The following is a 57671-nucleotide window of genomic DNA, read 5'->3' as shown; positions in this document are numbered from 1 at the left end:
TGGTGCCACCTTGCTTGGCAATTACTCGGTTCTGCTCTAAGCCTTCAGGTTGCTTTTCTTTTGATATTTCAGTAGTCGTTGCCTCAGCCAACATATTCAGTACTAACTCTAGGTTGGTCATATTGTCGCGCAGACCTTCTTTTTTCAACCCCTTGACTTGCTTGTATTGCCGTGTGGTCAAACCACTCCATGCTTTAGTGATTTCATCGGTTAAAATAGCGAACTCTTGCCCTTTTTGAACGCCTCGTGTTTCCCATTCATCGGTTAGCTCCTTGCGAACCTCTATAGTTTTTAGCCGCTGGTTAATCCATTCTTTGGTGTAGCCTTTTTTAAGATAGGTTTCAATGGCGCGATCAAATGCGAGCTCGGGATCATCCATTTCTTCAATGCGTTGATAACCAACGCGAGCGAGCCATTGTTTGAAAGGCTCAGCTTTGGGTGACGGTATTGATTGAATTAAACGTAAAAGTTGTTCGGTATCGGCTACATCGGTAAGGTAATACTTACCGTCTACGGCCTCTAATTTCAGTTGACTACAACTTGTAGTCAACTCACTCCCCTCTTTTTTAAGACGTGTTTTAAGCACACTCCAATATTTACGCGGATTAGGGCTTTCCGTAAGAATGCCAATAACATCTACGATGCTAAAAAACCAAACTTCTCGTTCCGCATCCCATAGTGAGCGTACTTGCTTGGTTTCAAATAGCTTAATTGTACTCATGAATACTCAAACCTTACCAAACAGGCTCTAAATTTAAGACACTAGAAGGCATGAAAGTGGTCACACATTGTGACCAATTCGGCATATAGAATACTTTGTGAATAAATTATTCATGATAATCCATGGCCTGATAGCCATGCTTTTTAATCAATTCATCTCGTTGCGCTGATTTATAGTCTTCACGTACCATTTCTGCGACTAGTTCATGAAAAGTAATTTTTGGTTCCCAGCCAAGTTTTAGTTTGGCTTTGCTTGGGTCGCCTAATAACGTTTCCACTTCTGTAGGGCGGAAATAGCGCGCATCTACCTGCACGATACATTTACCGTCCAAGTAACCTTTTTCTTCAACGCCAGTGCCTTGCCAGATAATATTCATGTCAAGCTCTTTAGCCGCCGCATTTACAAAATCACGCACACTGTATTGCACACCAGTGGCAATCACAAAGTCTTCAGCAACTTCCTGCTGCAACATCAACCATTGCATTTCAACGTAATCTTTAGCATGTCCCCAATCGCGCAATGCATCTAAATTACCCAGATACAAACAGTCCTGCAGATTAAGTTTGATGCGCGCTAGTGCACGGGTAATTTTGCGGGTAACGAAGGTTTCACCGCGAACTGGGCTTTCATGATTGAACAAAATACCGTTACAAGCATAAATACCATAAGCCTCACGATAATTTACAGTAATCCAGTAGGCATAAAGTTTAGCAACTGCATAGGGGCTGCGTGGGTAGAACGGCGTAGTCTCCTTTTGCGGGGTTTCTTGAACTAAGCCATACAATTCAGAAGTGGATGCTTGATAAAACTTGGTTTTCTTTTCCAAACCCAAAATACGAATAGCTTCCAAAATTCGCAAAGTACCAATTCCATCAGCATTAGCCGTGTATTCTGGTGTTTCAAAACTCACCGCTACATGACTCATCGCGGCTAGATTATAAATTTCATCTGGTTGGGTTTGCTGGATAATACGAATCAAATTGGTTGAGTCTGTTAGGTCACCATAATGCAAGACGAAATTTTTGTTATCCACATGTGGATCCTGGTATAGGTGATCAATACGATCAGTATTAAACAATGATGCACGGCGTTTAACGCCATGGACGATATAGCCTTTACCTAATAAAAATTCAGCTAAGTAAGCGCCATCTTGCCCGGTAACGCCTGTAATCAATGCAACTTTAGTCATTTAGTAGTAAACCTTCCATAGTTATCATCAAACCTTACAATATCATCCTCACCCACATATTCGCCGCATTGCACCTCAATAATACTTAAAGGCTCAGTACCATTATTTGCCAGACGGTGGCGATGCGTTTGCGGAATATAAGTGGATTGATTTTCTTGTAACGTGTATTCAATTTCATTATTGCTAATGGTAGCAACGCCCGAAACTACCACCCAGTGTTCAGAACGGTGCTTATGCATTTGCATAGAAAGCTTAGCGCCAGGATTAACGACGATGCGTTTAATTTTAAAATTAGCACGCTCTTCTAATACCGTATAGCTGCCCCATGGCCGAAAAACGGTTTGGTGAATTTCAGTCAGTTCTGGTTTACGCGCTTTAACTTCTGCCACTAATGCTTTAATGTCTTCAGCACGACTTCTGTCGCAAATTAAAGTGGCATCAGCCGTTTGAATCACCACCACATTGTTTAACCCTAAAGTGGCTAGCAACCCTGTTTCTGTCCAAATCAAGCTATTTTGTGTATCTAAGTTAAGCACTTCACCGTGCGTGACATTGTTATTCGTATCTTTTTCGTGCCGTGCATAAATAGAATCCCAGCTGCCTAAATCGCTCCAAGCCATATCCACTGGCACAACAGCAACTTTTTCAGCATGCTCTACCAATTCTTCGGCTAAACCATAATCCATTGATAAATTGGGAAATTTAGCATAATGCTCAGCCAAGTTCTCCGGGTTAATTTCACAAATCTGCTGGTAAATTTCAGGCTGATACTGCGCCAGCATTTGCATAAATGTGCTTGCCTTAAACACAAACATGCCGCTATTCCATAAATACCCATCAGCCACAAATTGTTTCGCTTTTTCTAAATCTGGCTTTTCAACAAATTGCGCCACTTGATGCACTGGCAATGCGCCGTTTTTTGATAATTGCTGGCTCGGCTTGATGTAACCATAGCCTGTAGCGGGCTCGTGCGGCTTAATACCTAACAGCACCAAATAATCATCTTCAGCGACTTGTTCGGCTGTTTGCCATGCGCTTAAAAAGTTGGCTTCATTATCTATGGCATGATCAGAGGCAAACACGCCTATCATCGCTGTTTTATCTTGTTGATAAATTTGATAAGTTGCCCAGGCAATGGCTGGTAAAGTGTTTCTTGCACACGGTTCAGCCAACACATTAGCAACGGCCTCTGGGAACAACTCTGCCAACTGACCTTTTACTTCAAACTTATGATCTTCGTGCGTAACGGTATATAAATTAGCTGGAGCAACATGCTGAGCTAAGCGCTTTGCCGTTTGCTGTAACAATGTTTGTTCGCCATTAAGCGCTAAAAGTTGCTTGGGCCTTAAGGTGCGTGATAATGGCCATAACCTTGTGCCTGAGCCACCACAAAGAATAATGGCATATCGATTATTCATAATTGATAATCCGTTTTGTAATTAGCTGAAGATACTGGGCATAGGGATTTGCTAGATTTAGATTCATCCATCAGATGACTGATTCCTGCGTAAATTAAATCATATACATCAATTATACTCAACAATAACTTCCTTCACACATAAATACAGGTTAGCTGCATTAACAAGCACTGATCAAACCTGAAATCTCAGCCACTTTTTGCGCTACCAATTTGGCATCAGCGCGGGATTCTACATTTAAGCGCAATAATGGTTCCGTATTCGACCCGCGCAAGTTGAATCGCCACTCGGAAAAAGTCATACTTAAGCCATCGGTATCATCAAGCTCTGGGGATTCAGCCATAAAATGCATTTTTATCTGTTGTATCGCATTGGGTACGTTTGTAACTTTAAAGTTAATTTCCCCGCTACAAGGAAACAATCGAATGCGCTCAGCGACCAATTCAGATAATGGTTGTTTAGTTTGGCTTAACAGTTCACAAACAAGTAACCACGGTATCATGCCGCTATCGCAATAGGCAAAGTCTCTAAAATAATGGTGTGCGCTCATTTCACCGCCATAAATGGCATTTTCCGCACGCATGCGCTCTTTTATAAAAGCATGGCCAGTTTTGCTCATAATGGCTTGCCCACCTGCTTGAGCCACAATATCCTGCGTATTCCAGGTAAGACGAGGGTCATGAATGACTTTTTCATGCGGATGTTTTGCTAAAAAGGCAGCCGCCAGCAGGCCCACGATGTAATAACCTTCAATAAATTCACCGTGTGCATCAAATAAAAAACATCGGTCAAAATCACCATCCCAGGCAATGCCCATATCAGCCTGATGCGCAATCACGGCATCAGCAGTCGCGGCTCTGTTTTCCGGCAATAATGGGTTAGGAATGCCATTGGGAAAGTTAGCATCGGCCTCATGGTGTACCTTAATAAAGCTGATTGGCACTTGTTTTTGCTTAAATGCCTGCTCAATGGCATCAATCACATGGCCTGCTGCACCATTGCCTGAGTTGACTACCAACTTGAGTGGACGCAATTTTTGCAAGTCAATATAAGTCATTAAATGGTCAACAAAAGCTGGCAAAACATCCTGCTGAATATAAGTGCCGCGTTTGTTAACTTCTGCAAACTGGTTTGCTTCAGCCATTTTCTGTATTTCATGCAGCCCGGTATCACCACTAATCGGTCTGGAAACGCTTCTGACCAATTTCATACCGTTATAATCCATAGGATTATGACTTGCGGTGACCTCAATGCCACCGTCTACCTTAAGATGAAAAGTCGCAAAATAAACTTCTTCTGTGCCTGTCATGCCAATATCGATGACATCAACACCTTTATCAATGAGGCCGTTAGTCAAAGCCATTTTAAGACCCTCACTGCTGTGGCGCATATCACAACCTATTACTACCGATTTAGGTTTTAGATAGACTGCATAAGCACGTCCAATTCGATAGGCTATATCTTCATTAAGCTCATCTCCTAGCCGACCACGTATGTCGTAAGCCTTAAAACAAGTAAGCACTTTATTTTCATCAATTTTAGCCATAAGTTCCACCAGTAAATTTTTTAATATCACGCAACTGTCGCTTGGTAGGACGTCCTGCGCCTCTGTCTCGTAAAGCATGCTCGCCATCACCAGTGGCTTTAGCGTTTTCTCGCTTGGCTATGCTTGCTTGTGTTTCTGCATATAAAAGTGCCGCATCTGGTGCGCCTCTACGAATATTGGAAAGTGCAATAACTGCGACTTCAATTTCAAAATCTCTATTACGGATATGAATAATTTGCCCGATGTGTACTTCTTTAGCTGGTTTTATTCGGTCACCATCTACATGGACTTTGCCAGTTTCAATCGCTGCAGTTGCCAAACTGCGTGTTTTAAAGAAGCGAGCGGCCCACAACCATTTATCCAGCCTACATTTAGTATCGGTATTGTCTTCCGGCTCTCGCATATTGATAGTTCTCGCATATTAATAGCTCACGCATTTTTACCTGGTAAATATTTTAGGTAAATTAGCTTCCAGTGTTTTCTTAAATGTATTTAATCTAGCTTCGGCAAGCTTATTAATCTCTTGCAAAGTATGCCCTGTGATATGCAAAACACCTTCAGCGACATTATTCATGGTAGCAATATGAAACTGGCCATTGGCGACTGCCGCCACTACCTCATCGCTTAACATCAGGTGTCGCTTATTGCGTTGAGGTATCAGTACACCTTGCCTGCCATCGAGGCCAATGTCTTTACATACTCTAAAATAACCTTCTATTTTTTCATTCAAGCCTCCAACGGGCAACACTTCACCATGCTGATTAAGTGCGCCTGTGACCGCAATGCCCTGCTTTATGGGTAGTTGAGACAATGAAGATAACAATGCAAACAGCTCGGCACATGAAGCGGAGTCGCCCTCTACCCCATTGTACTCCTGCTCAAACACTAATGAAGCTGTCATGTTAAGCGGGTTAAGCTGTGCAAAATTACTATGCAGCCAGCTTTGCAAAATCATCACGCCTTTATCATGCGTAGGGCCGCTCATTGCCACTTCACGATCAATCGTGAGAACATCAAGGCGGCCCGCATAACAGTTTGCCGAAATGCGCACAGGTGAACCAAAACTTGCATCAGCAAGGTCAATATGTGTGAGGCCGTTAATTTGCCCCACAACTTCACCGTGTACGGTTATCATTAATTCATTATCAACAATCGAAGCACGCATGTGCCCTTCAATATAACTATGGCGCGCATACCTTCTGTTAATTGCAGTTTTAACGTCCTCAATTGCCACTAGTGACGCGCCGCGTAAATCTGCAACCGTTACGCTTTCCAGCATTAACTTCTCCAACAGCGCGAATTGCGTACTTAATCGAGTCTGGTCTTCCTCAACTCGATGCATGGCCTGCAATAGGCCCGCCACGGCATCCGCTTTAAAGTGATGACAATGGAACTGCTGACATTTTTGTGCGATAAAGGCTGCATAAGCTGCATAATTTTCTGCATTAGCTTTTACTTTTTCTGCAAACTCAATTTTGATTGGAAAGAAACTGAAAAAATCCGGCTTTTCATCAAGCAGTTGATAGTAATCTTCACGAGTCGCCACCAGCACCAACTTAACTGACACACTAATTGTGGCTTGCGCACTGACAAAGCTACTGCCTTGACTACTGCTACTGCTTAGGTCTTCAATTTGTAAAGTGCCGTTACGTAAAAAACGGTGTAATTTTTCCAGTATCTGCAACCCATTCTGCTCATCTGCCAGAATGTCACGTAAATGCAGCAATAAAGTACCGCCATCAGCGCGTAATAAATTACCTGCACGTAAGCGCATAAAATCAAGTGTAGTGTTAGCTTCACTTGCGCTTTCAATACCGCCAAATAAAGAATGTAAACTTGGATCATTATCATACAATACAGGGGCATTTTGGTCGGGATGATGCTCAACTAACACATTGGCACGGTATCGCCCAAAAAAACTCTCACTAAGCAAGGCTTCTAGGTTATTGTCTCCATCATTTCCAGAGCCTGGTTGCCAGGCATCCATGTACTCTAAAACATCCTGCTGAAGTAAATCAAAATAATGCGTGGGCATTTTATCTTTTGCAATAAGTGCAATATGAGTCTTGATTATGTTTAATTGCGCATTTAAAAAGGCCTGTATTGGCACTAAAGAATTTTGTTTAACTTTCTCATCAAGCAGGCTGGCTAACTCTTTGGCTAAGTTACGGATAAATTGGTCTAAGGCCTGTTTCAACTCCGTCCCGGCACCGGCAGGCAATTTCAAGAACAAGGGCTTACCATTAGCATCAAATTGATATAAAGCCACCAAGTCGCTTACTACTGGAACATTGATAGACTTCTGTTTAATAGCAGCCTCATGCATTGCACTTAGCATCAGCGTAGCACGTCCCGTACCCGGCTCACCTAATGTAAGTAAATTAAACCCTGGCTGATGGATATTCAAGCCAAATTCAGCCGCCTTTTTAGCTTCAGACTGAGCAATCCAAGCCTGATACTGAGCACTTTTATTAGCGGCTGTAATGAGCTCTGATGTATCAGAAAATTTAAGGTGTGGTACTGAAATACCCAGTGTTAACTGTTGTGGTGTTAATAAATTTGAGGTTGTAGTTTGTGACATATATTCTTTAGTGATTTAATCTATTTATAGATTGAGTAATGTTGCAAATGCAACTGCTTGCTTCCTATTCAATCTTCTACTCTAGCCAGCGTTCACGCGCATTATCATCAGTATGTTTTGCATCTATCCACCGCTCACCGGAGTCTGTGACTTCTTTTTTCCAAAATGGCGCTTCTGTTTTTAAATAATCCATAATGAATTCACAGGCCTTAAAAGCTTCGCCACGGTGCGCACTACTCACAGCAACCAAAACAATCTGGTCTGTAGGTTGCAGGGTGCCTACACGGTGAATCACGGTAGCATCAAAAATATCCCAGCGACTTTGCGCCTTAGTAACAATCGCCTCTAATGCTTTCTCAGTCATGCCTGGATAATGCTCTAAGGTCAATTGCGATACTTTATCACCTTCATTCAGGTCACGTACCTGACCAATAAAACTGACCACAGCACCCGTATCTTTTCGCGCATTTCGTAGTAGCTTTATCTCTAAGCCAGCATCAAAATCCTGAGTTTGAACACGTATCGCCATCGAATTATTAAAACTTATCCACCAGTCACAGGCGGAAAAAACGCTACTTCATCCCCATCAGCAATCGGCGCATTGTCATCGACCAATTCATGGTTAATTGCGCCCCTTACTTTTAACTTACCCATCAACATTTGTTGCCAGGTTTCGTTGCGTTTAGCCAGGTAGGCCTTTAACTTAAGTATAGTGAGCGAACTGGCAAACGCATCGTCAGGCAGCTCCAGATCTTCTGTAGAAAACTTGAGCGTTTCTTTGAGTCTTGCAAAATATAATATTTTAATTTTCATAGTGTTATCTAAGTTAAATCTAATTTTCTTTGTCGTTCGCAAGTTCATTATCATCAATAATATCCAGTACATCCAGCGGTTTATCCGCCAGTTCTACACGTTCAATTTGCGCAAATCGGCTAGATATTTTCTGGCTGCTAATATGTACTTCTTGCGCGTTTTCATGTGCTTGACGAATGTTATCTGCAAGCTTTTTCATGCGTTGGTCAAAGCGACCAAAGTCTTTACTTAGCTTACCTAACTCTTCTTTAATCACATGCACTTGTTTGCGTGTTTCAACATCTTTTAGCACAGCGCGTGCCGTATTTAACACTGCCATCAGCGTAGTGGGTGAAACCACCCAAACACGTTTATTCATGGCGTATTCAATCACGTCATTGTGATAAGCATGCAGCTCAGCAAACACTGCTTCGGCGGGTATGAACATCACAGCGCCATCAGAAGTCACATTGGAAATAATGTATTTGTTCGCAATATCATCCACATGCTTTTTAACATCTAGCTTAAACTGCTTTTCAGCCAGTAATTGCTCGGCATCGCTCAATTTGCTATCGAACATACGGTGATAATTTTCAAGTGGGAATTTGCTATCCACCGCAACAGTGCCTGTAGGTTCAGGTAAAAATAAAGCGCAATCTGCACGCGTGCCATTTTCAAAAGTATGCTGCATGGCGAATGAATTGACTGGCAATACATTACGCACCAAAGCTTCTAACTGCACCTCACCAAAAGCCCCACGGCTGCGCTTGTCGCCTAACAGCTCTTGCAAACTCACTACATTAGTCGTTAAACCATCAATTTTCTTTTGCGCTTCATCTATCGTTGCAAGACGCGCCATCACATCAATAAAGGTTTGATTGGTTTTCTTAAAGCCTTCATCCAAGCGTTCTGATACTTTACCGCCAATTTGCTCTAAGCGGCCATCCACAGCCTTAGTCAACCCTTCAATACTCTGCGTAAGTGTGGTGGTAGCCTTCAACATTGTGTCATTGATGAGCGCTTGCTGGGACTTTCCTTGTTCGCTCAACGTGGTATGCAACTTTTCAAGCACTGTTTCACGAGTGAGTGACAAGCTATTATTCTGCGCCAACTGCAAAGCCTGCATAGCATCGCGCGTCGCTTGCAGTTCAGTCGCTACGCTAGAACGCAATCGCTCGCTTGTTTCGTTTGATGATGCACTTAAGCGGTCGCCCAGCTTATTCAAACCGTCGTTAAAATCCAGCAACATCACACGATGCTTTTCTTCTAGCTGCTGCAGGACTACCTGTTGTAAATCCGGTGTATTTTTATCAAGCTGATTGTTACGAAAAGTTTGCCAAAGCAATAGCAGTAATATCGCTACGGCAAGCACTAAAATAATAATTTGTATCATAAGACGAGATTATACCTGATGCAGGTTGCGTAATTTTATAGAAAACATTAGGCAAATCTGCTATTGATAGCATTGATGAAAGGCCCTAATTTTGGCGGGTTAGGCTCAACATCCACTTTAATGCCAAACTTTTTCAATGCAATTGTACACACAGGACCAATGGACGCAACCATGCTTCTGTTAAGTCCAGATTGTAATGCTTGACTGCGGCCAAGCCGCTCGGCAACAGCAAAGAAATTATAAACTTGGGACGCACTGGTGAAACAAACCATATCAATCGCATTAGCATCAAGTGCATCCATCAAATCGACCAAAGGCTGAGTATTTTCTGGCAAGCTCCAGCGATAGGTCGCAATTTCTGTCACCCGCGCACCTCTTGCTTCAAGTGCCTTTTGCAGCTCCCAGTTAGTATCGCCATAGCGCTGCACCACCACATGTTTGCCTGAAATAGGGCTTACATCAAGCAGAGCCAGCACCTCAGCCGTGGTATAAGGTTCGCTGGCTGTTAAGTCAATACGCACTTTATATGAACGTAATACCGCAGTCGGTTTTGGCCCGCGCACGACCACTTTTGCGTTTGCGAGAATTTGCTGAAACTGCTCGGTAATACCTAAAGCATCTGTCGTAGCAAACAAAGCTTTAACGCCAACACCTGTCTGAAAAATGAAAATATCAGGCACATTTTCTTGCCAATCATTCACTAAATGACCAATTAGTATTGGATCAATATCCGGAATCTCCGCCAATGCTGGTGCGGAAAAAGGCGTGCCGCCGTATTTTCTCACCAAATCAGCAAGCTGTTCTCCTGCCCGGTTTTCCAGAATCGCAATGGTTTTATTTTTCAATGTAAAAATCCTAGAAATTGGCCAAACAATTTAATGGCCTTTATTAGCGGCTTTGCATTTAATGCGTGCGTTTTATTGGTTTTTAGTTTAAGTTTTCAGTATAGCAAATCCCCGAACCCTAAAAACCATTTATGATTTTAAGTAATCCATCAATCCAGTAAATTTTAATGATTAAACTTAAACTACTTCTAGCCCAATGGTTAGTGAGCATCACGCGCAAGTTACACAATAACTTTTATTTATATCTATGCGCCTTGCTATCCATATTGATATTGCTTGATGCCAGTGTATTTCACATCGGTGAAAATATGCGTAACCGTGCGTTTGATTTAATGGTTAAGAACCGCATTTTGAAACCTGATGTTGACCCTGACATCGTGATTGTTGATATTAACGAGGCCTCGTTAAACGCCATGGCAAAGGAATATGGCCGTTGGCCATGGCCGCGCCAAGTGTTTGGCGAGTTTGTAGAGAATATTAAAGCACAAAATCCCAAAGCTATCGTATTCGACATTTTGTTTAGCGATGCCGACATTTACAACCCCGATAGCGATGCTTATTTTAATGACGTAATTGCCGGAACAAATAATGCGTTTTTTCCTATGCTGCGCTTATCTGAAGCCAGCGATCATTTAAGTAAAATCACACCTGATATGATTCCTGGCATAGGGTCGCAATCAAAAAATGTGAGGGGTGCGCTCGACTCTAACGCTAAAAAACCAATCGCCATTATATTGCCGCATTTCGAAGCTGCATTAAACTCTAAACGCCTGGGTACACACAATATTTATGCGGATTTTGATGGCATTACCCGTGAATACAGACTTTGGCATGATGAAAACGGCTGGTTATTACCATCCTTACCATTGGCTGTAGGCAATTTCGTACAAATGAACTCATTACCGCCACCGCAAAACATGCTAATTAACTGGCGTGGAAAACCATTTACTTATCCATACGTGAGCTTTAGTGATGTCTATACTGACATGGCGAGTAAAGTTAAACAACGCGCGCCCAATGAATTTACCAACAAAATCGTCATCATTGGTTCTACTGCACCTTCACTGTTTGACATTAAGGCCACAGCCATGGCCAAAGAGTTTCCGGGGGTGGAAATTTTAGCTACTGCAATAGACAACGTAAAAAATACCGACTACTTGCATGTATGGCGCGGTAAAACGCCTTATATATTGATGAGCCTGCTGCTGATATGGCTAACAGCGCTGGCGTTTTACCGCAATGTAGACCGCGACAAAGTCACCACTGTTTTTAGCAGTAGCCAGATCGTTTTGCTTGGGCTTTCATATCTGGCGCTTAATTTGACCAATATTTATCTGGACATTACAGGGCCAATTTCCTGGGCCATCATGTACTTTAGTGTGGCAAAAATATATGCGCTGGCTAACGATCGCGCCATGCAACGCTTATTGGCCAATGATATTGAATCAGGTAAAAAGGGTGCAATGATATTACTGATGCCGATTGTGATTGAGAGCAAATTACCGCTGAGCGACGGCACGTTAAAGAAACTACAGCATAAAATTGAACATCATTGCAGCATGCCAGCTACTGTAGAGATGTTAAAAGGCACGCAGAGCGGCATTTGGGGGCTATTTAGCGACATGATTACGGTAAGCTGGGTGTATCCGCATGATAATGCGATAGAAGCTGAAAAAGTAAACAACGACGCTACGCAATTAGGCCTGCAATTAAAAACCATGCTGCAAAATACGGGTATGCCGAATGACACTGCAGTGCGTTATGTACGGCATACAGGCATACTCAATGCAGATATGCCGATGGATAGCCAATGGCGCGGATTATTCGCGCAAGCAATCATCAAACTAGACATTTTAGAGAGAGATCAAAACAAATGAGACCATTGAACCGCCTACTTATTGCAGTCAGCCTGCCCGCCCTACTGCTGGTTAACCTCAGTATGGCGGCCGAAACTGGCAGTGCCCTTAAAAATGACACTATGCGCGTTGAGCCCTTTGCGGACGCAAAAGTAACAGGGTCATTTAACCGTGGCGAAAGCCTGGAGATACTCAATAAGAAAGGTGCTTGGCTTCAAGTTAAAACTAAAAAAAATACTGGCTGGGTTCGATTGCTTTCTATTAAACGCGGTAGCTCAGGTGCTAGCAATCAGGCGGCTGGAGCACTAGCAGTAGCCAGTGGCCGTGCAGGTACCGGACAAGTGATATCCACCACAGGTATTCGTGGTTTAAGCGCAGAAGATCTTAAAGCAGCCAAATTTAACGAGGCCGAAGTCAAAACCATGGAAAGCTATACACAAAATGCTAATCAAGGTAAGCAATTTGCAAGCGCTGGTGGCTTAAAAACTGTGCCTTTTGCTAACTTAAAAGCGGTCGATGGAGGCTCAAAATGAGTCAATTAAACAAAAGTTCAATGAAAATAAATATGCTCATTTCCGCTGTGCTAGCCAGCCTATTAGCGGGTTTAAGCATCAGCAGTTCAGCTTTTGATTTACAGGGCACACTTAAAGATGCCGCCAAAAAACAAATTGAAGAACAACTAGGCCAATCAACAAATTCGCAACAAGCAACCACGCCAGATAATCAGAGTGCAACAACACCAACGCCTGCGGATTCAACAGCACCTGACTCCGTAAGTAGCACCATAGCGACGACTGCTGAAACACCGCAAGCAACCATTAACTGGAAAAATCCCAGCACTGCAGAAGAGATTGCACTAGGCCGCGAAATTACCGGCAATTTGCTAGGTGCAGCGCCTTTGGTTAAAAATGAAGCATTACAGAAATACGTTAATTCTGTAGGTCGCTGGGTTGCATCACAATCAGAAAGACCAGATTTACCTTGGCATTTTGGCGTAATAGAAAGTGACGACTTAAATGCGTTTGCAGCACCTGGCGGCTATGTCATGATTACCAAAGGTTTATATAAAAAAATGAGCAACGAAGCACAGTTGGCTGGTGTACTTGGTCATGAAATTGGTCATGTTGTAGCAAAACACCAGCTTAAGGTTCTTCAAAAGCAACAGTTATTAAATTTAGGCGCAGGATTTTTAAATAAAAAAATAGGTAAAGACAACAAAATAATCAGTCAGGCGATTGGTAGTGGCGCCGAGATTAGCGCAAGAAGTTTAGATAAAAGTGCTGAGTTTGAGGCTGACCGATTGGGTCTAAGTTATGCAACTCGATCAGGCTATGAACCTTTTGGCTTAACTGATATTTTGCAGCTATTAGGTCAAACTGGCAAAAATGATAATAGCGTTGCCTTATTGTTCAAAACGCATCCGCATCCTGATGAAAGGTTAGCCACCTTGGGGAATTCTGTGGGAAGTAAATTAGATAATATTAAAAATGGCAAAACATTAGAAAACAGGTTTTACCAACTCAAGTAATCTATTTTAAAAATAAATCATTTACAATCAAATGGTTAATATTACTTAAACTGTTTAACTAACTGAAAAAATGCTATTACCATTGCGACATATTATCAATTAAGCGATAATCTTTACGCAAAGACGCATTTCCAACAACCTTAAAATAGTTAATCATCATGGGGCTATCCCCCCTTTCAGCGCAATAGATTTAACAAAAAAATCAATCGAGGAGCACGCTATGCAATATCAAATTGATACTTTTCTTGCATCACTTAATCAGTTCTGGCAACAGGTGGCTATGTTTTTTCCTAAACTGCTTGCGGTGATTGTCATCTTACTTTTTGGCTGGTTAGTGGCTAAGATGGCGCGCATTGGGGTGAATCGCTTGTTAAAATTTATTAAGTTTGATCAATATGCAGGCAAATCTGGTTTAGAGACATTTTTAAAACATGACAACTTTGACGTTTCCCTTAGCGGCGTTGTTAGCCAGGTGGTGTATTGGTTAGTCATCTTGCTTTTCGTCATCACAGGCGCCAACGCATTAGGGCTTACGGAAGTGGCCGTCATGCTTAATCAACTAGCTAATTACTTACCAAAAATTATTGTTGCGATTGTTGTATTGATATTTGGTACCTTGTTAAGTCGCTTTATTAATCGCCTGGTGTTTGCCTGGTTGCATGGTATTAAGTTTGACGGAGCGCTCGCAATCAGCACTTCTGCTGAGTACCTAGTACAAATATTTGCTATTTTTGTTGCGCTTGAGCAGTTGGATATCGGCACTCAATTGATTACGGCACTATTTATTATTTTGTTTGGTGCTGTATTTTTGGCACTTGCCATTGCATTTGGTCTTGGTGGTAAAGACTGGGCAGCTAAGATCATCAATGAAAGACAAAAAAAATAAATCGGTTAATATCGTTATTTGTCTTTCCATAGCTTCTGCATCTCAATAAACATAAAGGATGCAGTCCAGGAAATTAAAACCAGTCCTGTAAGTGCCTCTAACCCTGCTAAAAATCTTACATCTCCTTTGGCGACTATGTCGCCAAAGCCTAGAGAGGTGTAGCTGACAAATGAAAAATAGATACAATCCATCAGGCTTTTATCAAAGTGCCCTTCTAAGGAACCAAAGCTGCCTTGATGAATCATGAAGTAATAGCCAAAGGCAAAAGCCCAGATTTCAACTACATGCGCAAATATTGCCCCAAAAACACCAAATAAAACGCGCAGCCGAGGCTTAATCGTTAATTTAGGAATAAACCTTGAGAGCTGGTTGAGCGCTTCAAAATGAATCAGCACAGCAACAGCCACAAGAAAACAATTTAAAATAAAAGTGAAAATCATTTTAAACTAAGTCTCTGGCACGTAACTCGGCCTTAATATATGCGTAATAAATAGGCGCTGCAACGATGCCCGCTAAGCCAAAAGCAGACTCCATTACCAACATAGCAATCAATAGCTCCCAAGCATTCGCACGAATTTGTCCGCCGACTATACGAGCATTTAAGAAGTACTCAAACTTGTGAATCACCACTAAATAGATTAACGAAGCAATCGCCACGCCTAACGAGTGACTCAAGCTCACCACCACAATCATAGTGTTAGAAATTAAATTACCAATCACTGGAATTAAACCTACCACAAAAGTTATGGCAATCATTGTTTTAACCAGCGGCAAATGAATTCCCATTAGAGGTAATATTACGGCCAAATAAAGCCCGGTGACGGCGGTATTGATTGCCGAAATACGCAACTGTGCAAATACCACACGCTTGAACGCATCTCCAAATAAATCACCCCGCTCGGCTAACGCACGCGCAAATGGCTTAAAGTGATCCATTGTTACTGCATCTCGTATCGCCAGCATGCCGCCGATTACCATGCCAATAAGCACATGTGCTGTTACTCGCCCGGCTTCTTTGCCGACCACTTGCAACTCATCCGCATGTGTGCGCAGCCAATCGGTCGCTTGCTCTTTGAATGTATGGGCATCTGCCGGCAATCGTTCAAGTAACCAGTTCGGCAAAATCTTGCGTGAGTCTTCAAGAATTTGCGCCATTTTAGCTAACAGCACGGTAACGCTACCTGCATCTGACCTTAAAAATGCAACTAAGCCAGCCCCGGCAAGCGCAAGCAGGCTAACGATGATGGCAACTAAAATACCTACAGCCCATAGTTTAGAGCGATTACTAGGTTTTTTGCTTGGAAAACGACGTGCAATGTAAGGAGTGATAATATGCACAAGCTCATATACCAATAGGCCTGCAAGCAAGGCGGGTAGCAAATGAAATTTCAGCACGAAAAATAAAGTAAAAGCGGCTAATATCCAGGAAAACGTTTCATATAGGGATGGTGGCAACGCTTTTGAAAGTTTAGTCATGTTAAAAATATTGCCTAATTAACGAATTGAATTGGGATTTTTGCACGAGGCTGGTTGTAAGTGTAATTTTGTATAAAAACACTCACGCTAAATATTAAGCTAAACAATACCACAACCCTCTGGATTACCCGCCAAATGGCTTAAAGCGATTCAAAAAATTCGTCGCTTCATCTGCCGGTAACAAAATCACCAAGTCAATCTGCTCATTAAAAGCCTTAGACACGATACTGCCGTTACACTTGGATAGCGCATTCGTCATCACATCCATTTGCTTATAAGTGATGGTTAACTGGTAAGTTTTCATTTCAACAAAAGCAGAGGTTTTCACATTATCCAAAGCCAATTTAGCAGTACCGCCATAGGCACGCGCAAGCCCGCCAGTCCCTAAATTGATGCCGCCATAATAACGAATGACCGCCACGCAAACGTTGATCAAATCACGTCCTTCAATGAGCTTTAATACTGGCATGCCGGCAGTGCCTGAAGGTTCGCCGGCATCTGAAAAACGCGGTACGATACCTTGTGCCGTTTTAAGTCGAAAAGCATAAGCCAAGTGATGCGCGCTTTGATGTTGCGCTGCAAACGCGCGCAATGCCTGCCCTACCTCACGCTCGTCTGCGCAAGCTACAGCCATGGCAATAAAACGTGATTTGGTAATGGTTTGCTCAGCAAATCCTGGTTGTGTAATCACCTGCAATTAACTCAACCCGGTGATATCACCCGCCTGATTGACACTTATGCGTTCACTGGCTGGCTGATTGGGTAAACCTGGCATGGTCATGATGTCACCGCAAATTGCCACAATGAACTCTGCACCTCGCGATAATCGTAATTCACGCACATGCAGCACATGCCCCGTTGGCGCACCGCGTAAAGTCGGATCTGACGAAAATGAATACTGAGTTTTAGCAATGCAGATGGGGTAATGGTTATAGCTTTTTTCTAGTTCAGCAAGTGTTACTTGTGCTGCAGCAGATAACTCCACCTTACTTGCACCATATATTTTTTGTGCGATCTTCTCTATTTTTTTCAATAATTGCATATCATCTGAATACAAAAATTTGAACGTATCCGTTTTTTGCTCGATGACACCAAGCACCTCGGCTGCCAAGTTTAAAGCGCCCGCACCGCCATGTGCCCAGTGCTTACAAACAATGGCTTTCACACCCATATTTGCAGCTTCAGATTCTAACAGCGCAATTTCAGCCTCAGTGTCACTCATAAAGTGGTTGATTGCCACGACAAGCTGCAAACCAAAATGTTGCTTAAGGTTTTGTACATGCTTGTGTAAATTCGCCATGCCATTTTTTAAAGCAGACAAATTTTCTTGATTTAATACAGTAACATCTACTCCGCCATGATATTTAAGCGCACGCACAGTGGCTACCAACACAACTGCGGCTGGACTTAACCCTGTTTTTCTACATTTAATATTGATGAATTTCTCAGCGCCTAAGTCTGCACCGAAACCAGCTTCAGTGACCACATAATCGGCCAGCTTTAATGCAGCTTTTGTCGCCACTACAGAATTGCAACCATGCGCGATATTAGCAAATGGCCCGCCATGCACGATTGCGGCTGTATGTTCTAAGGTTTGTACTACGGTAGGTTGAAAAGCATTTTTTAGTAACGCCGTCATTGCCCCTTCGGCTTGCAAATCACTTGAAAATATTGGTTGTTGCTCCGCATTTAAGCCAATTTGAATATTTCCCAACCTGGCTTGCAAATCATCTAACGAAGTAGCCAGGCAAAATATTGCCATCACTTCACTGGCTACTGTAATGTCAAACCCAGTTTGCCTGACATAATCCTTGCCATCTTTAGTTCGACCATTGAGTGTAATGTTACGCAAGGCGCGGTCATTCATATCTATACATCGCCGCCAGGTAATGCTGGCTGGGTCGATATTGAGGTCATTGCCTTGGTAAATATGGTTATCTATCAAAGCTGCGAGTAAATTATTGGCACTGCTGATAGCATGAAAATCGCCAGTGAAATGCAAATTGACATCTTCCATCGGTAACACTTGCGCGTAGCCGCCGCCTGTAGCACCGCCTTTTAAACCAAATACAGGGCCTAACGAGGGCTCACGCATACAGACCATTGCATTCGACCCACGATTGCCTAAAACTTGATTCAGCGCATCAGCCAGCCCGATTGTCGTGGTTGTTTTGCCTTCACCTGCTGGTGTTGGGCTAATTGCAGTGACCAGTATCAACTTGCCATCAGGTTGGTGTTGTAGCTTTTGAATACAACCGGCACTTAGCTTGGCAATATAATGCCCGTAGGGTATCAAATCATCGGCATTAAGATTATATGTAGACGCAATCTCTGAAATTGACTTAAGCGTTGCGGCCTGAGCAATTTCAATGTCAGACAGCATTATTTTCGTCCACCAAGAATACTACCCAATACACCGCGAACAATCTGCCGCCCCAATTGTGAACCGATGGCACGTGCTGCACTTTTAGCTGCCGCTTCAAATACGCCATCAGCGCGACTGGTAGATGTTTTGTTGCCTCCAAACATGCCACCCCAGTCAAACCCTTCGTCCGCTTTTGCTTCAGTTGAGGTTTGTTCTGCCCGGACTTTCAAAATCTCATAGGCGGATTCACGGTCTACCAACTTTTCATAAAACCCGAAAACATTAGAAGCCTTTACAGTATCTACACGCTCACCATCAGTAATAGGGCCTATACGGCTGCCGGGTGGACATATAAAGGTACGCTCTACGGGAGTGGGAATGCCTTTTTCATCTAAAAATGATACTAATGCCTCGCCAACGCCTAACTCAGTAATGGCGGTAGCCACATTAACTTTCGGGTTGCTTCTAAAAGTATCAGCGGCAGATTTAACAGCTTTTTGGTCACGCGGCGTAAAAGCACGTAAGGCATGCTGAACACGATTTCCTAATTGACCAAGTACCATATCTGGAATATCCAGCGGGTTTTGGCTCACAAAATATACGCCTACGCCTTTAGACCTAATCAAGCGCACCACTTGCTCAATTTTTTGCAGCAACGCTTGTGGCGCATCATTAAATAACAAATGCGCTTCATCAAAGAAAAATACTAATTTCGGTTTATCTAAATCGCCCGCTTCTGGCATTTTTTCAAACAATTCTGACAACAACCACAGCAATAAAGTGGCGTAAATGCGCGGCGAATTAAACAACTTGTCTGAAGCTAGTATATTCACAATACCGCGGCCTTGCGCATCGGTCTGCATTAAATCATCCAGGTTAAGCGCAGGTTCACCAAACAACTGATCTGCACCCTGCGTTTCCAGCTCCAGCAATGAGCGTTGCACCGCGCCCACACTGGCGGCGGAGATATTGCCATAATTGGTTTGGTACTCAGCTGCGTTTTCGGCCGCATGTTGCATCATGGCACGCAGGTCTTTTAAATCTAACAGTAACCAGCCTTTATCATCCGCAATTTTGAACACCGCATTTAATACGCCACCCTGTACGTCATTTAAATTAAGCAAACGCGCTAATAAAAGTGGCCCCATCTCGGCTATAGTTGTGCGAACCGGGTGGCCTTTCACACCAAATACATCCCAAAAGGTCACCGGACACTTTTTATAGCTAAACTCTGATAATGCCAACTGCTGCACACGTGCTTCAATTTTAGGATTACCACCACCCATTTGGCTCATGCCGGCTAAATCACCCTTCACATCCGACATAAATACTGGTACACCGATATGTGAAAACTGTTCGGCTAAACTTTGTAATGTGACAGTTTTGCCAGTACCAGTTGCGCCCGCTATCAAGCCATGACGGTTTGCCATTTTAGGCAGAATAAAACTGGAAATATCTTGATTTTTTGCAACTAGAATTGGTTCGGCCATACGATTCCTAAACTTAAATAATAATTTATTTTAATGACAAAATTTAACCCGCATGGTTAAACCGCTAGTGATTAAAAATCACCCTTGCGTACTTTGTCCATTATTTCAAGCAATGCTGTTTCTAACTCCTGCGCAGATTTTTTTGCCCGATCTGAAGGATTTTTAATGCTTTTTAAATCAAACGTTGGGCGATCCATGGCGATGAATAATTTTAACTTTTTATTAGCATCCAACTTTTCATAAATAGCAATTCTGCAAGGTGCAAATACTAGAAACTCCGGGTGATCTAAAATAATCTCAGTACCCATGCTTAAATTGCAAAAAGAGCGGACTTCTTTGATGCCTTGCGGGTCAATTCCACGCAGTTTTATATGCTCTCCTATCGGGAAGTTGGCGGGATTCACAAAGTTCATGCCCTCAGAAATTGATTTCAAACTCTCTATTACATCCTGATAACTTACACCATCATTGACTGCCAACTCGTAGATTGCAGTACTTGGGTCTATCGCGGGCATACCTGCTCTAACTTTACCAATGAGTTCACCTTGTGTTGCTGCGGGCTTCACTGTATTACAGGCGGTTATAGTCAATAACAACAGGGGAATTAAAATATATTTATGCATAAAAACCTTTTTGTGGCATGGTCAAGACATTATAGAACAACATTATGCGCTTATTTTAAGTGCTGCATTCACCGCCTGGCGATTAAAATGTGGTGCAATCAACTCAATGAAACCATACATATAACCACGTAAAAAGGCATCTTTGCGCACACCTAAATAAGTAGTGCTGTCAGGGAATAAGTGACTCACATCCACCATCGCTAAATTTGCATCGCGTTCCGGGTCATAGGCCATATTAGCGAGCAAACCGACTCCTAACCCTAAGGTCACATAGGTTTTAATCACGTCTGCATCAATGGCGGTAAGCACTACGTTAGGTGACAAACCTGCATCACTAAATGTCTTGGATACCAGTGAACCGCCGGTATATCCAAAGTCATAAGTAATCAGCGGGTATGCTGTTAATTTTTCCAGCGTTAGCTCACCGTCTAATAAAAGTGGATGGCCATGTGGCACCACTACGCAGCGATTCCACTGATAGCAAGGCAGGCATAATAAATTTTCATAATCACTAATGTATTCAGTGGCAATCCCAATGTCAGCGTCACCGATAGACACCTGCTCTGCCACTTGGCTGGGGTTGCCTTGATGAATATTTAACTTCACATGCGGGTATGCCGTCATAAATGCTTTGATTGCAGTGGGCAACTTATAGCGCGCTTGTGTATGCGTGGTAGCAATAGTGAGCATGCCGGTTTCCACATTGCTAAACTCATCACCAACGCGTTTGATATTGTCGACATCATGCATTACTTTGGCAGCCAATGATAATATCTGCTGACCAGGCTCGGTAATACCTGTCAGGCGCTTACCATTACGTAAAAATACCTGTAATCCAATCTCTTCTTCAAATAGCTGAATTTGCTTACTCACGCCTGGCTGCGAGGTAAATAGCACTTCTGCAGCATTGGTGATGTTTAAATCCTGACGTGCCACTTCATGCAGGTAACGTAATTGCTGTAGTTTCATATTATTATCATTTCATAAACGTTTGACTATTGTATCTATAGGTAATTTCAATATAACTAAAAATTATACATATAGAATAACATATTCTAAAACAAATTATTATTAGCTGATATAGTGCGCACGTTCACAATAAAAATGCATTAGTTAACGGATACTCCATATGGAATTTGGTTATATATTTGCTGGCTTTGGCGTTGGTTTGCTAGTTGGTATCACAGGCGTGGGTGGCGGTTCACTCATGACGCCTTTACTGGTATTTTTATTTGGCTTTAAAGCTACTGTTGCAGTTGGTACAGACTTACTTTATGCCGCCATCACCAAAACTGGCGGCGTATTTGTTCATCATAACACCCATAAATCAGTTGATTGGCGAGTGGTTTGCTGGATGTCACTTGGTAGTTTGCCTTCCGCAGTTGCAACCATTTTTGTGATTAAGCATTTAATTAAAATTGAAAAAGATGTTACAGGGCTCATTACCTTCACGCTAGGTATTGCGCTAATACTTACCGCAATTGCGGTCTTGATTCGAAGCTATATCACACGCAAACAAATCCGTGAAATTGAAAGTAGCATTATCAGTAGTGGCCGGTTTAAGCAAATACAAATTCCCGCAACAATATTCATAGGTATTGTTTTAGGGATATTAGTAACGATTTCTTCTGTAGGCGCAGGCGCATTAGGGACGATTGCAATTTTATTCCTTTATCCCAAAATGAGTACGTTGAAAGTAGTTGGCACAGATTTAGCGCACGCTATTCCGCTCACCGCAGTAGCTGGTTTTGGACATTGGACGCTTGGACATGTGAACTTTGAGTTGCTAGGCACCTTACTGATAGGTTCTTTGCCTGGTATATGGATTGGCAGCCACTTAAGCGTTAAAATACCGGAAAAAGTATTGCGTCTGGTTCTGGCGACCTTGTTACTCATTATTGGCTTAAAGTTCGTTTTAGTTTAATGACAGTTAGTTTAAGAAATATAAATATAGAAGTTTAAATATCCATGTATAAATATGATGAAATAGATCAACAAATCGTTGATGAGCGTGTCGCACAATATCGCGACCAAACACGTCGCTATCTGGCTGGCGAACTCAGTGAAGATGAATTTCGGCCATTGCGTTTGCAAAATGGCTTATATATTCAGCGCCAGGCACCTATGCTTCGTATTGCTGTTCCTTATGGAATGTTATCAAGCAAGCAATTGCGTAAACTGGGCGATATTGCAAGCAAATATGATAAAGGTTACGGGCATTTCAGCACGCGCCAAAACCTGCAACTTAACTGGCCGAAACTTGAAGATGTGCCAGATATTTTGGCAGAGCTTGCCACGGTTGAAATGCATGCGATCCAAACCTCCGGCAATTGCATCCGCAATATCACCACAGACCAATTTGCAGGCACCGCGCCTGATGAAATTGTAGACCCACGCGCAATGGCAGAAATCATGCGCCAATGGAGTACTTTCCATCCTGAGTTTGCACTTTTGCCGCGCAAATTCAAAATTGCCGTTTCTGGCACGCAGGACGACCGTGCAGTTGTGCAAATGCATGATATCGGCATGGAATTCTATCTCGACAAAAACAATAAAATCGCCATCAAGGTATGGGTGGGCGGCGGTTTGGGCCGCACGCCAATATTGGGCTCTGTAATTCGTGAGCATCTTGAATGGCAACACGCTCTTACCTATTGCGAAGCGATTGTCCGCGTATATAACCTGCATGGTCGCCGCGATAACGCTTACAAAGCCCGCATTAAAATTTTAGTTAAAGCGCTTGGCATTGAAGAATTTAAACGTCAGGTAGAAGCAGAGTGGGCGCATTTAAAAGATGCCCCAAATACCATTACTGAAACAGAATTAGCACGTGTAAGCAAGCATTTTGATGCCATGCCTTACGAAGCATTACCCGCACATGACGCAAGTTTTGATACTGCAATAGCAAGCAACCTGGCTTTTGCCGCTTGGGCAAAACGTAGCTTGCATGCGCATAAAATATCAGGCTATCGTGCAGTAACGCTTTCACTAAAACCTCATGGTAGCGCACCTGGCGATGCCACAACAGAACAAATGCATGTAGTGGCTAACTTAGCTGAAAAATACAGCTTTGGTGAATTGCGCGTTTCACATGAGCAAAATTTGATTTTGGCTGACGTGAAACTAAGTGATTTGTTTGCAGTATGGGAAAAAGCCCGCGCCAATGGCCTTGCAACGCCAAACATTGGATTGTTGACCGATATTATTTGCTGCCCGGGCGGCGATTTTTGCTCATTAGCGAACGCAAAAAGCATTCCGATTGCTGTCGCTATTCAGCAGCAGTTTGATAATTTGGATTATTTGCATGACATTGGCGATATTGAACTCAATATCTCTGGTTGCATGAATGCTTGCGGGCATCATCACATTGGTCACATTGGCATTTTAGGTGTCGATAAAGACGGCTCTGAATGGTACCAAGTGACAATAGGTGGCAGTCAAGGTAATCAAGCTTCTATCGGCAGCGTGATTGGGCCGTCATTCTCTGCTGAAGAAATGCCTAACGTTGTACAAAAATTGATTGAAGTTTATATTAAAGAACGTACAGATGAAGAACGCTTTATCGACACGGCACGCCGCTTGGGGGTAGCACCATTTAAAGCACATGTTTATGCGGATAAAAACGCCGCCAAAGATGAGGTGGCAGCATGAGCAACTTGATTATAAATAATGCGGTAGCGAATGATGAATGGACGCTAGTCAAGCTACCAGCCAGTCAAATTGCAGAACGCAAGCAGGCAGGTAAAGTCGTATTATTTAAGCTCACAGGCGAAAATACGGTAACCGATGAGCAGATTGCTGGCACGGTGATTCCAGCTACCGGCAAAATCATAGTGCCGTTAAGTGTATTTATTACTCGCAAAGCTGAGTTTCAAGCACGTATTGCTTCAAATGAAATAGGCGTGTGGATTGATACCCACGAAGTGCTGGAATCCTTGATTGAAAACCAAGCGGATTTAAACGTACTGCCTATTATTGCCGTACATGTTGAGCGCTTTGCTGATGGACGCATTTTTTCATTAGGCGCTTTATTACGCACTCGCTACGACTTTAAAAACGAACTCCGCGCTTTTGGTGATGTGCTGCGTGATCAACTATTCTTCTTAAAACGCAGCGGTTTCACCAGCTACTTAATTCGTGCGGACCGCTCTGCAGAAGATGCTTTAGCCAGCTTAAAAGACTTTACCAAGCCCTACCAAGGGGCGGTAGATAATCCAAACCCTGTGTTTAAACGATATAACAGAGCTGTGTAATGAGTAATCAAGTCTCTATGCTGAAATCTACCGCCAACAATCCAACCACTAAGCCAGAATTGACCGATTCGTTGATTGCCAGTGTCAACGAAAAATCCGCAGCGGTATTAGCTTTGTTGCAAAATGCCAGTATTGAATTAAATAGTGCAGGATTAAAGTCTATTACTTTTGCCAACAGCTTTGGCGCTGAAGACATGGTACTGACTGATATTATTTTGAAACACCAATTGGCCATTGAGATTTTTTCCCTCGACACAGGGCGCTTACCTGTTGAAACATACGATTTAATCGCTGAAACTGAAAAACACTACAACACTAAGCTCAATGTGTATTTTCCAAAAGCTGAAACTGTAGAGTTTTACGTTAAAACCAATGGCATCAACGCGTTTTATGAGTCTATCGAATTACGCAAAAGCTGCTGCCACATGCGTAAGGTAGAGCCGCTACAACGTGCGCTTAATGGCAAAAGTGCATGGATAACAGGCATGCGTGCCGCACAAGCTACCACTAGAACCAGTTTGCCTGTTCGCGAGTTTGATGAAAGCAACAAGCTGGAAAAATTCAATCCATTAAGCGATTGGACTGAACAAGAAGTTTGGGCTTATATCAACCTGCACCAAGTGCCGTATAATGCGCTTCACGACCAGTTTTACCCCAGCATAGGCTGTGCGCCGTGTACTAGAGCCATCGCCATGGGTGAAGATGTGCGTGCAGGCCGCTGGTGGTGGGAAGATCCAATGAATAAAGAATGTGGACTACACGTAAAGAAATAAACCTTTTAATTAACCACCGAGAATAATCTACGCAAACATACTCCCTCTCCCTTTAAGGGAGAGGGCTGGGGTGAGGGTAATAACTTAAATTTTACCCCCACCCTAACCCTCCCCCTAAATGGGGAGGGAATAAAACAAATCGTAAGTTTATGCTTTATCTCTATGGTGAAAAGTTTTTAAGAATTTAAATTATGACAAACAAACAAACAAAACATCAACAACCACTTTCACACCTTGACTGGCTAGAATCTGAAGCAATTTACATTCTGCGCGAAGTCGCTGGGCAATGTAGCAACCCAGTATTGCTATTTTCCGGCGGCAAAGATTCACTCTGTATTTTACGCCTTGCCGAAAAAGCCTTCCGTCCTGGGCGCTTCCCCTTTCCACTCATGCATATTGACACCGGCCACAACTATCAAGAAGTCATTGATTTCCGTGATCAACGCGCAGCAGAACTAGGCGAACGCTTAATTGTACGCTCTGTGGAAGACTCGATGAAACGCGGCACTGTGGTGCTTAAAACACCAGATGAATCGCGCAATAAACATCAATCCGTGACCCTGCTTGAGGCGATTGAAGAGTTTGGATTCGATTGCTGTATCGGCGGCGCACGTCGCGATGAGGAAAAAGCCCGCGCAAAAGAGCGCATCATGAGTTTCCGTGATGAGTTCGGTCAATGGGATCCAAAAAATCAGCGCCCAGAATTATGGAACTTATATAATGCACGTTCACATAAAGGCGAAAACATTCGCGCCTTCCCTATTTCCAACTGGACAGAAATGGACGTTTGGCAATATATCGAACGTGAGAATTTAGCCTTACCTAGCATTTATTTTGCACACCAGCGTGATGTAGTAATGCGTGGTGGCTCCATTGTGCCAGTGAATGTGCCGCTTGTAAGCGGCGAAGTTGCCAACCCGCTTAAAGCTGGCGAAGAAATCATCAACATGCAAGTACGCTTCAGAACCGTCGGCGATATCAGCTGTACCGCCCCTGTGATTAGCGATGCTGATACCGTGTCTAAAATCGTACTTGAAACCGCAACATCCACCATTACCGAGCGTGGCGCGACACGCTTGGATGACCAAACATCGGATGCATCAATGGAACAACGCAAGAAAGAAGGCTATTTCTAATGAGTAAAGCAACAGTACAACATAACGATAGCAACGTTGATTCACTTCTCCGCTTTATGACCTGCGGCAGTGTAGATGACGGTAAAAGCACGCTAATCGGCCGCTTGCTATTCGATACCAAAACCATTCTGGCTGATACATTAACGCAAATTTCCAACACCTCGAAAAAGCGCGGTATGGAAGCGGTAGATTTATCGCTACTTACAGATGGCTTACAAGCTGAGCGCGAGCAAGGCATTACCATTGACGTGGCTTACCGCTATTTTTCAACGGGCACTCGTAAGTATATTATTGCTGACGCACCTGGCCATGAGCAATACACTCGCAATATGGTAACAGCGGCTTCTACCGCTAACTTAGCGATTATATTAATCGATGCCCGTCGTGGTGTATTAACGCAAACCCGCCGCCACAGCTATTTAGCGCATTTGGTAGGTATTCAGCACATCGTTGTTGCCGTCAATAAAATGGATTTGGTCAATTATGATCAAGCCACATACGACAAAATTTGTGCTGACTACTTAGCCTTTGCCCAAGAAATTGGTTTTGCTCAGGCAAGAGATATTAAGTTCATTCCGTTGTCTGCTTTAGCAGGCGATATGCTGGTTGACCGCCTAGACAATATGCCTTGGTATAAAGGTGAAACACTGCTAGAAATACTAGAGTCTGCGCCAGCCGCACACACTGAAGGCGATGAAGAATTCCGCTTCCCTGTGCAATTCGTATGCCGTCCACACGCCAGCGCAGATGCAGATTTGCATGATTTTAGAGGTTTTATGGGCAGAATTGAGAGTGGCGGCATTTCTGTGGGTGACGCTGTAACTGTACTGCCAAACGGCTATCAATCAAAAGTAAAAGCTATTCAACTAGGTGATGCACAACTACAAAGTGCGCAAACTGAACAAAGCATAACGCTGTTGCTTGAAGATGAAATCGATACTTCACGTGGCGACATGATAGTGAAAACGGGTTCTGCCATTCAGCCTGTTAAGCAAATTGAAGCGTTCGTCTGCTGGCTGTCAGAAACGCCGATGTCTCTTGCTAGAACATACGTTATCCGCCATACCACACGCGAATCAAAAGCTAAAGTAGGCACAATTTCTTACAAGGTAGATGTGAATACACTTGAAGAACAAGCCACAACTGACTTAAAAATGAATGATATTGCCCGCATGACTTTCAAACTTGCACAACCACTTATGGTGGATAGCTACGCAACTAACCGTGCTACAGGCGCATTTATTGTCATCGATGAAAGCAGCAATAATACTGTAGGGGCTGGAATGATTATTTAATTCCATTTTATAAACTTACAAAAATCAATTAAAATATCGCTTTAGAATTTTAAGCCCTTAAGGAACAAAAATGACTTACGTCGTTACCGAAAATTGTATTCAATGCAAATTTACTGACTGCGTTGATGTTTGCCCAGTAGATTGCTTTGTAGAAGGCCCAAACTTTCTAGCCATCAACCCTGATGAATGTATTGACTGTACGCTTTGCGTAGCAGAATGCCCTGCTGAAGCCATTTTCGCTGAAGATGATGTGCCAGCAGATCAGCAGGAATTTATTGCGTTAAATGCACGTTTGGCAGAACTGTGGCCTGTCATTACCTCACGCAAAGCTGCGCTTGAAGACGCCGAAGCGATGAATGGTGTTCCTGGTAAACGTGATTTACTTATTGAATAACATGCAAGTAAAATAAAATATAAGCTTGATAAAACATTAAGAATAGAACTTAACTTAAAAGGAGGCCAAGGTCTCCTTTTTTATTGTCAACAGCTAAGCTGCCAGTGCAAGCGCAGGCTGCATAAGACTAGGTGCTCTGGAATCACCTTTCCAGAAATAATAAAACTCTCTGCCAACCTTTAAAGAGACTTTATACGCTTCAGCCGATGAGAATAAAGTTAAGTTTGCATCTAAAGCTTTACGGTAAGCTACAGGCTGTTTATGCGGTGCACTCCGCAACAATAACAATAATAACTTAACAAGTTTTTTACATGCCACTACAAAAAAATCATCTGCACCATTTTTACGCAATGCTCTCTCATAGGACTCAAGCGGCTGACTCTCAGATATAGTTAATGTGATTTCATCTAACGAATTCCATATCTGTTTTAAATCTGCATCTATCGGCTTCCACTCTGTTGGATTCACACCAAATGCGTGATCTTGATTCATGGCAACAATCGCTTTGATATCATTATTCCAAAACGAAAAATAGTCTCGAATGACAGGCAAACTTGTAGACCACTGGGATTTATCTAATTGCTTGAATAACTCGTCAACAGCATTTCTAAAAGAAAAGCCATCGCTTTGAATTTCTTCAAGGTAAGGAACGAGCTTCAAAATAACAAGCTCACGTTGCCTAATCAGCGATTTACAAATACCGTTTCGTTCCAAAAGATTTAAATACGCATTAAGCGCAATGTGTTCACGATTGTTATTCATTTAGTACTCCATTACTCATGGTGTTAATTGCTTACTTTCAAACTTCTGGCTTTAATTAAATTCTGACTTCTAATAAATTCTGGCTTCTAATAAATTAAGGTTCAGCACGATATAACTCATTATAATTAGGCTAACTACATTTCAATTTAAGAAACAAAGGTTGCTAATGGACGCAGTTTCAAGTTTGGCGCTGGCAAGTGGGCTTAGCTGGGCAAGCGGGTTACGGCTCTATGCCACGGTGTTCATCGTCGGCATATTGGCCAAGTTCGGTTTTATACATTTGCCGGTAACGCTTGATATTCTTAGCAATCCAATCGTATTGAGCGTCGCAGGTGTATTGTGTGTGGTTGAATTTTTAGCGGATAAAATTCCTTATGTAGATAGCGCATGGGATTCGATTCAAACCTTTATTCGTATTCCTGCTGGTGCGCTGCTGGCGATGGGCGCGATTAACACCAGCGATCCGATGATTGCCACGATTGCAGCACTGCTAGGCGGCTCACTTGCAGGAGCAACACACGCCACTAAAGCTGGCAGCCGTGCCCTCATTAACACATCACCTGAACCCGTTAGCAATATCGCGGCATCATTGGGCGAAGAAGGAATGCTAATCACTGGCGGCTGGCTTGTTTTCGCGCACCCTGCTGTGTTTATTGGTTTGATGTGCGGATTTATTGTGTTGATGTTTTGGTTTTTACCAAAACTGTGGCGCAGTGTGAAAATAGTGTTGGGTAATATTGGTAAAGTCAGCATAATGCGAAAATAAATAACAATGAAACCACCACTCAAATACCTGCAACACTACCCAGCTATCCTGCAAGACAAAATCAGGCTATTGCAGTCGCAAAATATGCTGGGGGATTACATCACCAATCGCTACCCACAGCAGCACACCATACAAACAGATAAAGCGCTTTATCAATACAGCAACGAGATTAAGCAAGCGTTTTTGCGCAATGCCCCACTGCTGGATAAAGTTCATTACGACAATAGATTAGGCATAGAACATCATGCGTTAGGGCTAAATACTGCTATATCTCGTGTACAAGGCGGCAAGCTGAAAGCTAAAAAAGAAATCAAGATTTCATCGTTTTTTAAAACTTCACCAGCTGAATTTTTGCGCATGATTGTAGTGCATGAATTAGCCCATTTAAAAGAGCGTAATCATGACAAAGCTTTTTATCAACTCTGCCAGTATATGGAACCTGATTATCATCAGCTTGAGTTTGATTGCCGTGTTTACTTATTATGGAAAACTGAAATCAACGATGTTGATGAGTCAGCTTAAGTCACTTAGGCCCAAATTAACTCACCATGATTATAGCCTCTGTAGGGCTAGTGTTTAAGCTGCTATTTTCTTACATTCTTTGTAACAGGCAGCACAGCTCTCGCCACAGGCTTTACAAGCTTCATGCTTATCTTCATGCTTCTTGCATTCGTCCTCACATTTTTTACAAGCATCCATGGCTACTTTAGCCAACTTAGGCAGGTAAGTAGATTCCTGATTGGCTAGTGACTGCAATGCTCCGCATAGCGCGAGTATCTCGTTCACACTTTTAGCACAAGCTGCCATGTCTTTATCACCCTGGCCCAAAAGATATATGCAGTGACTCAGGCAGACCTGGCCTTTTTGCACACAATCGGCTGCTGCAGATACTAAGGCCGCATTAACTGACATATCATGATGGTGATGCTCATGCTTCATTTCTGCCGCTTGAGCGCGACTCGCGAGTGCGGCACCTGCTAACGCTACACCTCCCAGCAATACTTCTCTTCTGTTCATATTAATCTCCTCAAGTGGTTAAAATGCAGTGCTTTAATCTATGAATAACAATAAGTGAGCACTATATTAAGGTAGTTTGAATTACAACTCAACAGCACTGTTTAATCATTACTTATAGCCCTTCGTTGCTTATAGTCAACAGCAAAATTTGAGTTACTTTCCAGCCCATAATTTACTTTTACGAATCGACAGCCAAGCAAATACCAAATACCCGGCCATTGCCAAAGCCAAGCCAGATGGCGCATACCAGACTAATGGCACTATCAATCCCGCTGAAACTGTAGACAAGAACATTTGTATGAAAGCTTGGCCTGATGCAGCAGTTCCGCGAATTTTAGGGTGTCGATCAAGTGCGGCAAGTGACAACACAGGCATCGCTAACGCCATGCCGATGTTAAATAAAGCAATTGGTAATATGTTGTATTTCGGGTGTGCGGGCAACATAAAACAAACAAGTAAATTCAATATGACTATAGCCGCCATCCATGCGAAGGCTGCTTTAACGACAAGCTGCCGTGAATATCGGCCTGCCGCACGTTTTGCTAAATATGAACCCAATACCATGCCGCACACCGTCGGAATAAACATATAACCAAACTGATGCTCACTTAAGCCAAGTTGCTTAACCAAAAATACCGGGCTCGCCAGCACGTAGATGAAAAATCCAGCAAAATTTGCCCCTAGCGCAAACACTACATAATTAAATTCTTTATCACCAAAAATAATACGGTAGTCTTTCATCACTTGTTTTGCAGAAAGTGGTAGTCGTTTTTCTTTAGGCATCGTTTCTGGCAGATAGCGCATTGCTGCCCATAAACTAACTGCTGCATACAATGCTAAAAAGATAAAAATAGCCTGCCAGTGAATACCAAGCAGAAGCCCACCAATAATAGGTGCTACAGCAGGTGCAATGCCAAATAACATTTGTACGGTTGCCATCACACGCTGTGCTTGCGGGCCTTCAAACAAATCACGCACCATAGCGCGCGCCACAACGTTGCCTGCACCCCCTGAAAGCCCTTGCAGCACACGAAAAAACCAAAGCGTCTCGATATTTGGCGCAAAAGCACATCCGATAGAAGCCAATACAAAAACACCTAAGCCCCATTTAATGGTGGTGATACGTCCTATGGAGTCTGAAATTGCACCATGCCACAGCGTCATAAGCGCATATGGCAATAAATAAAAAGTCAGGCTTTGTTGCAGTTCAAGCGGCGACCCTTGCAGGGCTGTTTCTAAGGTTGGAAACGCAGGTAGATAAGTATCAATGGCAAATGGGGCAAGCGCGGCCAGACTTGCAAGCACTACAGATAAAACGAATGGGGATGATTTATGCATCAAAATAGACCTTTACAAAAGTCTCCAAAAATAAAACACTCAAATAAAAAAACGCGCTGCTGACTGGCATCAGCTTTGCGCGTTTTATTTAACCATATTATGGCTAATGCAGGATGGAATAGACCATAATTAATTAGGGCAGTGCATGAAACTCGTCCACACGCTCTTTAAGCTCACCTGCGATAATTCTCTTGGAATTTTTATCATTACGGAACACGATAGGCTGCGCTACCAATACTGGATTTTTAGAGTCTTCTATCGCTTTTTCTATTAAATGGTGATGTGGCGATTTACTACACACAGGGTCGGCCGCTTCAGCATCACCGGTCAATAAAAATGATTGGCAGCGACACCCGCCTAAGTCATTTTCTTTTTCAGAACAACTGCGACAAGGTTCTTTCATCCAGCTATCGCCGCGATACTTGTTAAATGCAGGAGAGTCTTTCCAACTCCAACCCAAATCAGTATCTTTTACATTAGGAAACTGCATATTGGGTAATACGCGTGCAGAGTGGCATGGCAATACATCGCCGTTGGCAGTCACTATCATGAACACTTCACCCCAGCCATTCATGCATTTTTTAGGACGATCTGAAAAATAATCTGGCACTACAAAGAAAATCTTCATCTTATTGTTAGGGTTAGCTCTGAACTCGTTAGTAATTGCCTCAGCTTCATCCACTTGTTCTTTTGTCGGCATCAACTGACTACGATTCACTAACGACCAGCCATAATATTGCGTATTAGCCAGCTCAATATAGTCCGCGCCAAGTGCCTCTGCCATTTCTAGAATTTCTTTCATGTGGCCGATGTTGTAGCGATGTATCACCACGTTCAACACCATTGGGTAACCATGATTTTTAATCATGGCGGCGACTTTTTTCTTCAACTCAAACGTCTTGGTATTCGTAATGAAATTATTTATTTCTTCGGTAATATCATGCATTGAAAGTTGAATATGATCCAATCCGCCATCTTTAAATGCCTGGATACGTTTTTCGGTTAACCCTACACCTGAAGTAATCAAATTACTGTAATAACCCAGCTTCTTGGCTTCGATTACGATATCTTCAATATCATCGCGCAATAATGGCTCGCCACCAGAGATACCGAGTTGAATGGCACCGAGTTTACGTGCATCACGCAAAGTTTGAATCCACTGTTCAGTACTGAGTTCATTTTGCGTGTGTTTGTCGTAATCAGTTGGGTTGTAACAAAATGCACAATGTAATGGGCAACGATACGTCACCTCTGCCAGCAACCATAGCGGCTGAGTATGCGTTGCTGATGAAGCAACGCCGTTGTTTTGTTGCGCATGTACGGTCTTTTGTACGACGGATTCACCTAAAGAGGCTTGTGTCATGTTGCTACTCCTAATTTTGCTACCATGTCATTGCGGGCTTAAACCGCAATGACATACACTTAATTTACCTTACGAAGCCAACCCTTAATAACCGCCAGCTCAAACATACCAATAATATCAGCTTCAATATTGCTGGCATCAGGGAAAGTGGCTTTTAAGTCCGCAACAACGTCACCAACTGTCGCCTTACCATCAAGCCGTTTCAGCACTTCCCCTGCACTACCATGCAGCTTGACCATACCCTCAGGAAAAAGTATCACATAGTTTTGTTGCGCTTCTTCCCATTGAAAACGGTGGTGGTGCGCAAGCGCATATATGTCTGCATGTTGTATTTTCTTATCCATAATTGCTGTTCTTAGCTCACATTCATCACTGGTTGACGGAGATAATCACGCCCTTCCACTTTTATGTCCGCGCTTTGCAACATAATCGCATCAGCCATTACCCATAGTACATCCAGCTTGAATTGCAGAATCTCTAAGGCGCGCTCTTGCATCTCACGACTTTGGCTAAAGTAATCCAAAGTTACGGCTAAGCCCTGCTCAACGTCACGGCGGGCTTGAGTTAAACGGTTCTTGAAATACTGCATGCCTTCTTTATTAATCCAAGGATACATATCAGGCCATGAGTCGATACGTTGTTGGTGGATATGCGGTGCGAATAGTTCAGTTAAGCTTGAACACACAGACTCTTGCCATGGGCGTTGCTTTGCGAAATTGATATAAGCATCTACCGCAAATCTGGTGCCTGGAGCAATGAGTTTCAACGACATAATATCCTCACGGCTAAGCCCAACTGCAGCACCCAGATGGATCCATGCTTCAATGCCTCCCTCGCCGCCTTCTGCTATATTTCCACTACCGTCGTGGTCAAAAATGCGTTGAATCCAGCCACGACGGATTTCACGATCAGGGCAATTAGAAAGAATTGCTGCATCTTTCATAGGAATAGCAATTTGATAATAGTAACGATTAGCCACCCATGATTGCATTTGTGCTTGCGTCAATTTACCTTCGTACATCAACACATGGATTGGATGGTAAATATGGTAACCCTTACCTTTTTCACGCAACTTGGCTTCAAACTCGTCTCTGCTCCATGGTGCTAATTTTTCATTTGCCATTTTTTGAATCCCTTATAAAATAATATCCATACCGTCATAGGCGACTTCAATTTTGTGTTCGTTCAAAATTGCACGCTCGGCAGAATCTTCACGTAAAATAGGATTAGTGTTATTGATATGAATCAACACTTTTCTTACATCACCAAATTTATCTAAATCCTCTATCATGCCACCCTTGCCAGACTGTGGATTATGGCCAATACTGCGCGCAGTTTTAGTCATTAGACCCAAATCCAGCATTTCAGTATCAGTCCAAAATGTACCATCCACCATAATGCAATCAGCTTGATTCATTAATTCAGGTAAGTGTGGCTCAATTTCGGCCAAGCCAGGTGAATACCAACATTTTTTACCTGTGCTGATTTCTTCAATCAGCACGCCTATGGTGTCACCAGCCTGTGGGTTGTTACGATGCGGTGAGTATGGTGGCGCAGCGCTTTTGAGCGACACTGAAGTAAATTTAAGATTTGGTACATTTGGTATGGTGAAGCTTGTTTTACCATCAATCGGCACTTGGTGATGATTAATGCCGCAGTAATGACCCAATATATTAAGTGCTTGATTACCTGAAGTTAAATCACCATACACCATATCAGTACAATAGATTTCACGCTTAACAGTGCCTTCACGTAGCATGTATAAACCTGTGGTATGGTCGATTTGCGCGTCTATTAACACGATGGCTTGAATGCCTGTGTCACGTATCGTGCGACCTGGCTGTAATGCAGGGAAATCCTGAATTTGTTGTAACACATCTGGGGAAGCGTTGAACAACACCCAGTTAATACCATCACTGCTGACACAAATGGATGACTGTGTGCGTTTAGTCGCTTTAATAGTACCCTTACGCAATCCATCGCAATTAAAACAATTGCAATTCCATTGTGGGAATCCGCCGCCTGCGCCTGCGCCTAAAACATGTATATGCATAAACTCTTCAATTCTAAAAAAGATTTATTCTATAAAAGAAACATGGCTTTGCAATTCAAAATCAGTTCTTTTTTGTATAAAAAAAGGCTGTCTTACGGCAGCCTTTTTGTAATTAGCTGAAAGGCTAATTATTTGTTCATTACGTACATTGTTACTTCAAAGCCAAAACGCATTTCTGTAGCTGCTGGAGTTGTCCACATGATAAATTTCCTTTTTAGTAGTTAAGTAATATCGTTGCTGCTTATTTCATTATCGCTACAACGTGATACGAATAATGCGCTCTATTTACACTTCACAACACCGCAAAGTTAATGATTAAACACTAAGTAAATTCATGATGCCGACACATATTAGATTTCGTCATTAAGGTGCTTCTGGCGACGTGCGCGGACAGAGGCGGCTAGAATATCCAACATTTCAACCGTGTCTTGCCATCCTAAACAGGCATCAGTAATAGATTTCCCGTATTCAAGATCGCAACCTGGAGCGTGATCCTGACGCCCTTCATTGAGATGCGATTCCAACATCACGCCGACAATACGTTGGTCGCCGCTAGATAGTTGTGCCGCTATATCACGCGCCACGTCTTTTTGACGCAAATAGTTTTTACTGCTGTTGCCGTGACTGCAATCAATCATCAAAATGGGTGGTAGCCTGGCTGCAGACAAACTCTCGCAAGCTTCATTGACACTTTTAGCATCGTAATTCGGTATTTTTCCACCACGTAAAATCACATGACAATCTTCATTACCTGTCGTTGAAAAGATTGCCGACTGCCCTTCTTTGGTGACTGACAAAAAGTGATGCGGGCTGGAAGCTGTTTTAATCGCGTCAATTGCAACACGTACGCCGCTATCCGTTCCATTCTTGAATCCCACTGGACAAGACAAACCGGAAGTGAGCTCGCGATGTACCTGAGATTCAGTTGTACGGGCACCAATTGCACCCCAGCTAACTAAGTCAGCGACATATTGCGGCGTAATCATGTCTAAAAACTCTGCACCGGCTGGCATGCCAAGTTCATTCACATCTAACAAGAACTTGCGTGCGATTTCCAAACCTTCATTGATTTTATAACTACCATTAAGATGCGGGTCATTTATCAAACCCTTCCATCCTACTGTAGTACGAGGCTTCTCAAAATAAACACGCATTACTATCAATAAGTCTTTAGACAGATTTTTACGAACATCCAGCAAGCGGCGGGCATATTCCAAGCCAGCTTTGGTATCGTGTATTGAGCAAGGCCCTACAACCACCAATAAGCGGTCATCGGTTTGATGTAATATGTGATGAATTTCTTGACGTGTCGCTAAAATATTTTGCGTGGAATCGGCACTTTCTTTCAGGCGACCTAATAGCTCTAACGGTGTAATTAGTTTTTTAATTTCGCGTATTCGTACATCATCTGTGGCTAACTTTTTATATTCACTCATTTATTCATTACTTTTTAAAATTTCTATTTATTTATAATTTCTTCTAGCACTTCTAGAAAACGTGCATTTTCACTGAATAACCCAATACTTACACGCAAGTAGTCTGGCATTTCGTAATTAGCGATGGGTCTAACGATTACACCTTTTTGCAATAACTTTTGATTCACTTCAGCTGCATTTTGCGTGTCACTTTTCACGGCAAAACTCACAAAATTAGCAAATGAAGGTATGTATTCTAACCTTAGTTTGTTAAAGCCTTGTGTCAATTGCACCATGCCAGCTTGATTGAGCGCATAAGAGCGTTCAACAAAATCATCATCAGCAAGTGAAGCCACTGCGGCGGCCTGAGCGATACTATTCACGTTAAAAGGCTGGCGCACGCGATTCATTAAGTCTGCAATATCAGCATGGCACAAGCCAAAACCCACGCGCAAGCCAGCTAGACCGTAGGCCTTTGAAAAAGTACGTGAAATAATTAAATTATCAAACTCGTTGAGCCAGCCAATCGCTTCAGATTTATTCGCTGCTGACAAATACTCATCATAAGCTTCATCTAAAACAACCAGCACATGTTTTGGAACTTGTTTTAAAAATTCAAATAGCTCATCTTTACCAAGTAGCGTACCAGTGGGATTATTTGGATTCGCTACAAATATCATGCGCGTTTTATCGGTAATCGCAGCAAGCATTGCAGGTAAATCATGACCATAATTCTTAGCAGGAACAACTACGCCAGTCGCACCAGTCGCTTGTGTCACTAATGGATACACCGCAAATGCATGTTGTGAATAAATTGCTTCACAACCCGCTGTTAAAAAAGCACGTGCAGCAAGCTCCAGAATGTCATTCGAGCCATTGCCAAACACAATTTGATTGTGTGCAACTTTGAATTTATTACTCACAGCTTCACGAAGTGCAAAACTATTACCATCTGGATAGCGTGCAATATCAAGCAATGCTTCTTGTATAGCAAATTCGGCCTTAGGACTAATACCTAACGGATTTTCATTCGAGGCCAGCTTAACAATATCCCCCACCTGCAAGCCCATTTCACGCGAAAGCTCACAGATAGGCTTACCACCTTGGTATGGTGCTATAGCTCGAATGTGATCGGGGGCCAAATCGGACAAAACTGCGTTAGATAAATCACGGCTTGCGTTCATACAAGAAAAACCTTAAAGACTGGATATTAAAGAGTGAATATTAAAGACAAATGAATTAAATTACTGCGGCAGGGTAAGAACCCAACACTTTAAGAAAAGATGCGCGCTGTTGACACTCTGCAAGTGCTGCTTTTACTTTTGCATCAGCTTGATGACCTTCAATATCAACAAAAAATACGTAATCCCACAGTCCTTGTTTAGACGGGCGAGATTCAAATTTAGTCATGCTCACGCCATGTCTTGAAAGTGGCTCTAACAACTCTACCATAGCACCTGGTATATTTTTAGAAGTCATGACTAACGATGTTTTATCAGCGCCAGAAGCCGCAACATCGTGCGTGCCTAACACTAAAAAACGTGTCGTATTTTTGGCATCATCCTCAATATTTTCAGCAAGAATATTTAAATTAAACAACTCTGCTGCACGCTTACTAGCAATGGCAGCAGCAAACGTTCCATCTGTTGAAACAAGATCATGAATCATCTGTGCCGCACGGGCATTACTCGTAACAGCTTCACGGCCTGCTTTTGGTAAGGTCTTGCTTAGCCACTCATGACATTGAGCCAACGATTGTGTATGAGAAAAAACATGCGAAATTTTCGAAATATCTGTTTGTTTGGATAACAAACAATGGTGAATTGGCAGTGTAATTTCCCCGCAAACTTTTAGTGTGCTAGAGAGCAATAAATCAAGCGTTAAGCCAATTGCACCTTCGGTGGAATTTTCAACTGGTACTACACCATAATCCGCTTGACCTGCTTCTAACGTGCGAAAAACTTCATCAATTGAACCACATACCACTGCACTTCTACCTAAACCAAATTGTTTAAGCGCAGCCTCTTCGCTATAAGTACCTAACGGTCCTAAAAAAGCAATAGAAAGTTCTTTTTCAAGCGCACGACAGTTAGACATCACAGCACGGAATATATTGCTGACAGCCTCATTAGAAAGCGGCCCCTGGTTGTGTTCTTGCAAACGACGCAACACCTGTGCCTCACGCTCAGGGCGGTAAATCACCCCGTCATCTTTAAGAGTACCAATTTGTCGCGCAAGCTTTGCCCGCTCATTTACAAGCTTAAGCACTTGCTCGTCAATGGCATCTATTTGATCACGATGTTGTTTAAGTTGTTCTGACATATTTAATATGCTTCTTAATGCGCGCTTTCAAATTCTTTCATATAGGCAACGAGCGCTTGTACACCTTCTATCGGCATGGCATTGTAAATACTGGCGCGCATTCCGCCCACAGCACGATGACCTTTCAGCTGCAAGAGTCCATGCACCTCAGCCCCCTTCAGAAAGGCATCATTGAACGATTCATCACGCAAGAAAAAAGGAATGTTCATGCGCGAGCGATTTTTAATTTCGACATGATTCACATAAAAATCAGTGGAATCTATATATTCGTAAAGAAGTTTTGCTTTTGCTATATTTTCTTGTTCAATTGCTGCTACACCACCCTTTGCTAGCAGCCATTCGAACACCAGTCCTGCTATATAAATGCTATAAGTAGGTGGTGTATTAATCATGGATTGATTTTCCGCCTGCGTTTTCCAATTAAACACGGCTGGAGTTAATGGCGACGCCTTGCCAAGCAAATCTTCACGCACAATCACGATACACAAGCCGGCTGGTCCTATATTTTTTTGCGCGCCACCATAAATCACGCCGTATTGGCTCACATCAATTTGACGAGAAAGTATGTGTGATGACATATCTGCAACAATTGGTACGCCATTTGTAGATGGGAGGTCAACAAACTCAACACCACTCATGGTTTCATTAGTACAAATATGCAAATAAGCTGCGTTTTTGTCTAGCTTCCAGCTTGAAAATGCTGGGACATGTGTATATTGAACGGCTTCGCTACTTGCAACTACATTGATTGTTCCGTAAGCGCTGGCATCTTCAACGCTACGTTTACTCCAGCCACCTGTCACGGCATAATCGGCAACTTTACCATTTAACAAATTAAGCGGAATCATCGCATTTTCAGCAATCGCACCACCTTGCAAAAACAACACTTTGTAGTTACCCGGTATATTCAACAACGTGCGTAAATCAGCCTCTGTCTTAGCTAAGATACTCATGAACTCTTTGCCTCGATGTGACATTTCCATCACACTCATGCCAGAGCCATGCCAATCTAACATTTCAGCTTGCGCACGTTCTAATACATACTTGGGTAAAACTGCAGGTCCTGCAGAAAAATTAAAAATTTGAGTCATTGAATATTTCTTTTATTGTTCTTCTTTATCGCCTGTATCTGATTCAGAATCATCGCTTTCAACGATTTTCTCTAGCCCTGAAAGCTTCTCACCTTCACCCAGGTTAATGAGGGTTACGCCTTGCGTTGCGCGGCCTAACTCACGAATCTCATTTACACGAGTTCTAATGAGCACACCACCGGTAGTAATGAGCATAATCTCGTCTTCATCATTCACCAGTTTAGCGGCAACTACCAAGCCGTTACGCTCGCTCACTGCAATCGCTTTCACGCCTTGTGTGCCGCGGCCTGAATGACGGAAATCAGCCAGCTGTGTGCGTTTACCGTAACCATTTTCAGTTGCGACCAGTACGGTTTGTTTATCATCATCAGCAATCAACAATGACAGCACTTGCTGATTCGGCGCTAATTTCATACCGCGGACACCACGTGTTGCGCGACCCATTTGACGCACGTCTTCTTCATCAAACCAGACAGCTTTACCACCATTAGAAACCAATATAATGTCATTCGACCCATGGGTCACTTCTGCCCCGATAAGGAAGTCACCCTCATCTAAATTAATCGCAATAATGCCTGATTTACGCGGGTTAGCGAATTCAGTAAGCGCAGTTTTCTTCACTGTACCCAGTGCGGTTGCCATAAAGATGAAATGGTCTTCGTCAAACTCTTTTACTGAAAGAATCGCATTGATTTTCTCGCCCTCTTCAAGCGGGAATAGATTCACAATCGGCTTGCCACGACCAATACGGCTACCTTGCGGCACTTCGTATACCTTCAGCCAATAGACACGCCCGCGGCTACTAAAGCATAGAATGTAATCATGCGTATTTGCGACAAACATCTTGTCGATAAAATCGTCTTCTTTAGTCGGTGCAGCTTGCTTACCACGGCCACCACGGCGCTGTGCGCGATACTCATCCAGTGGTTGAGATTTAACGTAACCAGTATGGGAAAGTGTGACTACCACGTCTTGCGGCGTGATTAAATCCTCTAATGACAAGTCTTGTGCATTTACCATGATTTCACTGCGACGTTTGTCACCAAATTGTTTTCTAATCTCAGTTAATTCGTCGGTAATAATCGCAGTCACGCGTGCCGGTGTCGCTAAAATATTAAGTAAATCGGCAATAATATCCATCACCTCTTTATATTCACTCACCACTTTATCTTGCTCTAGCCCGGTTAAACGTTGCAAGCGCATTTGCAGAATTTCCTGGGCTTGCACATCACTTAATTTATAACCGTTTGGTGTTAGTCCAAAATCTACGCTCAAGCCTTCCGGACGCGAAGCTTCCATAGCAGCACGTTTCAACATCTCTTCAACAACTGGCGATTTCCAAACCTTAGCCATCAAATCAATTTTAGCCTCTGGTGGCGTTGGTGCCGCTTTAATCAGCGCGATCATCTCATCAACATTCGCAAGCGCAACTGCTAAACCTTCTAATATATGGCCACGTGCCCGCGCTTTTTTCAACTCAAATACAGTACGACGCGTAATGACTTCACGTCTGTGGCGTAAGAACGCCTCTAACATTTGTTTAAGGTTTAACAAACGCGGTTGACCATCTAACAAGGCCACCATATTCATACCGAATGTATCTTGCAACTGCGTTTGTTTGTAGAGATTATTCAGCACAACTTCAGCAATTTCGCCACGTTTCAGCTCAATTACTACACGCATACCAGATTTATCTGATTCATCGCGTAAATCCGAAATACCTTCTATTTTTTTCTCGTTGACTAATTCAGCGATCTTCTCGACGAAGGTCTTTTTGTTCACTTGGTATGGCAGTTCGTCTACAATCAAAGCTTGGCGACCGCCACGCTCTAAATCTTCTACATGTGTACGGCCACGCATCACTACACGTCCTCGGCCGGTGCGATAACCCTCTTTTACACCTACAGTACCGTAAATAATACCTGCGGTTGGAAAGTCTGGCGCTGGCACCAGTTCAATCAACTCTTCGATACCCATTTCAGGGTCTTTAAGCAGTGCAAAACAGGCGTCCAAAACTTCATTCAAGTTATGTGGCGGGATGTTGGTTGCCATACCCACCGCAATACCGGAGCTTCCATTAATCAGCAAGTTAGGAATACGTGCCGGCATGATGAGCGGCTCATGCTCACTACCATCGTAGTTAGGACCAAAATCAACCGTTTCTTTGTCAATATCAGCTAATAACTCATGTGCGATCTTTGACATACGGATTTCCGTATAACGCATCGCCGCCGCGTTATCGCCATCTACAGAACCGAAGTTACCTTGTCCATCTACCAGCATATAGCGTAATGAAAAGTCCTGCGCCATACGAACGATAGTATCGTAAACAGCAGTATCGCCATGCGGATGGTACTTACCAATCACATCACCGACGATACGTGCAGACTTTTTGTAAGGTTTATTGTAGTCATTGCTAAGCTCGTGCATTGCAAATAAAACACGCCGATGCACTGGTTTTAAACCGTCACGCACGTCTGGTAATGCACGGCCTACAATCACGCTCATCGCGTAATCAAGGTACGACCGTCGCATTTCATCTTCTAAGCTGATTGGTAAGGTTTCTTTAGCGAATTGATCCATGTACAGACTGACTTTTAATGGTTTTTATGTAGCGTGATTTTAGCATGAAAAGCATGCAAATTAGTAGCGCTAACATTGATTAACAATGCTTATGCTTGTTATGTTAGCGCTTAGGTTTAACGTTATAAAGCCAAAGAAATTAAGTCAGCTTTTAGGTCGTCAACATGTTCTAAACCAACCGCAATTCTGACTAAACCATCAGTGATTCCTGCGGCTGCGCGAGCCTCTGCCGTTACACGGCTATGCGTCGTCGTGGCTGGGTGCGTAATGGTACTTTTTGCGTCACCTAAATTGGCAGTAATTGAAATCAGCTTAGTCGCATCTATTAACGCCCAAGCTGCTTCCTGCAAAGATTGACCCGCTTTAGGTTTAACCTCAAAACTAACAATACCACCACCACTGCTTTGCTGCTGCATAGCCAATGCATGCTGAGGATGCGACTTTAAGCCAGGATAATGAACACGTGCCACCTGTGGCTGCTCCTCCAACCATGCAGCCAAGGCAAGTGCATTTTTTGCGTGAGCCTCCATGCGAATAAATAAGGTCTCCAAACCTTTCAGAAATACCCAGGCATTAAATGCACTCATCGTGACACCTGCAGTGCGAAGAAATCCGTAAACTGGCTCCATTAACAATTTAGAACCTAATACAGCGCCACCTAAACACCTACCCTGCCCGTCTATATATTTAGTAGCAGAATGAATAATAATATCTGCACCTAACTCCAATGGCCTCTGAATCGCAGGGGTACAAAAACAATTATCCACCACTAAATGCGCGCCTGTTTGATGTGCAATATCTGCCAATGCTCGAATATCACATACTTCCGTTAATGGATTAGATGGTGTTTCTACAAAAAACAGTTTGGTTTTTGGCGTCACTGCAGCCTGCCATTCGTCCAGATTAGTCAGTGAAACAAATGTTACCTGCAAACCCCAGCGCGCAAGAATATTGCTAAACAGCTGCACACTTGTACCAAAAATACTGCGTGACGCCACAACATGATCACCAGCGCTACACAAACCCATCACACAAGCTAAAATTGCTGACATCCCAGAAGATGTCGCTACGCATTGTTCCGCCCCCTCTAACGCCGCCAGTTTATTTTGAAACATAGTGACCGTTGGATTGGTGAAACGCGAGTAAATATTACCTGGCTCAGTGCCACCAAAGCGAGCGGCTGCTTGTGCCGCATTTTTAAATCTAAAGCTGGAATTTAAAAACAATGCTTCTGAGTTTTCACCAAACTCGGTCATTTCAGCTCCAGCTCGAACACTTAGGGTTTCTGGGTGATATTGTTGTTCGTTTAAATATTTATTCATATCAATCTCATTTTATCTGGGCATTAAAAAACCCGCTTAAGCAACAAAGCTAAAACGGGTTCTTTTGTAACTCGCTTTAGCTGTATTTATTATGCGCCCGCAAGCTGAGTAAGACCTTGTTTAAGTTAAGTCACTCAAATCAGCGCAATTTCATCTTAGACTTATGCTACAAAATCGTCAAGATACATTTGCATCAAGTTAGATTCTCAGCTGACTTCAGTAGCTTCTTCAGCCGACTCATGATCAAAGCTATCAATCAAATTAAGGTCCATCTGCGTGCTGGAGTTAGAGGGCTTTTGCTTTTTATTGACATCACCACGTGCAGACTCAATGTTTGTTAAATAAGCCTCATTGATGTCGCCTGTTACATACTTGCCATCGAAGCATGAGCAATCAAAGTTTTTGATGTGTGGGTTGCTCAATTTAACATCTTCTACCAGCGCATCCAAGTCTTGATAAATCAGCGCATCTGCACCAATCTCTTGGCAGATTTGCTCATCGGTTCGGCCAGTTGCAAGCAGCTCATCGCGACTTGGCATATCAATGCCATACACATTTGGAAAGCGAACTGGCGGGGCTGCTGAAGCAAAATAAACCTTGTTAGCACCTGCATCACGCGCCATTTGCACAATTTGCTGCGATGTTGTGCCTCGCACGATTGAGTCATCCACTAAAAGCACATTTTTACCCTTAAATTCTATGCCAATCGGGTTGAGTTTTTGGCGCACTGATTTTTTTCGTAGCGCTTGACCTGGCATAATAAATGTGCGGCCAATATAACGATTTTTAATGAACCCTTCACGATAATCCAAACCCAAAGCGATGCCTACCTGAAGTGCACTAGGTCGACTGGTATCTGGAATTGGAATCACAACGTCAATTTTCTTATCCGCCCATTCTCGTTTGATTTTTTCAGCCAGACTTTTACCCATATCTAAACGGGTTTGGTAAACCGATACACCATCAATCACTGAGTCAGGACGAGCTAAATAGACATACTCAAAAATACATGGATTTAATTTCGGATCGTCAGCACATTGACGTGAGAAAAAATTACCATCCATATCAATAAATATAGCTTCCCCAGGCGCTACATCACGGACCATTTGGAAGCCCAACACATCAAGCGCAACGCTTTCAGAGGCCACAATATACTCAGTTCCCTTGACAGTTTCAACTTTGCCAATGACTAAAGGACGTATGCCGTTAGGATCACGAAACGCAAGCAATCCGAAATTAGCAATCATCGCCACAACTGCGTAAGCACCTTTACAGCGCCTATGCACGCCGGCTACTGCATCAAATGCCATATCGGTATTCAACACGGCATTACGTGATGTTTTTTCAATCTCATGCGCCAAAACATTCAGCAAGACTTCAGAATCTGAATTAGTATTGATATGGCGTAAATCTTGACGGAACATTTCTGATTTTAATTGTTCTGAATTGGTCAAATTACCGTTGTGACCCAACACGATTCCAAATGGAGAATTCACATAAAACGGTTGTGCTTCTGCAGCACTAGAAGAACCTGCTGTTGGATAACGTACATGCGCAATGCCTACATTTCCAATCAGGCTACGCATATGACGTGTTTGGAACACATCTTTTACCAGACCATTATTCTTATGCATAAAAAACGTATTACCGTCCGTGGTGACGATGCCGGCAGCATCTTGGCCGCGATGTTGCAAGACTAGCAGACCGTCATACAACAACTGGTTAACTGGATTTTTACCTACAATGCCTATGATTCCGCACATGAATAAAGCCTTAAGTGATTAATTCTGCTATTAAAAATTCTATGATTCTAAAGTTCTGACTTTGATACAACGATTCAAATTTCAAGTGCTCATTAACTACGTGACAATTTAGTCGTATTTAACATGCTTAGCAATGCTTATTGGCATCCAAGGCAACATACTAATTACCAGTGCCTCTATTGGCGCACTAAACATAGCATTTCGCCAACGAGCATCTTTCGGCATATCAGTCAGCCCCGCTAAAAACACTAAGATACAAACAACCAACATTCCGCGAGCCAGCCCAAAAACAGCACCTAGTAAACGATTTAACCAACCGAGGCCAATTTTCTTAAAAATAGCTGAAAGGGCTATTGCCAATAAGCTTGATACTAATAACGTTGCTAAAAATAACACCAAAAATGCGGCTAAAATGCGCAAAGATTCGGTTGGGATATTCACTGGCATCATCGGCAAAATCTGATTCACATAAGTCTTGGCAACAACAAATGCTGCTATCCACCCTAAAATCGATAAAGCTTCTCTAAAAAAGCCACGCATCACACTCAGAATGATAGATAAACCAATAATTGCCAGCACTATATAATCAAAACTTGTCATGTGTTATCTAGTCGATTAGTCGCATCAAAAAAACCATTAATTGTTACTAATCACCATTCCCGATAAATCTGCGGCTTGAAGTTTAGTCAAAGCATAGGCCGCTTCTTGGCGCGAGTTGAAACGCCCTGCTTTTAGCCGAATTTTCTCTCCTTTTGGAGTCGAAATATTTTCGGTACGTGAATCAAGCCCTGCTTGTTTTAAGCGCGCTTGAAGCTGTTTTACATTAGCCATATCAGAGAATACACCGACTTGTATCGAAAAACTTTCACTCTTGATCGAGGGCACCTTTACTTCAGAAGACTTTGATTCACTCGACTTGTTTTCATCTTTTTTAATATCAGGAGATTTAACAGCTACTTTAGCTTCAGCCACCAAAGCTGAAGTGGCTGAGTTTTTATCGTTGGCTTTTTTATTCTCTGTTTGAATTTCATCCGCAGTTTCAGAGCTAGCAGGTCCTTCAATATTAATTGATTCCTCTAAAGCTACCACTTCGGCTTGAGATTCAACAGGCGTTGCATTTCTGTCAACAGACTCAATCTGCTGAACAATATTTTCATCTGGCATGGTTATCTTAATGGATTCTTGCGGCGCTAATGCTGCGCGATCCTGCAAGATTTTCGGCAATACAATCACCATAAAAAGTACAAGTGCAATAGCGCCTACTAAACGGCGGCGTGCACGTTTTTTCAACGCTAATTCTTGATTATTAGGTGATTCGGCTACCATTGCTGTTTCCTTACAGATTAATTTTTTGAGCGGTCATTGATTGCTTGCATCACGCTTGAAACGGTAAAAAAAGAACCGAAGACAACTATTTTATCATTTTCGCCGGCATCTATACAGGCTTGTTGAAAGGCGTTATCGGCATTTTCAAAGGTCTTGACCTCAGCATGCGGATTTACTTCAGTCACAATGCCCGCAAGATCAGTGGCTACTGCCCCGCGCAAATGGTCAATACTTGCAACATACCAAATGTCGATTTCATTTTTAACCGCCTCTACAACGCCTTTGACATCTTTATCTGCCAACATCGCAAAAACTGCAATCGTTTTATCATGATGTAATTTACTAGCTTTTAAATTATCAGCCAGTGCATGTGCTGCATGAGGGTTATGGGCCACGTCTAAAATCACATATGGTGATTTTGATATTGTCTGAAAACGTCCTACCAAGCTAACTTGATGCATCGCACTCGCTATAGATACTTCAGCAACTGGCAAACTTGATTGCAGAGATTCAACTGCTGCGATTGCACAAGCAGCATTGTTTAACTGATAACGACCTTGCAATGCTGGAAGTGGCAAGTTATAAATAGCTGTGCCAGCAGCCTGAGTGCCTGAAACATAACGCCACTTATTTTTAATACTCAAGTCTTTAATACTCAAGTCTTCAACACTCAGGTCTTCAATATCCAAAATGAAATCAAAGTCTTGATGTATGCACATAAAATCTGCCTGAATTTTATGTGCGTGAGCCACTAAGCTAGCTGGCGGATTGTCGTCTCCACAGATTGCTGGCACTGAAGTACGGTAAACTCCTGCCTTTTCAAAACCGATGCTTTCACGCGTATTGCCTAAGAACTCCTGATGATCCAAATCGACACTCGTGACGATTGCACAACTAGGCTCAAACGCATTAACAGCATCTAATCTACCGCCCAAGCCAACTTCTAAAATAGCAACATCAATACCTGTTTGCATAAAGTGCCAGATTGCTGCCAAAGTGCCAACTTCAAAATAAGTGAGTGCGGTTAAATCACCATTTGCATTTAATCTGGCCGCATCTATTGCTTCAAAGGCTGCGCAAAGACTGTCATTGCTTACTTCATCACCATTCACGCGAACACGCTCGTTATAGCGTAGCAAATGTGGTGACGTATAACAGCCAACCACATACCCGGCATTCTTATATATTTGCTCTAACATTGCACAGGTAGAGCCTTTACCATTGGTGCCAGCAACGGTAATAACAATGAAATTAGGCTGTAGTTTAAGCCTATCAATAATGAGTTTTACCCTGTCCAAACCCATCGCTATTGATTTGGGATGCAAACGCTCAATATAACTTAACCATGCGTCTAAGTTTTTAGTACCTATATTTTTAAAACCTGTATTTTTAATAACGGTGCTTTCACTCATGCGGATTACCAATAGGCATGAAAAAGGCCCTAGGTGTTATGTAGAACTTTAAAAAATAAATACTCAAAAATTAGCGGCTAGAATAATGAACATTATGTTAACGTAAAACTTAAGCCGTTACTGGCACCGGCACTGGCAAGCGCATTAAATTAGCTAAAATCACAGCCAATCGATTACGCATTTCACGACGGTCTATAATTAAATCTACCGCACCATGCTCCAATAGGAATTCTGCGCGTTGAAAACCATCTGGTAAGGTTTCCCGCACAGTTTGTTCAATCACACGAGGGCCTGCAAAGCCAATCAAAGCCTGTGGTTCAGCCACAATAACATCACCTAGCATCGCAAAGCTAGCTGATACACCGCCCATGGTTGGATCAGTGAGCACAGATATGAATGGCAAACCGGCCTTACTTAGCTGCGTAAGTGCTGCACTGGTTTTGGCCATCTGCATGAGCGAAAACAAGCCTTCTTGCATGCGCGCACCACCACTGGCAGAAATACAAACGAAGGCCATTTTATTATCAATAGCTGTTTGTACACCGCGAACAAATCGCTCCCCTACTACCGAGCCCATTGAACCACCCATGAACTTGAATTCGAAAGCGGCGACAACGACTGGAACGGCTTTAATACTGCCCTGAATTACAATTAATGCGTCTTTTTCACCAACCGTTTTTTGTGATTCCCTAATACGATCAGCATAACTTTTACTATCTTTAAATTTAAGTGTATCTACCGCCTGCACTTGTGCGCCAATTTCAAATTGACCTTCAGCATCTAACAGCTGCGCCAACCTTGCACGCGCGCCAATCCGGTTATGATAAGCACATTTAGGGCAAACTTCCGAATTGTCTTCCAGATCTTTTTTGTATAAAACCGTTTGACATGCAGGACATTTGCTCCAAAGACCTTCAGGTACGGTTTTTTTATCCCCTCCTACGACACGCTTAATTTTTTGCGGTAATTGATTTAACCAACCCATGCTGTTATCCCCTTTGGTGTATCTTTATGCGTTTATATCGCTATATTTATTTGCAGTTTAATACGCTTGTAGTCTCATTCACCTGCAGCATTAACTGCGGCTTTCAATTCATCCATAAGTGTAGCCACATTGCTCAATAAGTTATCTTCAGTTGAGGCTTCAATTGTTTGCACCATCCGACTACCCACCACTACAGCATCCGCTATTTTGGCTGTCGCTTTTGCAGTAGCGGCATCTCGAATGCCAAAACCGACACCTACTGGCAAATTGGTCTGCTTGCGAATTGAGGCTACTCGCTCAGAGACTTCAACAATATCCAAATTAGCTGCACCAGTCACGCCCTTAAGTGACACATAATAGACGAATCCGCTAGCTTGATTAACGATCAACTCGACACGTTTAGGTTCAGTAGTAGGTGACAACAAAAACACCGGGTCAATATCTCTAGAACGAAGTTGCTGTACAAAGTTTCCGCATTCTTCTGGTGGATAATCAACTGTAATAACACCATCTACATCCGCAGCTTTTGCACGATCGGCAAATACCGCAGCACCAATAGCCTCAATTGGATTAGCATAGCCCATCAGTATAATCGGTGTGGTTTGATTGGTTTCACGAAAAGTTTTCACCATATCAAGCACGGCAGTTAAGCCAACCTTGTGTACTAACGCACGTTCGCTGGCACGTTGAATAACAGGGCCATCTGCCATCGGATCCGAAAAAGGCACACCTAACTCAATCATATCTGCACCATGCTTGACTAAAGTGTGCATCAAATTAACGGTGTGCTTGGGATGCGGATCACCTGCAGTGATGTAAGGGATCAAGGCTGTTTTGCCCTGTTGTTTAAGTGTAGTAAAAACAGTTTGAATGCGCGACATGAATAATTTTTTTAAGAGTTATGTTTAGAGAGTGATGTTTGCAAGTTTAGCTACGGTATTAATATCTTTATCACCACGGCCAGATAAATTCACTAAAATGATTTGATCTTTGCTCATGGTTTTAGCCAATTTTTCAGCATAAGCAAGTGCATGGCTTGATTCCAGCGCAGGAATAATCCCTTCAGTACGGCATAAATTATGAAAAGCAGCCATCGCCTCATCGTCAGTAATCGCAACATACTCCGCACGTTTAATATCTTTAAGCCAAGCATGCTCAGGGCCCACACCCGGGTAATCTAAACCAGCTGAAACTGAGTGCGTTTCAATAATGTTGCCATCGGCATCTTGCATTAAATAGGTGCGATTGCCATGCAATACGCCTACCGGACTATTAGCTGTTAACGGTGCAGCATGTTTACCTGTTTCCATGCCTAGCCCTGCAGCCTCTACGCCTATCAAACGCACATTGGGCACATCAATATAGGGATAGAAAATACCCATGGCATTTGAGCCACCACCAACACATGCAACAACTGCGTCAGGCTGACGACCCACCATCTCAATCATTTGCTCTTTGGCTTCAATACCAATCACCGCCTGAAAGTCGCGCACCATCATAGGGTATGGGTGCGGGCCTGCTACTGTGCCGATAATATAAAAGGTATTGTGGACGTTGGTTACCCAATCGCGCATCGCTTCATTAAGCGCATCTTTAAGCGTTTTGGATCCACTTTCAACAGGTACAACAGTTGCACCTAACAATTTCATTCTAAAGACATTCGGAGCTTGACGCTTGACATCTTCGCTGCCCATATAGACTACGCATTCCAGTCCTAAACGTGCGGCAATAGTCGCAGTAGCGACACCATGTTGTCCAGCACCAGTTTCTGCAATCACGCGTGGTTTACCCATACGTTTTGCCAATAACGCTTGGCCTATGGTGTTATTGATTTTATGGGCACCAGTATGATTCAAGTCTTCACGTTTCAGATAAATCTGAGCTCCGCCAACTTTTTCTGACAAGCGCTTGGCATGATATATAGGACTTGGACGGCCAACAAAGTGCTTTAAATCATAAGCATATTCAGCTAAGAACACTGGGTCATGCCTGTACTTTTCGTACATTACACGCAGCTCTTCTAATGCCTCTACCAAAGTTTCTGCAACAAATGTACCACCAAATTGTCCAAAGTGCCCACGTGCATCTGGCATATCATAAAGCTGCATTTCTAGTTCTCCACGAAATATTTCTGGTATTTATTGTCAACATACATAATCAGTTTTACACAAGTTACATCATTACTTATAAACTTGACGCATAAATGCAGCGATTTTCTCTGCATCTTTTATTCCCTTTGAAGCCTCTACACCGCCACTGACATCTACAGCATACGGGTTTACCTGTTGAATCGCTAATGCAACATTATCAGCATTTAAACCACCAGCAAGAATCACTTGTTTAGTCAACTGTTTGGGAATTAAATTCCAATCAAACACATGTCCGGTACCCCCAGCCACACCTTCAGTATAAGCATCAAGCAACAACGCTCTTGCTACTGAAAAGTCATTGGCATATTGTACCAAATTTGTATCGTTCTTAACGCGAATTGCCTTGATAAAAGGTAGCGTATAACTTGCGCACTCTTCAGGAGTTTCATCGCCATGAAACTGTAAAAGGTCTAGCTTAACTTTTGAAATGACTTCATTTATAAAACTGCTTTCCGCATTTACAAACAGACCCACCACACTGACAAATGCGGGGATATTATTCGCAATTTCCATTGCCTGACTGATACTCACATTACGTGGGCTTTGGTCATAAAACACCAAACCAATCGCATCAGCGCCATGCTCAACAGCACTTAAAGCATCTTCAATACGGGTAATACCACAAATTTTGACTCTAACTCTCAAAGTTGACTTTCACAGATTCAAGCTAATCGATAAAACCGCTATTGTAACGCTAAATGATTACATGGATGCCGCTTTGAGGGCCAAGTTGACTAGTTAGCTGGCTGATGGGTAAATCCCATTTAGCATCGTAACCAACTCCAGTCAAATATAGACCATGCGGAGAAAACGTTGGCGGGGATAACGTCCTGTCGCGCTTCTGCAATAGCTCTTTCATATACTCAGGTGGATGCGCACCTTTACCTATATACACTAGCGCGCCTATCATATTACGTACCTGATGTTGCAAAAATGCATTTGCAGTAAACTCAAACACAAAATACTTACCGGTCATTTTAACTTCAGCCTTAGTCATGCACCTAATCGCCGTTTTTGCCTGACATTCCGAGGCTCTAAACGCACTAAAATCATGCTCACCGATTAAATAGTTAGCGGCCTCAGACATAGCCTCGCCATTAAGTGGCAAATGAAACCAGCCAGCTTTTGTTGCCATTAATGCTGGTGCTACCGGTGCGTTATAAAGCAGGTATTGATAACTACGCTCATACGCTGAAAAGCGCGCATGAAAAGTATCATCTACCACATGCGCCCACTCAACACGAACAGTAGCTGGCAAATGCGCATTTACACCACGCACCCAGGCGGATATTGGTCGCATGCTATCAGTATCAAAATGAACAACCTGGCAAAGAGCATGCACACCTGTATCGGTTCTACCTGCCGCATGAACTCTTACACCATGCTGAGCAATGCTTGCAATCGCAAGCTCAAATGCATCCTGTACACCACAAGCAGATGGTTGGCTTTGCCAGCCACAAAAGTTAGCGCCATCGTAAGCTACTCCAAGCGCAATTCTCAAAAGAAAACCCTTAAGTAAACAAATAGCGAAACACTCAAAATTAAAATTGCAATAATAACTTTATCAATCAATTTAAATGGGAATACTTGCAAAATGATTATCTTGTCGTTCTGTAAATTTTCTGTGGCTAAATTCATACTTGCTAAGTGATTAAAACTAAGTTTAAAGTTTTCTTTAACCGCTAAATCTTCAACATAATCCAGTGTAAGTATCAATCTCGCGGTAAATTGCTCTGTATTAAATCCAATTCGTTTCAACGGTAAAAGTAACAGGTATAAACCAGTCATTAATTGCTCTTTAGAACTAGTTGAAAAAAGTAAACTGAGCGTAGCAAGTGCAATTAACAACTTTGCGATATGCAATAAACCTAATACACAACCCTCGATAGTAGGTGCAAAATTAATTGGAAACCCCTGAATATATTCACCTGGTGTTCCAAATGCATAGATAATAAATATTGAAATAAACAACCATCGCATACGCTTTACTACACGAAGAAAGTCTTTAAATTGTAATTTAGCAGCAAATATGCAAGTAAACATACACAACAACCAAACAAGTCCATTATTCAAAAAACTCATGGATAATAGAATAAATATAAAAACTAAGATTTTAACAAATGAATGCATAGGTATTATTAAGGATCTATTCTTTATTTAATCATAGTGCGTACGTATTGATGCTTAAATTATTAGAAATAAGAATACCGCTTAAATAAAAAAGCCGAGCAACATGCCAAGCCGTTAGGAAATCGTGTTGAAAAGCTAGTACGTTAAAATACACTAGCAGAATATAGTACCAAAGTACAAGTAGTACATTCAAGCCCGCTAATTCTTAGAGTTAGCGGGCTTCTTCTTTGCAGGTACCTATACTTAATTCTACTAACAACATGAAAGCTTAAATATGCAACGAAATTGGGACGTGATTAGAAAAATATTGCTTAAACTTAAAGAAACATCCTGCCCACTTGATGCTAGCGGTTTCGCAGCCACGGAGGGTATCGATAATCAAATTATGATGTATCACTTTCATCAACTAAGTGATGCCGGTTTAATTAAGGCTAATATCCATGAATCTAACATGGGCGACCCTCTTAAGCCTTATGGGTTTGCCATGGCAATGAAGTTAACACTCCGAGGACATGATTTTCTGGATATCATAGAAAACGAGAAAGTTTGGACGGCAACTAAGCAAATCATTACTGATAAGGAAGGTGTGCTAATTTATGACGTGATACTAGCCGTTGCAAGGCGAATCATAGTATCTAAAGTATTTGACTGATAGTTTTCAATAATAGGGATGTCAGCTTAAAGCTAAATTAAAAAGGCGCACAATGTAACGCAAATGTACTTTACAAGTGATTAATTTTGCTATACAATATGCTTCTTATGATTCGACATCCTTTTTTAAAGTAATGGTAAGTGAGCTGATATATGTTGGTGAAATTATGAATCAAACGGATATTAAATCAGAAACGCTAAATTTGCGCATATCCTCAAATCTTAAAGCAGCCTTGCGAAAGGTCGCTAAGCTTGAGCGTAGGAGTCTGGCGAATATACTAGAGGTGCTAATTGCCGAACGATGCGAAAAGCTTGGAATTCCAATCGAAACTGGAGATGCTTTACATAATGACTGAAGCTGTCTTTACTGAATACACCGTTGAATTAGATATATCTGAGACTTTAGCTATAAGTCCCCGATATAGCTTATCTGCTGTAAAGAAATCATCAGGTGCAACCTATACCCCTGATATTTTCGCAGATTTTGTAGCTGAACAAATGATGCGAGTGTTCCAAGTCCCGCCTACAGGCGTAATACGGGTTCTAGATCCAGCAGTAGGTGACGGAGCATTACTGTTAGCACTACTCAACCGAATTCCCGTTGCAGAGCATAGTCGATTAGAAGTATTTGGATACGATACTGATCCGCTTGCCATTTCTATTGCGAACGATCGCCTAAAGCTAAACTATCCTGATGTAAATGCTGAATTAAAAGTCCAAGACTTTATTGACTTGGTGCAAGCCTTCGATTCTACTTGCGAACAATTTGATTTGGTTATAGCCAATCCTCCGTATGTTCGAACCCAAATAATGGGTGCCCAGCAAGCTCAGCAATTAGCTCAAGATTTTGGGCTTACAGGTAGAGTAGATCTTTATTACCCCTTTATGCTTGGTATATCAAGAGTAATCTCAGCGGACGGTGTAACTGGAATTATTACGTCAAACCGATTCATTACTACAAAATCAGGTCAAACGGTACGCCACGCGTTACTAGCTAACTTCAGAATAGAGCATGTTTGGGATTTAGGTGACACTAAGCTTTTTGATGCAGCAGTCCTTCCTGCGGTTCTCTTGGCTAGGGGACAGCCGGATTTTACTGCCGCAACACATCCAACAACGAGCATTTCATTTTCTTCAATATATGAAACTGATGATCCCGCAGATATTGTGGCCCCAGATGCATTGTCAGCCTTATCCATTGATAACAACAAAGTTGCCCTATTGCCCGACGGGCATAAGTTTCGTGTAAGGCATGGCCTGTTAGACAATGGAGGTAATTCACATGATGTGTGGCGTGTGGCCACGGTGGAGGTTGATAACTGGCTAGCTACCGTAAAGGATAATACATGGGGAACATTCGGAGACGTAGGGAAAATTAGAGTTGGGGTAAAATCAACTGCGGATAAAGTATTTGTTCGTAGCGATTGGGATTCATTGCCAGACGGGAAGCCAGAATTGCTACGTCCATTAATCACTCGAAAATGTGGAGCTCAATTCCGAGCAGTAAAACCTAAAGTTTCTAAACAAATCCTCTACACCCATGAATCTTTTGAACAAGGTCGCAGGGCAGTTGATATAAGCTTATACCCTATGGCATCAAGCTATTTAAACGGCCATCGAAAATCATTAGAATCTCGTAAATATTTAATTGAGGCAGGGCGCGCATGGTATGAATTGTGGGTTCCACAAGACCCGGCTGCCTGGTCTGAGCCTAAACTTGTATTCCTTGATATATCTGAAAAACCAGTTTTCTGGATGGATCTGGAGGGGGGTGTTGTTAACGGTGAATGTTATTGGCTTAAAGCAAATTCAGGTAAGGATGCAGATTTACTCTGGCTTACCTTAGCCATAGCTAATTCTACTTTCATAGAGGCATACTATGACCACCGATTCAATAATAAACTATATGCAGGCAGGAGACGATTCATTACACAATACGTCGAACAGTTCCCGCTACCTAACCCTATGAGTCAGGCTGCGCAAGATCTAGTAAGATTAGCTAAAGATATTTACCACGCACAATCATCAGAGGTTGATGATCTAAAACTAGATCTTGATGCCAAGGTATGGCGGATATTCGGCTTTTAGTCAAAGAAATTGCGCGGCAACGGTATTTGGATTTTGCCGTTAATACCTTTTCCATTGAACTTACGAAAACGGGTGAAAAAGTCTTCACCCGTTGTGACAATTAAATGCGTCAAAGTCACTAGACCATCTTCTGTTTTAGCGTAAAAAATTGCGTATCGAGTATCGCAGTGTCTAGGGTTACATTCATTTAGTGCGGGTACATTCAGCTCCTCGGTACTATTAGGTAACACCCAACCCAAATCAATCGTAGGAGATGTCTGAAGTTTAATCTCTAAGAGTTGATTTCTAATATCAGGGAATTGGCCCAAATCTTCATAGCGAGAATACCCTAAATATTCGCAAACCAAGCTATGCAATGCGGCACCCCTGTTTCGTTCCTGAGTTACGCCTGGATCTCTAAACGAGATCCCAATTAGTCCGGATAGTCTCGAATATTGTAGCGCGTCAACTATCTTGTCCAGTTCAGCGACAATTATCTTGTCTAGTTGACGCTGAGATTTTTACTACTGTTTTTGCATAGATGATTTTCTTCGGTAGCTGCCTCCTTCACACTGAATGATGGTGGCATGATGAA

General features: G+C 42.6%; 58 protein-coding genes (1 of these 58 running past the window's edge). 16 read left to right on the top strand and 42 right to left on the bottom strand.

Features of this window, described 5'->3' with window-relative positions; all coding sequences use genetic code 11:
* The 10 genes from Q8J82_RS09865 to Q8J82_RS09820 all read right to left on the bottom strand — a co-directional run.
* Positions 1–721, bottom strand: partial view of a BRO family protein gene (locus Q8J82_RS09865; RefSeq protein WP_305328210.1) — the 5' portion only. The gene continues 83 nt to the left of window position 1, outside the view; only the first 721 of its 804 coding nucleotides appear in the window; its start codon is at positions 719–721; the stop codon falls past the left edge of the window.
* A 106-nt stretch (positions 722–827) separates the two neighbouring features.
* Entirely contained in the window at positions 828–1910 is a 1083-nt protein-coding gene (gene gmd, locus Q8J82_RS09860; protein ID WP_305328209.1) for a GDP-mannose 4,6-dehydratase, read from the bottom strand.
* The gene (locus tag Q8J82_RS09855; RefSeq protein WP_305328208.1) at positions 1907–3328 is read right to left on the bottom strand and encodes a mannose-1-phosphate guanylyltransferase/mannose-6-phosphate isomerase; all 1422 of its coding nucleotides are present in this window, start codon (positions 3326–3328) and stop codon (positions 1907–1909) included. Before Q8J82_RS09855 ends, gmd begins: the two co-directional genes overlap by 4 nt.
* 160 nt (positions 3329–3488) lie before the next feature.
* Positions 3489–4874 (bottom strand): phosphomannomutase CpsG, encoded by a 1386-nt coding sequence (locus Q8J82_RS09850; RefSeq protein WP_305328207.1) that lies wholly within the window; start codon positions 4872–4874, stop codon positions 3489–3491.
* Complete coding sequence (locus Q8J82_RS09845) at positions 4867–5277, bottom strand: RNA-binding S4 domain-containing protein (protein ID WP_305328206.1); 411 nt, start codon at positions 5275–5277, stop codon at positions 4867–4869. Before Q8J82_RS09845 ends, Q8J82_RS09850 begins: the two co-directional genes overlap by 8 nt.
* A gap of 36 nt (positions 5278–5313) precedes the next feature.
* On the bottom strand, positions 5314–7455 hold the full coding sequence (locus tag Q8J82_RS09840; protein ID WP_305328205.1) for a Lon protease family protein: 2142 nt from the start codon (positions 7453–7455) through the stop codon (positions 5314–5316).
* Positions 7456–7531: 76 nt separating this feature from the next.
* Positions 7532–7984, bottom strand: a complete 453-nt coding sequence (moaE, locus tag Q8J82_RS09835) for a molybdopterin synthase catalytic subunit MoaE (RefSeq protein ID WP_305328204.1) — start codon at positions 7982–7984, stop codon at positions 7532–7534.
* Positions 7985–7998: 14 nt separating this feature from the next.
* A complete protein-coding gene (moaD, locus tag Q8J82_RS09830) occupies positions 7999–8268 on the bottom strand; it encodes a molybdopterin converting factor subunit 1 (RefSeq protein ID WP_305328203.1) in 270 nt (89 codons plus the stop codon).
* A 19-nt stretch (positions 8269–8287) separates the two neighbouring features.
* The gene (locus Q8J82_RS09825; protein ID WP_305328202.1) at positions 8288–9640 is read right to left on the bottom strand and encodes a DNA recombination protein RmuC; all 1353 of its coding nucleotides are present in this window, start codon (positions 9638–9640) and stop codon (positions 8288–8290) included.
* A gap of 47 nt (positions 9641–9687) precedes the next feature.
* Complete coding sequence (locus Q8J82_RS09820; protein WP_305328201.1) at positions 9688–10485, bottom strand: uroporphyrinogen-III synthase; 798 nt, start codon at positions 10483–10485, stop codon at positions 9688–9690.
* Between the two features lie 167 nt (positions 10486–10652).
* Between Q8J82_RS09820 and Q8J82_RS09815 the strand changes: the two genes are divergently transcribed.
* The 4 genes from Q8J82_RS09815 to Q8J82_RS09800 all read left to right on the top strand — a co-directional run bounded on the left by Q8J82_RS09815 (position 10653) and on the right by Q8J82_RS09800 (position 14755).
* Positions 10653–12362 (top strand): CHASE2 domain-containing protein, encoded by a 1710-nt coding sequence (locus Q8J82_RS09815; protein ID WP_304892055.1) that lies wholly within the window; start codon positions 10653–10655, stop codon positions 12360–12362.
* Positions 12359–12874 (top strand): SH3 domain-containing protein, encoded by a 516-nt coding sequence (locus Q8J82_RS09810; RefSeq protein WP_304892056.1) that lies wholly within the window; start codon positions 12359–12361, stop codon positions 12872–12874. Before Q8J82_RS09815 ends, Q8J82_RS09810 begins: the two co-directional genes overlap by 4 nt.
* Positions 12871–13869 carry a M48 family metallopeptidase gene (locus tag Q8J82_RS09805; RefSeq protein WP_304909224.1) on the top strand — a complete coding sequence of 333 codons (999 nt, stop codon included), beginning with the start codon at positions 12871–12873 and terminating at the stop codon, positions 13867–13869. Before Q8J82_RS09810 ends, Q8J82_RS09805 begins: the two co-directional genes overlap by 4 nt.
* Positions 13870–14089: 220 nt before the next feature.
* The gene (locus Q8J82_RS09800) at positions 14090–14755 is read left to right on the top strand and encodes a hypothetical protein (RefSeq protein ID WP_304891216.1); all 666 of its coding nucleotides are present in this window, start codon (positions 14090–14092) and stop codon (positions 14753–14755) included.
* A 14-nt stretch (positions 14756–14769) separates the two neighbouring features.
* Here the strand turns inward: Q8J82_RS09800 and Q8J82_RS09795 are convergent, their stop codons facing one another.
* The 7 genes from Q8J82_RS09795 to Q8J82_RS09765 form a co-directional block, all read right to left on the bottom strand.
* The gene (locus tag Q8J82_RS09795) at positions 14770–15195 is read right to left on the bottom strand and encodes a potassium channel family protein (RefSeq protein ID WP_305326923.1); all 426 of its coding nucleotides are present in this window, start codon (positions 15193–15195) and stop codon (positions 14770–14772) included.
* Position 15196: 1 nt separating this feature from the next.
* Positions 15197–16231 carry an AI-2E family transporter gene (locus Q8J82_RS09790; protein ID WP_304909225.1) on the bottom strand — a complete coding sequence of 345 codons (1035 nt, stop codon included), beginning with the start codon at positions 16229–16231 and terminating at the stop codon, positions 15197–15199.
* A gap of 124 nt (positions 16232–16355) precedes the next feature.
* On the bottom strand, positions 16356–16928 hold the full coding sequence (locus Q8J82_RS09785; protein WP_304891219.1) for a YigZ family protein: 573 nt from the start codon (positions 16926–16928) through the stop codon (positions 16356–16358).
* Positions 16929–18614 (bottom strand): formate--tetrahydrofolate ligase, encoded by a 1686-nt coding sequence (locus Q8J82_RS09780; RefSeq protein ID WP_305328200.1) that lies wholly within the window; start codon positions 18612–18614, stop codon positions 16929–16931.
* A complete protein-coding gene (locus Q8J82_RS09775; RefSeq protein WP_304891221.1) occupies positions 18614–20086 on the bottom strand; it encodes a helicase HerA-like domain-containing protein in 1473 nt (490 codons plus the stop codon). Before Q8J82_RS09775 ends, Q8J82_RS09780 begins: the two co-directional genes overlap by 1 nt.
* Positions 20087–20157: 71 nt before the next feature.
* On the bottom strand, positions 20158–20709 hold the full coding sequence (locus Q8J82_RS09770; protein WP_304891222.1) for a DUF302 domain-containing protein: 552 nt from the start codon (positions 20707–20709) through the stop codon (positions 20158–20160).
* Positions 20710–20751: 42 nt separating this feature from the next.
* Positions 20752–21678, bottom strand: coding sequence for a CysB family HTH-type transcriptional regulator (locus Q8J82_RS09765; RefSeq protein WP_304891223.1), 927 nt, complete (start codon positions 21676–21678; stop codon positions 20752–20754).
* A 160-nt stretch (positions 21679–21838) separates the two neighbouring features.
* Here Q8J82_RS09765 and Q8J82_RS09760 point away from each other — a divergent pair, with 160 nt between their 5' ends.
* The 7 genes from Q8J82_RS09760 (at position 21839) to fdxA (ending at position 28560) form a co-directional block, all read left to right on the top strand.
* On the top strand, positions 21839–22633 hold the full coding sequence (locus Q8J82_RS09760; RefSeq protein WP_304909227.1) for a sulfite exporter TauE/SafE family protein: 795 nt from the start codon (positions 21839–21841) through the stop codon (positions 22631–22633).
* Between the two features lie 44 nt (positions 22634–22677).
* Positions 22678–24360 carry a nitrite/sulfite reductase gene (locus tag Q8J82_RS09755; RefSeq protein ID WP_304909228.1) on the top strand — a complete coding sequence of 561 codons (1683 nt, stop codon included), beginning with the start codon at positions 22678–22680 and terminating at the stop codon, positions 24358–24360.
* Positions 24357–24962: a DUF934 domain-containing protein gene (locus Q8J82_RS09750; RefSeq protein ID WP_304909229.1), complete on the top strand. Its 606-nt coding sequence runs from the start codon at positions 24357–24359 to the stop codon at positions 24960–24962. Before Q8J82_RS09755 ends, Q8J82_RS09750 begins: the two co-directional genes overlap by 4 nt.
* Positions 24962–25735, top strand: coding sequence for a phosphoadenylyl-sulfate reductase (locus Q8J82_RS09745; RefSeq protein WP_304909230.1), 774 nt, complete (start codon positions 24962–24964; stop codon positions 25733–25735). Before Q8J82_RS09750 ends, Q8J82_RS09745 begins: the two co-directional genes overlap by 1 nt.
* Positions 25736–25926: 191 nt before the next feature.
* Positions 25927–26871 (top strand): sulfate adenylyltransferase subunit CysD, encoded by a 945-nt coding sequence (cysD, locus tag Q8J82_RS09740; protein WP_304891919.1) that lies wholly within the window; start codon positions 25927–25929, stop codon positions 26869–26871.
* On the top strand, positions 26871–28166 hold the full coding sequence (locus tag Q8J82_RS09735) for a sulfate adenylyltransferase subunit 1 (RefSeq protein ID WP_304909231.1): 1296 nt from the start codon (positions 26871–26873) through the stop codon (positions 28164–28166). The genes cysD and Q8J82_RS09735 overlap by 1 nt, the downstream gene beginning before the upstream one ends.
* Positions 28167–28236: 70 nt before the next feature.
* Positions 28237–28560, top strand: a complete 324-nt coding sequence (gene fdxA, locus Q8J82_RS09730) for a ferredoxin FdxA (RefSeq protein WP_013147898.1) — start codon at positions 28237–28239, stop codon at positions 28558–28560.
* 93 nt (positions 28561–28653) lie between these two features.
* Here the strand turns inward: fdxA and Q8J82_RS09725 are convergent, their stop codons facing one another.
* Positions 28654–29322 carry a hypothetical protein gene (locus Q8J82_RS09725; RefSeq protein WP_304891960.1) on the bottom strand — a complete coding sequence of 223 codons (669 nt, stop codon included), beginning with the start codon at positions 29320–29322 and terminating at the stop codon, positions 28654–28656.
* 166 nt (positions 29323–29488) lie between these two features.
* Here Q8J82_RS09725 and Q8J82_RS09720 point away from each other — a divergent pair, with 166 nt between their 5' ends.
* Both Q8J82_RS09720 and Q8J82_RS09715 read left to right on the top strand, forming a co-directional pair.
* On the top strand, positions 29489–30088 hold the full coding sequence (locus Q8J82_RS09720; protein ID WP_304891959.1) for a DUF4126 domain-containing protein: 600 nt from the start codon (positions 29489–29491) through the stop codon (positions 30086–30088).
* Positions 30089–30094: 6 nt separating this feature from the next.
* The gene (locus tag Q8J82_RS09715) at positions 30095–30610 is read left to right on the top strand and encodes a M48 family metallopeptidase (RefSeq protein ID WP_304891958.1); all 516 of its coding nucleotides are present in this window, start codon (positions 30095–30097) and stop codon (positions 30608–30610) included.
* A 54-nt stretch (positions 30611–30664) separates the two neighbouring features.
* On the opposite strand, the gene Q8J82_RS09710 is transcribed toward Q8J82_RS09715, so the two are convergent.
* The 23 genes from Q8J82_RS09710 to Q8J82_RS09600 all read right to left on the bottom strand — a co-directional run bounded on the left by Q8J82_RS09710 (position 30665) and on the right by Q8J82_RS09600 (position 54358).
* Complete coding sequence (locus Q8J82_RS09710) at positions 30665–31105, bottom strand: four-helix bundle copper-binding protein (protein ID WP_304891957.1); 441 nt, start codon at positions 31103–31105, stop codon at positions 30665–30667.
* A gap of 153 nt (positions 31106–31258) precedes the next feature.
* Positions 31259–32443, bottom strand: a complete 1185-nt coding sequence (locus tag Q8J82_RS09705; RefSeq protein ID WP_305328199.1) for a multidrug effflux MFS transporter — start codon at positions 32441–32443, stop codon at positions 31259–31261.
* A gap of 133 nt (positions 32444–32576) precedes the next feature.
* On the bottom strand, positions 32577–33806 hold the full coding sequence (gene pqqE, locus Q8J82_RS09700) for a pyrroloquinoline quinone biosynthesis protein PqqE (RefSeq protein WP_304891955.1): 1230 nt from the start codon (positions 33804–33806) through the stop codon (positions 32577–32579).
* A 59-nt stretch (positions 33807–33865) separates the two neighbouring features.
* Entirely contained in the window at positions 33866–34150 is a 285-nt protein-coding gene (gene pqqD, locus Q8J82_RS09695; protein WP_305328198.1) for a pyrroloquinoline quinone biosynthesis peptide chaperone PqqD, read from the bottom strand.
* An 11-nt stretch (positions 34151–34161) separates the two neighbouring features.
* Positions 34162–34929: a pyrroloquinoline-quinone synthase PqqC gene (gene pqqC, locus Q8J82_RS09690; RefSeq protein WP_305328197.1), complete on the bottom strand. Its 768-nt coding sequence runs from the start codon at positions 34927–34929 to the stop codon at positions 34162–34164.
* A 12-nt stretch (positions 34930–34941) separates the two neighbouring features.
* A complete protein-coding gene (gene pqqB / locus Q8J82_RS09685) occupies positions 34942–35859 on the bottom strand; it encodes a pyrroloquinoline quinone biosynthesis protein PqqB (protein WP_304891952.1) in 918 nt (305 codons plus the stop codon).
* 128 nt (positions 35860–35987) lie between these two features.
* Positions 35988–36059 (bottom strand): pyrroloquinoline quinone precursor peptide PqqA, encoded by a 72-nt coding sequence (gene pqqA / locus Q8J82_RS09680; RefSeq protein WP_012777389.1) that lies wholly within the window; start codon positions 36057–36059, stop codon positions 35988–35990.
* 150 nt (positions 36060–36209) lie between these two features.
* Complete coding sequence (locus Q8J82_RS09675) at positions 36210–37295, bottom strand: 3-deoxy-7-phosphoheptulonate synthase (protein ID WP_304909234.1); 1086 nt, start codon at positions 37293–37295, stop codon at positions 36210–36212.
* Between the two features lie 23 nt (positions 37296–37318).
* Complete coding sequence (hisC, locus tag Q8J82_RS09670; RefSeq protein WP_304909235.1) at positions 37319–38458, bottom strand: histidinol-phosphate transaminase; 1140 nt, start codon at positions 38456–38458, stop codon at positions 37319–37321.
* A 55-nt stretch (positions 38459–38513) separates the two neighbouring features.
* A complete protein-coding gene (gene pheA, locus Q8J82_RS09665) occupies positions 38514–39596 on the bottom strand; it encodes a prephenate dehydratase (protein WP_304909236.1) in 1083 nt (360 codons plus the stop codon).
* Positions 39597–39610: 14 nt separating this feature from the next.
* The gene (gene serC, locus Q8J82_RS09660; RefSeq protein WP_305328196.1) at positions 39611–40687 is read right to left on the bottom strand and encodes a 3-phosphoserine/phosphohydroxythreonine transaminase; all 1077 of its coding nucleotides are present in this window, start codon (positions 40685–40687) and stop codon (positions 39611–39613) included.
* Between the two features lie 12 nt (positions 40688–40699).
* Positions 40700–43270, bottom strand: coding sequence for a DNA gyrase subunit A (gene gyrA, locus Q8J82_RS09655; RefSeq protein ID WP_304891947.1), 2571 nt, complete (start codon positions 43268–43270; stop codon positions 40700–40702).
* A 122-nt stretch (positions 43271–43392) separates the two neighbouring features.
* Positions 43393–44592, bottom strand: a complete 1200-nt coding sequence (locus Q8J82_RS09650) for an O-succinylhomoserine sulfhydrylase (RefSeq protein ID WP_305252444.1) — start codon at positions 44590–44592, stop codon at positions 43393–43395.
* Positions 44593–44798: 206 nt separating this feature from the next.
* A complete protein-coding gene (purF, locus tag Q8J82_RS09645) occupies positions 44799–46355 on the bottom strand; it encodes an amidophosphoribosyltransferase (protein WP_305252446.1) in 1557 nt (518 codons plus the stop codon).
* A gap of 108 nt (positions 46356–46463) precedes the next feature.
* Complete coding sequence (locus tag Q8J82_RS09640) at positions 46464–46955, bottom strand: CvpA family protein (RefSeq protein ID WP_304909241.1); 492 nt, start codon at positions 46953–46955, stop codon at positions 46464–46466.
* 36 nt (positions 46956–46991) lie between these two features.
* Positions 46992–47681: an SPOR domain-containing protein gene (locus Q8J82_RS09635; protein ID WP_304891922.1), complete on the bottom strand. Its 690-nt coding sequence runs from the start codon at positions 47679–47681 to the stop codon at positions 46992–46994.
* 17 nt (positions 47682–47698) lie between these two features.
* Entirely contained in the window at positions 47699–49093 is a 1395-nt protein-coding gene (gene folC, locus Q8J82_RS09630) for a bifunctional tetrahydrofolate synthase/dihydrofolate synthase (protein WP_304909242.1), read from the bottom strand.
* Between the two features lie 109 nt (positions 49094–49202).
* The gene (gene accD, locus Q8J82_RS09625) at positions 49203–50078 is read right to left on the bottom strand and encodes an acetyl-CoA carboxylase, carboxyltransferase subunit beta (protein ID WP_304890928.1); all 876 of its coding nucleotides are present in this window, start codon (positions 50076–50078) and stop codon (positions 49203–49205) included.
* 74 nt (positions 50079–50152) lie between these two features.
* Positions 50153–50959 (bottom strand): tryptophan synthase subunit alpha, encoded by an 807-nt coding sequence (gene trpA, locus Q8J82_RS09620; RefSeq protein ID WP_304890927.1) that lies wholly within the window; start codon positions 50957–50959, stop codon positions 50153–50155.
* A gap of 24 nt (positions 50960–50983) precedes the next feature.
* Positions 50984–52186, bottom strand: a complete 1203-nt coding sequence (trpB, locus tag Q8J82_RS09615) for a tryptophan synthase subunit beta (RefSeq protein ID WP_304909243.1) — start codon at positions 52184–52186, stop codon at positions 50984–50986.
* A gap of 72 nt (positions 52187–52258) precedes the next feature.
* Positions 52259–52873 (bottom strand): phosphoribosylanthranilate isomerase, encoded by a 615-nt coding sequence (locus Q8J82_RS09610; RefSeq protein WP_305328195.1) that lies wholly within the window; start codon positions 52871–52873, stop codon positions 52259–52261.
* Between the two features lie 49 nt (positions 52874–52922).
* Positions 52923–53729: a tRNA pseudouridine(38-40) synthase TruA gene (truA, locus tag Q8J82_RS09605; RefSeq protein ID WP_305328194.1), complete on the bottom strand. Its 807-nt coding sequence runs from the start codon at positions 53727–53729 to the stop codon at positions 52923–52925.
* On the bottom strand, positions 53726–54358 hold the full coding sequence (locus Q8J82_RS09600; protein ID WP_305252454.1) for a CbiQ family ECF transporter T component: 633 nt from the start codon (positions 54356–54358) through the stop codon (positions 53726–53728). Before Q8J82_RS09600 ends, truA begins: the two co-directional genes overlap by 4 nt.
* A 274-nt stretch (positions 54359–54632) precedes the next feature.
* Here Q8J82_RS09600 and Q8J82_RS09595 point away from each other — a divergent pair, with 274 nt between their 5' ends.
* The 3 genes from Q8J82_RS09595 (at position 54633) to Q8J82_RS09585 (ending at position 57097) form a co-directional block, all read left to right on the top strand.
* Positions 54633–55010, top strand: a complete 378-nt coding sequence (locus Q8J82_RS09595; RefSeq protein WP_305328193.1) for a DUF2513 domain-containing protein — start codon at positions 54633–54635, stop codon at positions 55008–55010.
* Between the two features lie 166 nt (positions 55011–55176).
* Positions 55177–55365, top strand: coding sequence for a hypothetical protein (locus Q8J82_RS09590; protein WP_305328192.1), 189 nt, complete (start codon positions 55177–55179; stop codon positions 55363–55365).
* Positions 55358–57097 (top strand): Eco57I restriction-modification methylase domain-containing protein, encoded by a 1740-nt coding sequence (locus tag Q8J82_RS09585; protein ID WP_305328191.1) that lies wholly within the window; start codon positions 55358–55360, stop codon positions 57095–57097. The genes Q8J82_RS09590 and Q8J82_RS09585 overlap by 8 nt, the downstream gene beginning before the upstream one ends.
* On the opposite strand, the gene Q8J82_RS09580 is transcribed toward Q8J82_RS09585, so the two are convergent.
* Positions 57094–57453, bottom strand: coding sequence for a hypothetical protein (locus Q8J82_RS09580; RefSeq protein ID WP_305328190.1), 360 nt, complete (start codon positions 57451–57453; stop codon positions 57094–57096). The two genes, Q8J82_RS09585 and Q8J82_RS09580, sit on opposite strands and share 4 nt — an antisense overlap.
* Positions 57454–57671: the final 218 nt, after the last annotated feature.

Origin of the sequence: Methylotenera sp. (assembly GCF_030684185.1) — a bacterium.
Taxonomy (GTDB): domain Bacteria; phylum Pseudomonadota; class Gammaproteobacteria; order Burkholderiales; family Methylophilaceae; genus Methylotenera.
Note: the sequence above shows the minus strand (reverse complement) of the source record. Positions and strands in the feature narration are given on the sequence as shown.

Coding starts and splice junctions, on each gene's coding strand:
- gmd (WP_305328209.1), bottom strand. CDS start 1,910: ATGACTAAAGTTGCATTGATTACAGGCGTTACCGGGCAAGATGGCGCT.
- Q8J82_RS09855 (WP_305328208.1), bottom strand. CDS start 3,328: ATGAATAATCGATATGCCATTATTCTTTGTGGTGGCTCAGGCACAAGG.
- Q8J82_RS09850 (WP_305328207.1), bottom strand. CDS start 4,874: ATGGCTAAAATTGATGAAAATAAAGTGCTTACTTGTTTTAAGGCTTAC.
- Q8J82_RS09845 (WP_305328206.1), bottom strand. CDS start 5,277: ATGCGAGAGCCGGAAGACAATACCGATACTAAATGTAGGCTGGATAAA.
- Q8J82_RS09840 (WP_305328205.1), bottom strand. CDS start 7,455: ATGTCACAAACTACAACCTCAAATTTATTAACACCACAACAGTTAACA.
- moaE (WP_305328204.1), bottom strand. CDS start 7,984: ATGGCGATACGTGTTCAAACTCAGGATTTTGATGCTGGCTTAGAGATA.
- moaD (WP_305328203.1), bottom strand. CDS start 8,268: ATGAAAATTAAAATATTATATTTTGCAAGACTCAAAGAAACGCTCAAG.
- Q8J82_RS09825 (WP_305328202.1), bottom strand. CDS start 9,640: ATGATACAAATTATTATTTTAGTGCTTGCCGTAGCGATATTACTGCTA.
- Q8J82_RS09815 (WP_304892055.1), top strand. CDS start 10,653: ATGATTAAACTTAAACTACTTCTAGCCCAATGGTTAGTGAGCATCACG.
- Q8J82_RS09810 (WP_304892056.1), top strand. CDS start 12,359: ATGAGACCATTGAACCGCCTACTTATTGCAGTCAGCCTGCCCGCCCTA.
- Q8J82_RS09805 (WP_304909224.1), top strand. CDS start 12,871: ATGAGTCAATTAAACAAAAGTTCAATGAAAATAAATATGCTCATTTCC.
- Q8J82_RS09800 (WP_304891216.1), top strand. CDS start 14,090: ATGCAATATCAAATTGATACTTTTCTTGCATCACTTAATCAGTTCTGG.
- Q8J82_RS09795 (WP_305326923.1), bottom strand. CDS start 15,195: ATGATTTTCACTTTTATTTTAAATTGTTTTCTTGTGGCTGTTGCTGTG.
- Q8J82_RS09790 (WP_304909225.1), bottom strand. CDS start 16,231: ATGACTAAACTTTCAAAAGCGTTGCCACCATCCCTATATGAAACGTTT.
- Q8J82_RS09780 (WP_305328200.1), bottom strand. CDS start 18,614: ATGCTGTCTGACATTGAAATTGCTCAGGCCGCAACGCTTAAGTCAATT.
- Q8J82_RS09775 (WP_304891221.1), bottom strand. CDS start 20,086: ATGGCCGAACCAATTCTAGTTGCAAAAAATCAAGATATTTCCAGTTTT.
- Q8J82_RS09770 (WP_304891222.1), bottom strand. CDS start 20,709: ATGCATAAATATATTTTAATTCCCCTGTTGTTATTGACTATAACCGCC.
- Q8J82_RS09765 (WP_304891223.1), bottom strand. CDS start 21,678: ATGAAACTACAGCAATTACGTTACCTGCATGAAGTGGCACGTCAGGAT.
- Q8J82_RS09760 (WP_304909227.1), top strand. CDS start 21,839: ATGGAATTTGGTTATATATTTGCTGGCTTTGGCGTTGGTTTGCTAGTT.
- Q8J82_RS09755 (WP_304909228.1), top strand. CDS start 22,678: ATGTATAAATATGATGAAATAGATCAACAAATCGTTGATGAGCGTGTC.
- Q8J82_RS09750 (WP_304909229.1), top strand. CDS start 24,357: ATGAGCAACTTGATTATAAATAATGCGGTAGCGAATGATGAATGGACG.
- Q8J82_RS09745 (WP_304909230.1), top strand. CDS start 24,962: ATGAGTAATCAAGTCTCTATGCTGAAATCTACCGCCAACAATCCAACC.
- cysD (WP_304891919.1), top strand. CDS start 25,927: ATGACAAACAAACAAACAAAACATCAACAACCACTTTCACACCTTGAC.
- Q8J82_RS09735 (WP_304909231.1), top strand. CDS start 26,871: ATGAGTAAAGCAACAGTACAACATAACGATAGCAACGTTGATTCACTT.
- fdxA (WP_013147898.1), top strand. CDS start 28,237: ATGACTTACGTCGTTACCGAAAATTGTATTCAATGCAAATTTACTGAC.
- Q8J82_RS09725 (WP_304891960.1), bottom strand. CDS start 29,322: ATGAATAACAATCGTGAACACATTGCGCTTAATGCGTATTTAAATCTT.
- Q8J82_RS09720 (WP_304891959.1), top strand. CDS start 29,489: ATGGACGCAGTTTCAAGTTTGGCGCTGGCAAGTGGGCTTAGCTGGGCA.
- Q8J82_RS09715 (WP_304891958.1), top strand. CDS start 30,095: ATGAAACCACCACTCAAATACCTGCAACACTACCCAGCTATCCTGCAA.
- Q8J82_RS09710 (WP_304891957.1), bottom strand. CDS start 31,105: ATGAACAGAAGAGAAGTATTGCTGGGAGGTGTAGCGTTAGCAGGTGCC.
- Q8J82_RS09705 (WP_305328199.1), bottom strand. CDS start 32,443: ATGCATAAATCATCCCCATTCGTTTTATCTGTAGTGCTTGCAAGTCTG.
- pqqE (WP_304891955.1), bottom strand. CDS start 33,806: ATGACACAAGCCTCTTTAGGTGAATCCGTCGTACAAAAGACCGTACAT.
- pqqD (WP_305328198.1), bottom strand. CDS start 34,150: ATGGATAAGAAAATACAACATGCAGACATATATGCGCTTGCGCACCAC.
- pqqC (WP_305328197.1), bottom strand. CDS start 34,929: ATGGCAAATGAAAAATTAGCACCATGGAGCAGAGACGAGTTTGAAGCC.
- pqqB (WP_304891952.1), bottom strand. CDS start 35,859: ATGCATATACATGTTTTAGGCGCAGGCGCAGGCGGCGGATTCCCACAA.
- Q8J82_RS09675 (WP_304909234.1), bottom strand. CDS start 37,295: ATGAGTGAATATAAAAAGTTAGCCACAGATGATGTACGAATACGCGAA.
- hisC (WP_304909235.1), bottom strand. CDS start 38,458: ATGAACGCAAGCCGTGATTTATCTAACGCAGTTTTGTCCGATTTGGCC.
- pheA (WP_304909236.1), bottom strand. CDS start 39,596: ATGTCAGAACAACTTAAACAACATCGTGATCAAATAGATGCCATTGAC.
- serC (WP_305328196.1), bottom strand. CDS start 40,687: ATGACTCAAATTTTTAATTTTTCTGCAGGACCTGCAGTTTTACCCAAG.
- gyrA (WP_304891947.1), bottom strand. CDS start 43,270: ATGGATCAATTCGCTAAAGAAACCTTACCAATCAGCTTAGAAGATGAA.
- Q8J82_RS09650 (WP_305252444.1), bottom strand. CDS start 44,592: ATGAATAAATATTTAAACGAACAACAATATCACCCAGAAACCCTAAGT.
- purF (WP_305252446.1), bottom strand. CDS start 46,355: ATGTGCGGAATCATAGGCATTGTAGGTAAAAATCCAGTTAACCAGTTG.
- Q8J82_RS09640 (WP_304909241.1), bottom strand. CDS start 46,955: ATGACAAGTTTTGATTATATAGTGCTGGCAATTATTGGTTTATCTATC.
- Q8J82_RS09635 (WP_304891922.1), bottom strand. CDS start 47,681: ATGGTAGCCGAATCACCTAATAATCAAGAATTAGCGTTGAAAAAACGT.
- folC (WP_304909242.1), bottom strand. CDS start 49,093: ATGAGTGAAAGCACCGTTATTAAAAATACAGGTTTTAAAAATATAGGT.
- accD (WP_304890928.1), bottom strand. CDS start 50,078: ATGGGTTGGTTAAATCAATTACCGCAAAAAATTAAGCGTGTCGTAGGA.
- trpA (WP_304890927.1), bottom strand. CDS start 50,959: ATGTCGCGCATTCAAACTGTTTTTACTACACTTAAACAACAGGGCAAA.
- trpB (WP_304909243.1), bottom strand. CDS start 52,186: ATGCAGCTTTATGATATGCCAGATGCACGTGGGCACTTTGGACAATTT.
- Q8J82_RS09600 (WP_305252454.1), bottom strand. CDS start 54,358: ATGCATTCATTTGTTAAAATCTTAGTTTTTATATTTATTCTATTATCC.
- Q8J82_RS09595 (WP_305328193.1), top strand. CDS start 54,633: ATGCAACGAAATTGGGACGTGATTAGAAAAATATTGCTTAAACTTAAA.
- Q8J82_RS09590 (WP_305328192.1), top strand. CDS start 55,177: ATGAATCAAACGGATATTAAATCAGAAACGCTAAATTTGCGCATATCC.
- Q8J82_RS09585 (WP_305328191.1), top strand. CDS start 55,358: ATGACTGAAGCTGTCTTTACTGAATACACCGTTGAATTAGATATATCT.